The organism is Streptomyces rimosus subsp. rimosus (assembly GCF_000720725.1).
GTDB classification, from domain to species: Bacteria; Actinomycetota; Actinomycetes; order Streptomycetales; family Streptomycetaceae; genus Streptomyces; species Streptomyces rimosus_A.
Genome location: NZ_JOCQ01000001.1, coordinates 1 through 54,717, shown reverse-complemented (window position 1 = coordinate 54,717; position 54,717 = coordinate 1). Strand labels below are relative to the sequence as shown.

The 54,717-nt window shown below is 72.0% G+C and carries 55 protein-coding genes (1 of these 55 only partly in view); 24 read left to right on the top strand and 31 right to left on the bottom strand.

Features of this window, described 5'->3' with window-relative positions; all coding sequences use genetic code 11:
• The 3 genes in view from IH45_RS0100270 to IH45_RS0100260 are tightly spaced (at most 32 nt apart) and all read right to left on the bottom strand, a layout consistent with a single transcriptional unit that may run on beyond the window.
• On the bottom strand, positions 1 to 278 hold the beginning of the coding sequence (locus IH45_RS0100270; RefSeq protein ID WP_030659546.1) for a Coenzyme F420 hydrogenase/dehydrogenase, beta subunit C-terminal domain. 955 nt of this gene lie to the left of the window's left edge; 278 of the gene's 1,233 nt are visible here — the first part of the coding sequence; the start codon lies at positions 276 to 278; its stop codon lies off the left edge, out of view.
• Positions 275 to 1,552 carry an aspartate aminotransferase family protein gene (locus tag IH45_RS0100265; RefSeq protein WP_234440374.1) on the bottom strand — a complete coding sequence of 426 codons (1,278 nt, stop codon included), beginning with the start codon at positions 1,550 to 1,552 and terminating at the stop codon, positions 275 to 277. The genes IH45_RS0100270 and IH45_RS0100265 overlap by 4 nt, the downstream gene beginning before the upstream one ends.
• A 32-nt stretch (positions 1,553 to 1,584) precedes the next feature.
• A complete protein-coding gene (locus IH45_RS0100260; RefSeq protein WP_030659543.1) occupies positions 1,585 to 3,054 on the bottom strand; it encodes a 3-phosphoshikimate 1-carboxyvinyltransferase in 1,470 nt (489 codons plus the stop codon).
• Positions 3,055 to 3,426: 372 nt separating this feature from the next.
• Between IH45_RS0100260 and IH45_RS0100255 the strand changes: the two genes are divergently transcribed.
• Complete coding sequence (locus IH45_RS0100255; protein WP_030659541.1) at positions 3,427 to 4,521, top strand: PD40 domain-containing protein; 1,095 nt, start codon at positions 3,427 to 3,429, stop codon at positions 4,519 to 4,521.
• A gap of 20 nt (positions 4,522 to 4,541) precedes the next feature.
• Here IH45_RS0100255 and IH45_RS0100250 read toward each other — a convergent pair whose 3' ends face one another.
• The gene (locus tag IH45_RS0100250; RefSeq protein ID WP_032916568.1) at positions 4,542 to 6,656 is read right to left on the bottom strand and encodes a beta-galactosidase trimerization domain-containing protein; all 2,115 of its coding nucleotides are present in this window, start codon (positions 6,654 to 6,656) and stop codon (positions 4,542 to 4,544) included.
• A 313-nt stretch (positions 6,657 to 6,969) separates the two neighbouring features.
• Here IH45_RS0100250 and IH45_RS0100245 point away from each other — a divergent pair, with 313 nt between their 5' ends.
• Positions 6,970 to 8,223, top strand: a complete 1,254-nt coding sequence (locus IH45_RS0100245) for a lactonase family protein (protein WP_394298647.1) — start codon at positions 6,970 to 6,972, stop codon at positions 8,221 to 8,223.
• Positions 8,224 to 8,232: 9 nt separating this feature from the next.
• On the opposite strand, the gene IH45_RS0100240 is transcribed toward IH45_RS0100245, so the two are convergent.
• The 8 genes from IH45_RS0100240 to fdh form a co-directional block, all read right to left on the bottom strand.
• Positions 8,233 to 9,963, bottom strand: coding sequence for a SulP family inorganic anion transporter (locus tag IH45_RS0100240; RefSeq protein ID WP_030659533.1), 1,731 nt, complete (start codon positions 9,961 to 9,963; stop codon positions 8,233 to 8,235).
• Entirely contained in the window at positions 9,960 to 11,300 is a 1,341-nt protein-coding gene (locus tag IH45_RS0100235) for a diacylglycerol/lipid kinase family protein (protein ID WP_030659531.1), read from the bottom strand. Before IH45_RS0100235 ends, IH45_RS0100240 begins: the two co-directional genes overlap by 4 nt.
• A gap of 160 nt (positions 11,301 to 11,460) precedes the next feature.
• Entirely contained in the window at positions 11,461 to 12,792 is a 1,332-nt protein-coding gene (locus IH45_RS0100230) for an FAD-dependent oxidoreductase (RefSeq protein ID WP_234440373.1), read from the bottom strand.
• Positions 12,793 to 12,847: 55 nt separating this feature from the next.
• Positions 12,848 to 13,357 (bottom strand): MarR family winged helix-turn-helix transcriptional regulator, encoded by a 510-nt coding sequence (locus IH45_RS0100225; protein WP_032916567.1) that lies wholly within the window; start codon positions 13,355 to 13,357, stop codon positions 12,848 to 12,850.
• Positions 13,358 to 13,500: 143 nt separating this feature from the next.
• Positions 13,501 to 13,887, bottom strand: coding sequence for a hypothetical protein (locus IH45_RS0100220; protein ID WP_030659525.1), 387 nt, complete (start codon positions 13,885 to 13,887; stop codon positions 13,501 to 13,503).
• The gene (nrfD, locus tag IH45_RS0100215; protein ID WP_199810595.1) at positions 13,884 to 14,963 is read right to left on the bottom strand and encodes an NrfD/PsrC family molybdoenzyme membrane anchor subunit; all 1,080 of its coding nucleotides are present in this window, start codon (positions 14,961 to 14,963) and stop codon (positions 13,884 to 13,886) included. Before nrfD ends, IH45_RS0100220 begins: the two co-directional genes overlap by 4 nt.
• The gene (locus tag IH45_RS0100210; RefSeq protein ID WP_032916566.1) at positions 14,960 to 15,910 is read right to left on the bottom strand and encodes a 4Fe-4S dicluster domain-containing protein; all 951 of its coding nucleotides are present in this window, start codon (positions 15,908 to 15,910) and stop codon (positions 14,960 to 14,962) included. Before IH45_RS0100210 ends, nrfD begins: the two co-directional genes overlap by 4 nt.
• Positions 15,907 to 19,155 carry a formate dehydrogenase gene (gene fdh / locus IH45_RS0100205; RefSeq protein ID WP_030659518.1) on the bottom strand — a complete coding sequence of 1,083 codons (3,249 nt, stop codon included), beginning with the start codon at positions 19,153 to 19,155 and terminating at the stop codon, positions 15,907 to 15,909. Before fdh ends, IH45_RS0100210 begins: the two co-directional genes overlap by 4 nt.
• 304 nt (positions 19,156 to 19,459) lie before the next feature.
• Between fdh and IH45_RS0100200 the strand changes: the two genes are divergently transcribed.
• Together IH45_RS0100200 and IH45_RS0100195 are read left to right on the top strand one after the other, a co-directional pair.
• Positions 19,460 to 20,938 carry an aminotransferase class I/II-fold pyridoxal phosphate-dependent enzyme gene (locus IH45_RS0100200; RefSeq protein WP_030659516.1) on the top strand — a complete coding sequence of 493 codons (1,479 nt, stop codon included), beginning with the start codon at positions 19,460 to 19,462 and terminating at the stop codon, positions 20,936 to 20,938.
• A 1-nt stretch (position 20,939) separates the two neighbouring features.
• Positions 20,940 to 21,485 (top strand): cysteine hydrolase family protein, encoded by a 546-nt coding sequence (locus tag IH45_RS0100195; RefSeq protein WP_030659513.1) that lies wholly within the window; start codon positions 20,940 to 20,942, stop codon positions 21,483 to 21,485.
• 33 nt (positions 21,486 to 21,518) lie between these two features.
• On the opposite strand, the gene IH45_RS0100190 is transcribed toward IH45_RS0100195, so the two are convergent.
• Positions 21,519 to 21,926 carry a RidA family protein gene (locus tag IH45_RS0100190; protein WP_030659510.1) on the bottom strand — a complete coding sequence of 136 codons (408 nt, stop codon included), beginning with the start codon at positions 21,924 to 21,926 and terminating at the stop codon, positions 21,519 to 21,521.
• Positions 21,927 to 22,242: 316 nt separating this feature from the next.
• On the opposite strand from IH45_RS0100190, the gene IH45_RS0100185 reads away from it, so the two are divergent.
• Genes IH45_RS0100185 through IH45_RS0100170 form a run of 4 tightly spaced genes read left to right on the top strand, consistent with a single transcriptional unit; the run spans position 22,243 to position 25,290 of the window.
• Entirely contained in the window at positions 22,243 to 22,428 is a 186-nt protein-coding gene (locus tag IH45_RS0100185; RefSeq protein ID WP_030659508.1) for a hypothetical protein, read from the top strand.
• A complete protein-coding gene (locus IH45_RS0100180) occupies positions 22,425 to 23,252 on the top strand; it encodes a hypothetical protein (RefSeq protein WP_030659505.1) in 828 nt (275 codons plus the stop codon). The genes IH45_RS0100185 and IH45_RS0100180 overlap by 4 nt, the downstream gene beginning before the upstream one ends.
• The gene (locus tag IH45_RS0100175) at positions 23,249 to 24,184 is read left to right on the top strand and encodes a DUF6895 family protein (protein ID WP_030659502.1); all 936 of its coding nucleotides are present in this window, start codon (positions 23,249 to 23,251) and stop codon (positions 24,182 to 24,184) included. Before IH45_RS0100180 ends, IH45_RS0100175 begins: the two co-directional genes overlap by 4 nt.
• Positions 24,181 to 25,290, top strand: coding sequence for a serine hydrolase domain-containing protein (locus tag IH45_RS0100170; protein WP_030659501.1), 1,110 nt, complete (start codon positions 24,181 to 24,183; stop codon positions 25,288 to 25,290). The genes IH45_RS0100175 and IH45_RS0100170 overlap by 4 nt, the downstream gene beginning before the upstream one ends.
• A gap of 109 nt (positions 25,291 to 25,399) precedes the next feature.
• Here IH45_RS0100170 and IH45_RS0100165 read toward each other — a convergent pair whose 3' ends face one another.
• Positions 25,400 to 26,020, bottom strand: a complete 621-nt coding sequence (locus IH45_RS0100165; protein WP_030659499.1) for a YigZ family protein — start codon at positions 26,018 to 26,020, stop codon at positions 25,400 to 25,402.
• Between the two features lie 316 nt (positions 26,021 to 26,336).
• On the opposite strand from IH45_RS0100165, the gene IH45_RS0100160 reads away from it, so the two are divergent.
• Positions 26,337 to 26,744, top strand: a complete 408-nt coding sequence (locus tag IH45_RS0100160) for a CoA-binding protein (protein WP_030659497.1) — start codon at positions 26,337 to 26,339, stop codon at positions 26,742 to 26,744.
• 67 nt (positions 26,745 to 26,811) lie between these two features.
• On the opposite strand, the gene IH45_RS0100155 is transcribed toward IH45_RS0100160, so the two are convergent.
• Entirely contained in the window at positions 26,812 to 27,168 is a 357-nt protein-coding gene (locus IH45_RS0100155; RefSeq protein ID WP_158812826.1) for an STAS domain-containing protein, read from the bottom strand.
• A 527-nt stretch (positions 27,169 to 27,695) separates the two neighbouring features.
• Between IH45_RS0100155 and IH45_RS0100150 the strand changes: the two genes are divergently transcribed.
• Positions 27,696 to 28,016, top strand: a complete 321-nt coding sequence (locus tag IH45_RS0100150) for a hypothetical protein (protein WP_030659492.1) — start codon at positions 27,696 to 27,698, stop codon at positions 28,014 to 28,016.
• A gap of 590 nt (positions 28,017 to 28,606) precedes the next feature.
• Here the strand turns inward: IH45_RS0100150 and IH45_RS0100145 are convergent.
• The 4 genes from IH45_RS0100145 to IH45_RS0100130 form a co-directional block, all read right to left on the bottom strand.
• A complete protein-coding gene (locus tag IH45_RS0100145; RefSeq protein ID WP_030659489.1) occupies positions 28,607 to 29,659 on the bottom strand; it encodes a helix-turn-helix domain-containing protein in 1,053 nt (350 codons plus the stop codon).
• 321 nt (positions 29,660 to 29,980) lie between these two features.
• On the bottom strand, positions 29,981 to 30,547 hold the full coding sequence (locus tag IH45_RS0100140; RefSeq protein ID WP_030659487.1) for a YbaK/EbsC family protein: 567 nt from the start codon (positions 30,545 to 30,547) through the stop codon (positions 29,981 to 29,983).
• 44 nt (positions 30,548 to 30,591) lie between these two features.
• A complete protein-coding gene (locus IH45_RS0100135; RefSeq protein WP_030659485.1) occupies positions 30,592 to 31,164 on the bottom strand; it encodes a helix-turn-helix domain-containing protein in 573 nt (190 codons plus the stop codon).
• A 161-nt stretch (positions 31,165 to 31,325) separates the two neighbouring features.
• Positions 31,326 to 31,982, bottom strand: a complete 657-nt coding sequence (locus IH45_RS0100130; protein ID WP_234440372.1) for a TetR/AcrR family transcriptional regulator — start codon at positions 31,980 to 31,982, stop codon at positions 31,326 to 31,328.
• A gap of 242 nt (positions 31,983 to 32,224) precedes the next feature.
• Between IH45_RS0100130 and IH45_RS0100125 the strand changes: the two genes are divergently transcribed.
• The gene (locus IH45_RS0100125; RefSeq protein ID WP_030659480.1) at positions 32,225 to 33,442 is read left to right on the top strand and encodes a cytochrome P450; all 1,218 of its coding nucleotides are present in this window, start codon (positions 32,225 to 32,227) and stop codon (positions 33,440 to 33,442) included.
• Between the two features lie 5 nt (positions 33,443 to 33,447).
• Here the strand turns inward: IH45_RS0100125 and IH45_RS0100120 are convergent, their stop codons facing one another.
• Positions 33,448 to 34,440 (bottom strand): DUF3048 domain-containing protein, encoded by a 993-nt coding sequence (locus IH45_RS0100120; RefSeq protein ID WP_394298646.1) that lies wholly within the window; start codon positions 34,438 to 34,440, stop codon positions 33,448 to 33,450.
• A 155-nt stretch (positions 34,441 to 34,595) separates the two neighbouring features.
• On the opposite strand from IH45_RS0100120, the gene IH45_RS0100115 reads away from it, so the two are divergent.
• Together IH45_RS0100115 and IH45_RS0100110 are read left to right on the top strand one after the other, a co-directional pair.
• A complete protein-coding gene (locus IH45_RS0100115) occupies positions 34,596 to 35,342 on the top strand; it encodes a Mut7-C RNAse domain-containing protein (RefSeq protein WP_030659476.1) in 747 nt (248 codons plus the stop codon).
• Positions 35,343 to 35,583: 241 nt separating this feature from the next.
• Positions 35,584 to 36,024 (top strand): hypothetical protein, encoded by a 441-nt coding sequence (locus IH45_RS0100110; protein ID WP_030659473.1) that lies wholly within the window; start codon positions 35,584 to 35,586, stop codon positions 36,022 to 36,024.
• Between the two features lie 135 nt (positions 36,025 to 36,159).
• On the opposite strand, the gene IH45_RS0100105 is transcribed toward IH45_RS0100110, so the two are convergent.
• Positions 36,160 to 36,948, bottom strand: a complete 789-nt coding sequence (locus tag IH45_RS0100105) for an acyltransferase (protein WP_050514396.1) — start codon at positions 36,946 to 36,948, stop codon at positions 36,160 to 36,162.
• A 727-nt stretch (positions 36,949 to 37,675) separates the two neighbouring features.
• Here IH45_RS0100105 and IH45_RS0100095 point away from each other — a divergent pair.
• From IH45_RS0100095 to IH45_RS0100085, 5 genes are all read left to right on the top strand, one after another.
• Positions 37,676 to 38,497, top strand: coding sequence for a helix-turn-helix domain-containing protein (locus IH45_RS0100095; protein WP_030659462.1), 822 nt, complete (start codon positions 37,676 to 37,678; stop codon positions 38,495 to 38,497).
• Positions 38,494 to 38,709, top strand: coding sequence for a DUF397 domain-containing protein (locus IH45_RS1000000146045; protein WP_078897069.1), 216 nt, complete (start codon positions 38,494 to 38,496; stop codon positions 38,707 to 38,709). The genes IH45_RS0100095 and IH45_RS1000000146045 overlap by 4 nt, the downstream gene beginning before the upstream one ends.
• 200 nt (positions 38,710 to 38,909) lie before the next feature.
• Entirely contained in the window at positions 38,910 to 39,116 is a 207-nt protein-coding gene (locus IH45_RS1000000146040; RefSeq protein WP_078897067.1) for a DUF397 domain-containing protein, read from the top strand.
• Between the two features lie 117 nt (positions 39,117 to 39,233).
• Positions 39,234 to 39,725 (top strand): DUF6328 family protein, encoded by a 492-nt coding sequence (locus IH45_RS0100090; RefSeq protein ID WP_030659460.1) that lies wholly within the window; start codon positions 39,234 to 39,236, stop codon positions 39,723 to 39,725.
• Between the two features lie 145 nt (positions 39,726 to 39,870).
• Complete coding sequence (locus tag IH45_RS0100085; protein WP_030659458.1) at positions 39,871 to 40,476, top strand: flavodoxin family protein; 606 nt, start codon at positions 39,871 to 39,873, stop codon at positions 40,474 to 40,476.
• A 9-nt stretch (positions 40,477 to 40,485) separates the two neighbouring features.
• On the opposite strand, the gene IH45_RS0100080 is transcribed toward IH45_RS0100085, so the two are convergent.
• The 3 genes from IH45_RS0100080 to IH45_RS0100070 all read right to left on the bottom strand — a co-directional run bounded on the left by IH45_RS0100080 (position 40,486) and on the right by IH45_RS0100070 (position 42,656).
• On the bottom strand, positions 40,486 to 41,583 hold the full coding sequence (locus IH45_RS0100080; RefSeq protein WP_050514395.1) for an SDR family oxidoreductase: 1,098 nt from the start codon (positions 41,581 to 41,583) through the stop codon (positions 40,486 to 40,488).
• Positions 41,580 to 41,699 (bottom strand): LPFR motif small protein, encoded by a 120-nt coding sequence (locus IH45_RS1000000150560; RefSeq protein WP_003985963.1) that lies wholly within the window; start codon positions 41,697 to 41,699, stop codon positions 41,580 to 41,582. Before IH45_RS1000000150560 ends, IH45_RS0100080 begins: the two co-directional genes overlap by 4 nt.
• A 72-nt stretch (positions 41,700 to 41,771) precedes the next feature.
• Positions 41,772 to 42,656 carry an SDR family oxidoreductase gene (locus tag IH45_RS0100070; protein WP_030659452.1) on the bottom strand — a complete coding sequence of 295 codons (885 nt, stop codon included), beginning with the start codon at positions 42,654 to 42,656 and terminating at the stop codon, positions 41,772 to 41,774.
• A gap of 190 nt (positions 42,657 to 42,846) precedes the next feature.
• Between IH45_RS0100070 and ku the strand changes: the two genes are divergently transcribed.
• Complete coding sequence (gene ku / locus IH45_RS0100065) at positions 42,847 to 43,854, top strand: non-homologous end joining protein Ku (protein ID WP_030659450.1); 1,008 nt, start codon at positions 42,847 to 42,849, stop codon at positions 43,852 to 43,854.
• A gap of 55 nt (positions 43,855 to 43,909) precedes the next feature.
• Here the strand turns inward: ku and IH45_RS0100060 are convergent, their stop codons facing one another.
• The 3 genes from IH45_RS0100060 to IH45_RS0100050 all read right to left on the bottom strand — a co-directional run bounded on the left by IH45_RS0100060 (position 43,910) and on the right by IH45_RS0100050 (position 45,779).
• Positions 43,910 to 44,377 carry a DUF5709 domain-containing protein gene (locus IH45_RS0100060; RefSeq protein ID WP_030659449.1) on the bottom strand — a complete coding sequence of 156 codons (468 nt, stop codon included), beginning with the start codon at positions 44,375 to 44,377 and terminating at the stop codon, positions 43,910 to 43,912.
• Between the two features lie 60 nt (positions 44,378 to 44,437).
• A complete protein-coding gene (locus IH45_RS0100055; protein ID WP_030659445.1) occupies positions 44,438 to 44,833 on the bottom strand; it encodes a DUF2795 domain-containing protein in 396 nt (131 codons plus the stop codon).
• 205 nt (positions 44,834 to 45,038) lie between these two features.
• A complete protein-coding gene (locus tag IH45_RS0100050) occupies positions 45,039 to 45,779 on the bottom strand; it encodes a GAF and ANTAR domain-containing protein (RefSeq protein WP_030659444.1) in 741 nt (246 codons plus the stop codon).
• A gap of 287 nt (positions 45,780 to 46,066) precedes the next feature.
• On the opposite strand from IH45_RS0100050, the gene IH45_RS0100045 reads away from it, so the two are divergent.
• Both IH45_RS0100045 and IH45_RS0100040 read left to right on the top strand, forming a co-directional pair.
• Complete coding sequence (locus IH45_RS0100045) at positions 46,067 to 47,110, top strand: Ppx/GppA family phosphatase (RefSeq protein WP_030659441.1); 1,044 nt, start codon at positions 46,067 to 46,069, stop codon at positions 47,108 to 47,110.
• A gap of 160 nt (positions 47,111 to 47,270) precedes the next feature.
• Positions 47,271 to 47,603, top strand: coding sequence for an STAS domain-containing protein (locus IH45_RS0100040; RefSeq protein ID WP_030659439.1), 333 nt, complete (start codon positions 47,271 to 47,273; stop codon positions 47,601 to 47,603).
• A 202-nt stretch (positions 47,604 to 47,805) separates the two neighbouring features.
• Here the strand turns inward: IH45_RS0100040 and IH45_RS0100035 are convergent, their stop codons facing one another.
• The 3 genes from IH45_RS0100035 to IH45_RS0100025 all read right to left on the bottom strand — a co-directional run bounded on the left by IH45_RS0100035 (position 47,806) and on the right by IH45_RS0100025 (position 50,073).
• Positions 47,806 to 48,105, bottom strand: coding sequence for a hypothetical protein (locus IH45_RS0100035; protein WP_030659437.1), 300 nt, complete (start codon positions 48,103 to 48,105; stop codon positions 47,806 to 47,808).
• Positions 48,106 to 48,405: 300 nt separating this feature from the next.
• Positions 48,406 to 49,368 (bottom strand): non-homologous end-joining DNA ligase, encoded by a 963-nt coding sequence (gene ligD / locus IH45_RS0100030; RefSeq protein WP_030659434.1) that lies wholly within the window; start codon positions 49,366 to 49,368, stop codon positions 48,406 to 48,408.
• Positions 49,369 to 49,539: 171 nt separating this feature from the next.
• Positions 49,540 to 50,073, bottom strand: coding sequence for a gamma carbonic anhydrase family protein (locus IH45_RS0100025; protein WP_030659433.1), 534 nt, complete (start codon positions 50,071 to 50,073; stop codon positions 49,540 to 49,542).
• 408 nt (positions 50,074 to 50,481) lie between these two features.
• Here IH45_RS0100025 and IH45_RS0100020 point away from each other — a divergent pair, with 408 nt between their 5' ends.
• Entirely contained in the window at positions 50,482 to 52,179 is a 1,698-nt protein-coding gene (locus IH45_RS0100020) for a hypothetical protein (RefSeq protein ID WP_030659430.1), read from the top strand.
• 129 nt (positions 52,180 to 52,308) lie between these two features.
• Positions 52,309 to 52,812, top strand: coding sequence for a hypothetical protein (locus IH45_RS0100015; protein ID WP_234440371.1), 504 nt, complete (start codon positions 52,309 to 52,311; stop codon positions 52,810 to 52,812).
• Between the two features lie 123 nt (positions 52,813 to 52,935).
• Here IH45_RS0100015 and IH45_RS0100010 read toward each other — a convergent pair whose 3' ends face one another.
• Positions 52,936 to 53,961, bottom strand: a complete 1,026-nt coding sequence (locus IH45_RS0100010; protein ID WP_030659425.1) for an alpha/beta hydrolase — start codon at positions 53,959 to 53,961, stop codon at positions 52,936 to 52,938.
• Between the two features lie 329 nt (positions 53,962 to 54,290).
• Between IH45_RS0100010 and IH45_RS0100005 the strand changes: the two genes are divergently transcribed.
• A partial coding sequence (locus tag IH45_RS0100005) for an ATP-binding protein (RefSeq protein ID WP_030659424.1) occupies positions 54,291 to 54,717 on the top strand: 427 nt, incomplete at its 3' end.

Sequence of the window (54,717 nt, the reverse complement as noted above, 5' to 3'; positions counted from 1 at the left end):
ACGACCTCCCCGAAGACACCGACCCAGCGTTCGTCGGGGGTGCGGGTGCGGCCGAACAGGCGCTCCTCGGCGGCCGGGGTGCCGGGGTCGGCTCCCGGGCAGACGTCCAGGCAGTCGGTGCACTCCCCGCAGTCGGCGGCGGTCCAGGAGGCCACGGTGAGCACCGGGTCCAGTTCGTCGAAGCCGATCACCCCGGCCGGGCAGGCCAGCTCGCAGGCGCCGCACACGGTGCACAGCTGCGGGGCCAGCACGTCCTCTTCGAGCTGCTGGAAGGTCATATGAGGCCGCCGTTCCGGGCGGCCTCGGCCACCGCCGTCCCCAGCGCGCCGATCAGGAACCGGTAGCCGTCGTCGTCCAGCAGCGCCGGCGGCACGATCTTGACACTGGCGCCCTCCGGCCCGCCGCCGAACAGCAGCAGCCGGCCGCGCAGGGCGCCGCCCGTGACGGCCCGCGCCAGTTCCGGGTCCGGCCGCCCGTCCCGTACGCAGTCGAAGGCGGCCAGCGCGCCGGTCGTGCGGACCGCCCGCATCCAGGAATACCGGGCGGCCAGCGCGTCCAGGTCGGCGCGCAAACGTTTCCCCAGCTGCCGTGCCCGGCCTGGCAGGTCCTCCCGTACGACGACGTCCAGGACCGCTTCGGCGGCGGCGCAGGAGACCGGGTTGCCGGAGAAGGTGGAGGTCTGCACGCCCGGCGGCAGCGCGTCGACCACCGCGCGCTCCCCCACCACCGCGCCGACCGGGAAGCCGTTGCCCAGCGTCTTGCCGAGCAGTGTCAGGTCCGGCTTCCGGGTCATCAGCTCGGCGGTGAACAGGCGCCCGGCGCGGCCCAGTCCGGTGTAGATCTCGTCCAGGATCAGCAGCGCGCCCCGGGAGTGCGCCTGCCGGGCGATCTCGTCCAGCAGTTCCGGCGCCACGTCCAGGACGCCCTCGGTCACCTGGACCGGCTCCAGGAGCACGGCCGCGGTGCCGCCGCGCCGGTCGGCGGCGTCCAGCGCCGCGGACAGCCCGTCCGCGAACAGGGCCGCGTCGTCCGGCCCCGGCTCGCGCGGATCGGGTAACTCCGCGATGACGACCGGCGCGCGGCCGTCGTCGTCCCCGAACCCGCTGTAGGTCTTGAACTCCGCCCGCCAGGTGAGCCCCAGCGCTCCGGCCGTCTTGCCGTGGAAGCCGTAGCGGAAGCCGACCACGGCCCGGTGGCCGGTGGCCGCGCGGGCGATCTTCAGCGCGGATTCCACCGCCTCCGCGCCGGTCGTGGTGGGCAGCACCGCGGGCTCCGTGTACGGGGACAGCGCGCCGATCCGCCCGATCATCCGCCTGCGGACGTCCGAGCCCAGCTTGCAGCCGGTGTGCGCCAGGCGCCCGGCCTGGGCCGTCACGGCGGCGATCACGTCCGGGTGCTGGTGGCCCAGGGTCGCGGCGCCGCTGCCCGCGGTCCCGTCGAACCAGGCCGTGCCGTCCTCGGCGTACAGCCAGGGGCCGCTGCCGCCGGTGAAGGCCGGCCCCAGGGTGCTGCCCGTGGACCGCGCTTCGGTACTCGCCTCACTCGCCGTCACAGGGGCTGTCACAGGGGGTGTCACAGGGGGCATCACAGGGGGTCCTTTGCGATCCGGGCGCCGACGGCCCGCTGCACATCGGCGAAGTCGGGAAATGACGTGCGGTGGCAGGCGCCGCCGCGCACCGTGGTGCGCCCCGGCAGACACCCCGCGAGCGTCGCGGCGGCCATGGCGATCCGGTGGTCCTCGAAGCCCGGCACCACGCCGGCCCGCAGCGGCGCCCCGCCGCGCACCGTCAGCCCGTCCTCCGCCACCTCGACGCGGGCGCCGAAAGCACCGGCCATCCGCGCCGTCGTCGCCAGCCGGTCCGTCTCCTTGAACCGCAGTTCCTGCGCGCACCCGATCCACGAGGTCCCCGGCAGCCGGGCCGCGACCACGGCCAGCAGCGGCACTTCGTCGATCAGCGCGTGCAGCAGCCACGGCTCGTCCACCCGGACGGGCCCGGCCTCCTCCAGCCCCCCTCGGGCCACCACGGTCCCCACCGGCTCCCCGCCCCGGGACCGTCCCCCCTCAGCTCCTCCGTCTCCGTATGCGGCCTCGTACTCGTACGCGATATCGGCCCCGGCCCGCCGCAGCACCTCGAAGAACCCGGTCCGGGTCGGGTTCAGGCACACGCCCGGCACCCGCAGCGTGCCGCCGTCGCCCCACAGCAGGTGCGCCGCCACGGGATATGCCGCCAGCGACGGATCGGCCGGTACGTCGATGACCTCCGGCACCTCGAAAGCCCCGCCGCCCCAGGCGAGTTCACCCTCCCCTTCATCCAGCACACCGCCGAACGAGGCGAGCATCCGCTCGGTGTGGTCCCGCGAGCGCACCGGGTGCCGTACGGTCGCGGGCAGCCCCGCGGCGGCCACGGCCAGCAGGACACCGGACCGCGCCTGCGCGCTCCCCACGCGCAGCCGCACGGTTCTGCCGGGGAGGTTCACCGGTCCCTTCACCCATACGGGCAGGCAGCCGTCGTCCCCGAGATACGCGATGTCGGCGCCCAGTTCGGCCAGCGGATCGACCAGCCAGTCCATCGGCCGGTGCCGCAGCACCTCGTCGCCGTCCACCACCGCCGCGGTGCCGCTCCCGGCGAGCACCCCGATCAGCAGCCGGGCCGCGGCGCTCGACCCGCCGGTCTCCAGATACGGCACGCCCTCGGGCCAGCCGGTCACGCCCGGGTGGGCCCGCGCCTGCTGCGGCACCGGTGACGCGCCGCGCCGCACGGTCAGCGTGCCGCCGTCCACGTCGACCGCCACGCCCAGCGCCCGCATCGCCGGAAGCAGGGCCCGTACGGCACCGCCGAGGTTGGCGTTGCGCACCGTCAGCACCTCGGGCGCGCCGGGAAGCAGCGCCGCCAGCAGCGCCCGGTGGCTGACCGACTTGTCCCCCGGCACCCCGACGCTCAGCGCACCGGCTCCGACGGCCTGCTCGGCCCGCCCGCCGTCCACCACCAGATCCGGTGAGTCGGTGTCCGGCCGGTCGAATTCCTTCCGGGGCCCTCTGCGGGCGTCAAGCACACCTTGCTCCTGTTCCTGGACCCGGGCGCCGGATCAACGGGCTTCCCTGAGGCTCATTTCCCACCGCCGGACGACATCACCGCCCCGGCGGGGAAACGTACGCGTACAGCCACGTGGTGGCTTTCGGTTTCCCTATTCGGTGGCCCGACTCAACCACCGGCCCGGATCAACTGTCAATGAAAAACAGACCACTTCCTCAAGTCCTGCCTGCCTCTATGGCCCCTGAAATTGACCATCTTTCCCAGATGCACGCAGCGGCAATCCCCAAAGCCTTGAAAAGATGCAAAAGCAACGCCATGCACGCTCCTTCGGCCGCCATTTTGTCGCAAACTCCAGTGGAATCACTGGAGTTCGCCCGCCTACCGTGGACGCATGCGCAGGCGAGGGTGGGTCGCGGGCTGGCTGGGCGCCGGAGCCCTGATTCTTACGGCGTGCGGGGGCGGCGGGGGCGGGCCGTCGCGCCATCCGTCGGAGACGGCGCGGCCGTCGCCGGGGTCGGCGGGCTCTCCCTCCGCGAAGCCCGCGGTGACGCGCGGGGACGGGGCCGAGCTGGTCCACCGGGAGTCCGGAAAGGGCAGCGCGCAGAATCCGGCGTTCGCGCCCGACGGTAAGTCCCTGCTGTTCACGGTCTTCCACGGCGGTTACAACGAGGGGGCCGCCGCGCTGCGCGTACTGCCCTTGGGAAACCGGGGCGCCCCGGACTCCCGCAAGGCCGCCCGCGACTTGCTGGACGAGCACGACCGGGCGGCGGTGAACCTCCCCGGTTCCAGCTGGCGGCCCTCGGCGGGAGTGACGTTCGCCTCCGACCGGGCGGGCAAGGACGAGATCTGGGTGCTCAAGCCCGGCGGGCGGCCGGAGCGGGTGACCGATCATCCCGGGAATTCGGGATATCTGGAGCCGAGTTTCTCGCCGGACGGAAAGTGGATCGTCTTCCAGGAGAGCGTGCAGCGGGAGGACCCGGACGAGCGGGCGGCGCTCGCCGACCGGTCGGCACTGGGCTCCCTGTGGAAGGTCAGACGCGACGGTACGGAGCAGACGCGACTGGTGAACGGTCCCGCGAGCCGTACGGACAACCGCGAGCCCAACTGGTCGCCGCGCGGCGACCGGCTCGTCTTCCAGCGGCGGGAACTGGGCAGCGACGCGTGGGCGTTGTACGTGATGAACGCCGACGGGAGCGGCGTGCGCCGGCTGACCACCGTGCAGGGGGAGCACACGGACGCGAGCTGGTCGCCGGACGGCCGGTCGGTGGTCTTCTCGTCCACCACGGGCGGGCTCGGCCTGCCGAAGATCTTCGTCATGCCGGTGGCGGGCGGCGGCGCGCCGGTGCAGGTGACGCGCGAGCCCGGTACGTACGACGGGGCGCCGAGCTGGTCGCCCGACGGCCGCTGGATCGCCTTCGAGTCGCACCCGGGAAGCAGGGACCGGCCGACGTCCTTGTGGCGGGTCCCCGCTCCCGGGAAGCGGTGACAACTTCCGCTATTGCGTGCTCAGTTGATGGTGACGTTGAGCAGGGAGTACTGCGCGACCGTCAGCTCCACGCTCGCCTTGTCGCCGTCCGCCTTCCAGGCCACCGGCTTCGGCCCGGGGCCGCCGGAGCCGTCCGGTGAGCTGACCGTGGCCGCCCGCACCTGCCGGCCGGCGGGCACGGTGAGGGTGACGGTGCAGGTGGTGGGCTTGGTCGTGAAGGCAGCGGGGGTCTCGCCGAAGGCGGTGAAGTTGACCAGCTGCACGATGGTGGCGTCGCCGAGGTGGCTCAGCTCCAGGTGGACGCGGGGGTCGCCGGTGAGCGTGACGGCGGGCGGGGCGGCCGTACGGGCCGGTTCGAGGAGCCGGTCGGCGGTGGGCTGGTCGGTGCGGGTGAGGTATTTCAGGCCGAGCAGGTCCTTGATGAACCAGCAGGTGCCCTGGCCGAAGGTGTTCCGCTTGGTGGCGGGCACCGCGTCCGCCTTGCGGAAGCCGAGGACATCGGCGAGGGCGTATTCGCCGCGGGTGCCGCCGTGCTCGTCGAGGCCGGTGGGCGCGGGCCCGGTGAGGACGACGGTGCCGCCGCCCGCCACGTACGCGCGCAGCACGTCCGCCTCCGCGTCGGAGACGGCCTGGAGGTTGGGCAGGTACAGCACGCGGTACCCGGCCAGGTCGTCGGCGCCGACGCCGGGGCTGGGCACGGTGTTGAACGGAATGTGCGCGAGCACCAGGGATTTGACCGTGCCGCGGAACTCGCCCAGCCACTGCTGCTTGGTGCAGCTCTCCTCCGGCGTGTCGAAGCTCCACCAGTCCTTGACCCCGGCGGGCGGCTTGGTGTTGACGTACATGCCGCTGCCTTCGACGGGGCTGACGAAGTCACGCGACGAGGACGAGTGGTAGACGCCGACCCTGGCGCCGGAGGCGGCGGCGAACAGCTCCTCCTGGTGGGCCGCGACGAAGCCGTACATCCGGGTCCGCATCGCGGTGTCCGTGCTGTCGGTCTTGAACGGGCTCTTGACCTCGTACGGGTTGCAGCCCGCCGCCAGCGTCTCGGCCATCACCAGCGACGCGTCGTCGGCCTTCCAGCCGTAGGAGAAGGCCCAGGCGGGCTTGGTGCCGCTGGCCGCGCGGGCGTACTTGTACATCGAGATCAGACAGGTCCAGTCGGAGACCGTGGCGTGGCGCATCCCGTCGTAGTTGCCGAGGATGTCCACCTCCCACACGTGGCTGACGCCCTCCGCCCGGCGCAGGTACGCGCCGTCGAGGCCCACGGTGGTGGCGTACTTGTAGTCCATGGTCACGGTCTCGACGAAGGTGACCAGGTCGGGGTTGACCGAGCGGCCGGCGGCGGCGATGTCGAGCTGGAATTGGTTGAGGTTGTGGTGGCGCCACTCGACGTAGCGGCGGAAGCCCGGGTTGGTCCAGTCGACCTTCTTGGGCAGCGCCAGGCCGGTGTCGGCCCGGAAGGCGTCCGCCGCCCAGGTGGAGGCGTCGCACCAGCTCAGCGCGCCGTCGAAGTAGATCGGCACGTCCGGCCAGATGGCGTCCACACCGGTGCCCGCCAGGGCCTTGATCCGGGTGAGGTAGTGGTCGCGCCAGGGCGAGTTGGGGCTGACCCAGCAGCTCTCGTCGCCCGGGTCGACCCAGACGACCAGGCTGCCGTAGAAGACGTTGGGTTTGCCGTCGAGGCCGCGCTGCACCCAGTTCTTGCCGTCGCTGTTCTTGTAGAACGACTTGCCCTTCTCCCCGCCGACGCTGATGACCTCCAGCGACGGGTAGTAGACGATCACCCGTATCCCGGCGGCGTGCGCCAGGTCGGAGAACCGCTTCATCTGGGCCATGTGCGTGCTGAACTCTTTGTCCGGCAGCCAGTTGGACAGGATCGTGTCGACCTCGATGACGCTCACGTTCTGCGCCTTGAGCTTGTCGATCACCGGCTTCATGTCGCGGGGTTCGGCGTCGTCGTCGAACGTCCCGTCCGCGATCCGGGCGAACCTGGCCCAGTCGGGGAAGGCGGCGGGGGCCGCGGGCCCCGACGGTCCGGCTGCCGCTGCGGTGCCTGCCGGAACGGCCGGGGCGGCTGCCCATGCCGCGCCCGGCGGGCGTCCCCACAGCCCCGGCAGCAGGCTGGTGGCCACGGCCAGTCCGCCCGCCCCCAGTCCGCTCCGTAACAGAGATCTGCGGCTCAGTCTGCGTCCCTCGTTCACCCGTCTCACATCCTCATGTCGAGTACCGGCTCCGGTGTGCCGCCCCGGAACGTTCCCGATTCAACTCCCGTGCCGCGCGGTCATGCCCCGGACAAACCCAGAACGGCCAGAAGTCGCCGTATGTCCGGATCACACAAGGGGCGCGGCACACCGATGACAGCAATGGTCTGGACCTGGAACCGGACGATCGCCATGCTGTTGACGAGCACACGCCAACCCCTCCGGTGTGGAAAGGTGCCCGCCCATGCCCGCACAGCCACCCCGCCCCTCGGAACACCCTCCGGCACACCCCCTGGCACACCCTTCGGAACACCCCGAGCACACCGCCCCCGCCCCCGGCCTCGCCCGCCGCTCGCTCGTCGGGGCGCTGGGCGCCGGCGCACTCGGCGCCGCGCTCGGTGTCCACGCGTCCGCCGCATGGGCCCTGCCGTCGCCCTCCCGCCCCGAGTGCGCCGCCGGTCAGCGGCCGGTGTTCCTGGGTACGTACGGCAACGGCATCATCTCCTGCACGTACGACACCGCGACCGGCGCGCTGACCCGGCAGAGCAGCTTCCCCGGCGTGACCGACCCGTCCTTCCTCGCGGTCTCCCCCAACGGCAAGGTGCTCTACTCACTGGACAACGGTGGCCGCCAGGGCGCCGTGCGGGCCTTCACCATCGGCGCCGGCGGCGCGCTGACCGCGCTGGGCCCGGCGCGCTCCACGGGCGGCGCCAACGTCACCCACCTGTCGGTGCACCCCACCGGCCGCTACCTGCTCAGCGCGAACTACGGCGCCGGCAGCGTCGCGGCGCACACGGTCAACGGCGACGGCAGCGTGGGCGCCCGCACCGCGCTGGTCCAGCACACCGGCTCCGGACCCGACCCCGGGCGCCAGGAGGGCCCGCACGCGCACCAGATCATCACCGACCCCAAGGGCACCCACGTCTTCGCCGTGGACCTGGGCACCGACAAGGTGTACACCTACCGGCTCGACCCCGCGAGCGGCGCGCTGCGGCCGCTGTCCGAGGCCCGCTCGGTCCCGGGCGCGGGCCCCCGGCACATGGTCTTCCACCCCACGGCCCCGTACGCCTACGTGGCCAACGAGCTGAACAGCACGGTCACCGTCTACGCGTACGACGCGGCGACCGGCGTGCTGACCCGCGGTGAGAGTCTGCCCACCGTCCCCGGCGGCGCGGGTTCGGCCGTCCGCAACTACCCGGCCGAGGTGGTGATCTCGGCCGACGGCCGGTTCCTCTACCTGTCCAACCGCGGTCACGAGAGCGTCGCCCGGTTCTCCGTCACCGGCGGCGGTGCCGGACTGCGCCTGCTGGACACCGTGCCCAGCGGCGGTTCCTGGCCCCGGCACATCGGCCTCGCCCCGTCGGGAACGCTGCTCTTCGCGGCCAACCAGTACGGCAGGACCGTCGCCGCCTTCACCGTGAACCGGGACTCCGGCGCCCTCACCCCCTCCGGGCCGCCGTTCGCCACCTCGTCGCTGGGCTGCGTCCTGCCCGTCTGACGCCGCTCCTCACGCCCCGCCGCCTTCCACCCGCTCCCCGCCGGTCCACCGGGCCCCGGTACGCGCCCGGAAGGCGGCGACGGCGGCCTCCACCGTGGGGAAGAAGTGGTCCGGGTCGATGGTGCGGGTGAGCTCATAGCGTTCGATCTTGCGGCGGACGGGGTCCTTGAGTTCGGCGAAGACCAGGTGGACGCCCTGCGCGTTCAGGGTTCTGTCGAGTTCTTCCAGGACGTCGGCGGCGGTGGTGTCCACATCGGTCACCGGCTCGGCCGCGACCACGATCCAGTGGGGCGGCGGATCGGCGCGGGCGAGCCTGCGTACCGCGTCCCGGAAGGTCTTGGCGTTGGCGAAGAACAGGGGCGCGTCGAAGCGGTAGAGGACCAGTCCGGGCAGGTGGTCGGCGTCCGGATAGGAGTGGATGTCGTGGTAGCCCTCCAGCCCGTCCACCCGGCCGAGCACGGTTTCGTACGGCCACCACGCGCGCCGGAACACGTTGAGGATGGACAGCCCGACGGCGATCGCGATGCCCGGCAGCACGCCGAGCAGCGCCACGCCGAGGAAGGCGGCGACCGACAGCAGGCACTCCGCCTTGCGCTGGTGCCACAGCCGTGCCGCCCCGGGCAGGTCGGTCAGGGACAGCGACGCGGTGATGACGACGGCGGCCAGCGCGGGCTGCGGGAGGTCGCGGAAGAGGCCCGGAAGCAGCACGATCATGAGGGTGATCAGGGCCGCTCCGACCAGCCCGGTGAGCTGGGTGCGGGCTCCGGCGCGCTCCGCCACGGCCGTACGCGACCCGCTCGTACTGACCGGGAAGCCCTGGAAGAGACCGGCGGCCAGGTTCGCCGCGCCGATCCCGGCCATCTCCTGGTTGCCCCGGACCTCCTGGCCGGTACGGGCCGCGAAGGCCGAGGAGGTGGAGATCGTGTCGGCCAGCGACACCAGGGCGATCCCCAGGGCACCGGCGAACAGCAGCCCCAGGTCGTCCAGGCGGACCTGGGGAAGGGTGAACGGCGGGAAGCCCTTCGGGAGTACGCCGACCGTGTCGACGCCGTGCCGGTCCAGATCGAAGAGGGCCGTCGCGCCGATCGCCAGCACCACCATGACGAGGATCGCCGGCACCTTCGGCAGCACCCGCTGCAGCACCAGGACCAGCGCGACCCCGGCGCAGCCGACCGCGGCCGCCGCCGGGACCGCCTCGCCGTCCGCCAGGCCCCGGACGAAACCGGCGGCCTCGTCGATCAGGCCGTCCCCGTCGACGCCGAACCCCAGCAGCTTCGGCAACTGCCCGATCATGATGGTCAGCGCCAGCCCGTTCATGTAGCCGATCATGGTCGGCTTGGAGATCAGGTCGGCGACGAAGCCGAGCTTCGCCACGGACGCCAGGACCATGACGGCGCCGACCATGAGGGCGAGCATCGAGGCGAGCGCGACCGCGCGTCCGGGGTCGCCGTCGGCCGCGACGAGCGGCAGCACGGTCGCGGCGATCATGGGGCCGAGCGAGGAGTCCGGGCCCAGCACCAGGATGCGCGACGGCCCGCACACCGCATAGCCGACCAGGCACAGGACGGACGTGTACAGGCCGGTGATGGGCGGCAGTCCGGCCAGGTCCGCGTACGCCATGCCCTGCGGCACCAGCAGGGTCGTCAGGACGACTCCGGCGACCAGGTCCTTGACGAGCCAGGCGCGCCGGTAGGACGACAGCGCGCGGAAACCGGGCACGGCCTGCCGTACGTCGGTCATCGGCGGGCGGCCCTTCCGGCGGAGGCCCGGTCCGGCACCAGGGCCAGCCGGAAGATCCGCTTCCAGGCCACGTGCGGGCGCGGGCCGGGCACCCCGGGGCGCTCCCGGGGCACGAGCACGCGCAGAGCCGACGGCCGCACTTCGCAGTGGACGGGTGCGGGGAGCGTCAGCGCCTCACCGTCGACGCCGACCGGTATCCGGTCCCGGTCCGCTTCCACGGTCACGGTCCGGCCCGTCGCCCGGGTGAGTCCGGCGGAGCGGTGCCCCCGGAGCAGCCCGGCGGCCTGCGTGGCGCTCGACACCCGTACGCCGATCATGCCGAGCACCCCGCCGTTCAGGTACGGGCGCCGTCCCAGGCCGGTGACGTCCCCCATGCCGTACGGGTTGTTGCTGACCAGCACGGCCTGCGGCCCGGAGACGACCACGTCGCCCGTGCGGGCCGTCAGATGGGCGCCGCGGTGCCCCACGAGGTAGTCCGGGAGCACGTCCGCGACGGTACGGGTCTTCCCGCCGCGGTAGGACGGGCTCTGCACCACTTCGGCGTACGCCCCGAACGACACGTTGTTCACGAAGGGGCGGCCGCCCGCCCGGCCGAGGTCGACGCGCAGTTCGGTGCCGTCCCGCAGCGCGTCGAGGGCCTTGGCGGGATCGTCGCGGTCCAGTCCCAGGTCGAGGGCGAAGTGGTTGCGGGTGCCCGCCGGGATGACCAGCAGCGGCAGGCCGTGCTCGGCGGCGACATCGGCGACGATCGCCTGCGTACCGTCGCCGCCCGCCACGCCGAGGGCGTCGGCGCCCTTGGCGACGGCCGCCTGCGCCAGCCCGGCCACATCGACGGTGCCCGGCCCTTCCAGCAGGGCCACGTCCGCCCCCAGGGCCTCCGCTCTCTCCCGCAGCCCGAACCGCGCCACCTTGCCGCCGCCGGAACGGGGATTCATGATCATGAAGGGCTGCCGGGGCGGCGCCGCCGGGGTCTCGGGCATCGTCGCCGGCCGGTCGACCCGTACGAGGGCGGACCGGCCGGCCGCGACGGCGGACAGCCACAGCGCGGCGGACAGCGCGACGACCCAGGCCACATGGCGGTTCATATACGCGATCAGCACCAGGACCGGCGCCGCGACGGCCAGCGCGACGGCGAGGGCCCGCCGGGTGCCGCGGTGTGTGAGCGCCCACCACAGGGCGGCCGCCGTCACCACCACGCCGCCGGCCCCCACGGCGAGCAGGGCGATAGCGCGCAGGCCCGCGAAGAGGAGCAGCACCACCACGGCCGCCGCTGCCGCGAGCAGCGCGGCGCGGGCCAGCCAGCGTTCGCCCGCCTCCGGACGGGTGCCGGGGCGCACGGGGTCACCCGTTCCGTACCGCGAGGGGCGGTACCGCGCGAAGTCCGTGCCGAGCAGTCAGAGTTGTCATGACGGCCTCCAGCCTGCCACCGCCAGCTTGGCACGCCGCCCGCGGTGCCGCACCCGTCCGGAGCCCGGCAAATCGGGGGATCTCGGTGCGCTACATGTCGCGGTCCTGGCCCCGGTACGCCTGCATCGAAGCGGCCATCTTCCGCTTGACCGGCGGCAGATGATTGACCAGGCGCATGCCGGTGCGCATCGCCGCGAGGACGGCACGGCCCACGACGGGCTTGTGGACCGGCGCGTTGCCGTCCATCTGCTCCAGGGATCTGCGCACCGCGTCGAAGCCGTAGTCGATCATCTGTGTCTCGTAGTCACGGACCGCGGGGACCAGGGACATCCGGCCGTCGCGGACGGCGGTGAGGTTGCGGCACAGCAGGAGGGCGTCGCGCAGCGCGGTGTTGGCGCCGACGCCGCGCCCGGGGGTCATGGTGTGGATGGCGTCGCCGATGAGGGTGATGTTGCTGGAGGGCCACTGCTCGACCGGTACGGAGGTGCGTATCCGGATCGGGAAGCAGGTCGAGGGGTCCACCAGGTCGACGAGTGCGCGCAGCCGCGGGTCCCAGGTGCCGGTCAGCTCCCGGCACAGCTCGCGCAGTCCCGCCCCGTCCCGCCGGAGGAGGTCGGCGGGCAGGTTCCGCGTGGCGCCGCTGATGCCGAGCATGATGTAGTCGCGGGTGTTGTCGAACTGCAGGCCCGGCCAGTTCTCGATGAGGTCGGCGTCGGTGGCGCCGATGCCGCTCCTGGGCGCGCCGTTCTCGTCCCAGGGGAACCGCATGACGTGCAGGATCAGGGAGTAACCGCCGGGCGCGAAGAAGAGGTTGACGCCGTCGACGGTCTTCTCGGTCAGCAGGGCGCGGGTGTGGTCCGTCAGGGGCACCTTGCCGCCGATGGCGGTGATCCCGGCGTCCTTGAGCTGCGCGTGCGGCAGGTACTGGCGGCGGACGCGCGAGTTCGAGCCGTCCGCGCCGACCAGCACGTCGCCGGTGGCGGACGTGCCGTCCTCGAAGTGCGCGGTGACCGTGCCGTCGGGGTTCTGTCCGTAGTGGGTGAAGACCTTGCCGAACCGCACCAGGTCTTCCAGTCCGGTGAGCAGCACCTGACGCAGCGTCACCCGCGAGACCGACCGTTCCGCGCCCGCCCCGTCGCCGCTCGCCCGCGCGAAGCCGCTCAGCGAGAGCACTTCCTTGTACTTCTCGGTGTACATGGTGAAGTGGTCGGGGGTGCGGGCGCAGGTGGCCACGAAGGTGTCGAACAGCTCGGGCGGCAGCAGCCTGGACAGGGCGCGGCTGCCGTCGTGGTCGATGCCGACGCGGTAGCCCTGGAGTCCACCGCCGCGGGTGCGGTCGCGTTCGAAGACCGTGCAGCTGATGCCGGCCCGCCGCAGGCCGTGCGCCAGCGCGAGGCCGCCGGTACCGGCGCCAATGATCATTACGTGCATGGGACTGCCTTCTCTTCGCTCATGGGCGGGGCCGGGCACCGGCTTCTCACGTGGACACCGGACCGGGCCTGCCGCGGCCACACTTCGGGGCGGCCACGGCGCGCAGCCGCTCGGTGTGCCGCTCCTGCAGCTCGCGGTTGAAGTCGAGGAAGTCGGCGACCAGGGCCAGCTGTTCGTCGTCGTACCGGGCGTAGACCTGCGCGGCGGAGTCCTCGACGAAGGGCGTCATCAGCGCGCGGGCGCGCTCCTGGAACTCGGGGGTGACCTGCACCAGCGTGCTGCGCCGGTCGGTGGGGTGCGGGGTGCGCGCGAGGTGGCCGCGCTTCTCCAGCCGGTCGATCATCGCGGTCACGCTGCCCGTGCTCAGCCCGAGCCGCCCGCCCAGCTCGCCGGGGGTGGCTCGCTCGGCGCTCAGCAGCAGCTCCAGGCACCGCAGGTCGGTCTCGTTGACCCCCAGCAGGCGTGCGACCTCACGGTCGAAGTCGTCGACGGCCCCCTGGTACGCCTGCACGGCCCTGCCCAGGGCCGCCCTGATCGACTCGGTTTCCTTCGGCACGCTACGCCCACCCTCTCACTCATTTCCCTTGGTTTCCAAGATACACGAGAAGCGAGAGACTGAGTCGACGGCCGGAACGCACCGGTGCCGCGGACCCTGCAATGGCGGGTCCGCGGCACCGGTGGGCGTACGGCAGAGGCTGGTCAGTCCTGGTCCGGCTGCTCCAGGACGAGCTGGAGTTCGACCTCCTGGTCGCCCGACACCGTTCCTTCCATACGGACGGCGAACGCGCGCGTCAGCACGTCCCGGAGCCGGTCCACGGCCAGCGGGCTGCCCTGGAGGTTCACGGTGACGGGGGCGGACGGCTGGGTGCCCTTGCGGACGTCGCCCTGCACTTCCGAGGTCTCGAAGTTCTCCGTCCAGACCATCGGGTGGCCGGGCTGCTTGGGCTCGTCGTGCGGGGTGTCGCCGTCCGCGCGGTCGGAGGCGAAGCAGCTGCGCAGCGTGCCGAGCACGGCCTCCGCGTCGGCCGGCGACTGCGCGCTGAGCACGACCTGCGCGGGTTCGTCGTTGTGGGGTGTGCGGGTCATGTGGGCTGTGTCCTCTCCGCGCTGGGCGCTGGGGTGGTGCGGCGGGCTTCCTTGGCCGCCCGTTGGGGTACGACGGTGTATTTCGGGTCCTCGGCGGAGGCGATGCCGGCCGCGAAGATCCCGAAGCGGGTGCACACGGAACCGGCGAGCAGGGCGAGGCCGCTCGCCGCTGCCAGGGGGCGTGCACGGCCGCCGGACAGCGCGCCGCCCGCGGCGCCGAGCGCCGTGAGGGCGCGCGCCGTACGCAGCAGCTTCCCGGCCCGGCCGGTGCGATAGGTCTCCGCGACCATGCCGAGCCGCTCCTCGGCGGCCTTGTGCACGGCGCTGTCGGCCACCGCGGCCAGGACCGCGGCGCAGCGGGCGGGCGCGGTCTCCCGTACGGGCCCGACGACGAGCGCCATCCCGGCGGCCGCGGCCGTCGCCGACGCCGCGAACAGGTACGGCAGTTCGCGGTGGGCACCGTGCCAGGCGGGTACGGCGGTATCCGCCGCGAGGACCGCGGTGTACGTGGCGACGGCCGGGCCGAGGAGCGCCGCGGCGCCGGTCGCCGCCGCGCCCGCCCGGGGCAGCCGCCCGGTGACCGCGGAGGCGGCCGCGGCGCCCGCGGCGGGCCCGTAGGCGGCCAGCAGCCAGGAGCCGACGCTCATCGGCGAGGTCGGCTTGACCACCCGCAGCATGTTCGCGAAGCGGTCCGGTCTGCCGAGGTCGTTGACGAGGGCGGCGGTGGACAGCGAGACCGCGGCGAGGGAGGAGATCTTCATCGCGGTCGCGGTGGTGGTGCGGCCCGTCGCGTGGGCGCCGGCGGCCAGCACCGATCCGGCACCGGCCAGACCGCCGAGGAAGAAGTACCCGGCGATGTCCCGGGCGCGCCAGGCGGGCGCCTTGATGACCGGCCTGCCGTAGTACGACGTGAAGTCGGCCGGGGGTGCCATGAGCTGTTCACCGCGACCGCGCCTGCCGCCCTTGCGGCGCCTTCCCCCGTCGGCGCCCGGCCCGCCGCGCAGCATCCCCGGCGCGGCGTCCCGGCCGGGGCGCTCGCCCTCCGGGCCCTCGCGGGTGACATCGGAGCCGGTCATCGCCATCCCTTCCGTCCGGTGGTCCCGGCCAGGTGTTTCAGTGCGGGCACGGCGAACGACAGTGCCGCCCCGCCGATCAGCGAGAGCGCCGCGGTGCCCGCGTGCTTCCACATCGCGGGCAGGTCGCGGGTGGTCACCACGGGGTCCGGCGGCAGCCCGTAGACCTCGGGCTCGTCCAGGAGCAGGAAGAACGCGCCGTCGCCGCCGACGCCGTCGGTGGGCTCGTGCCCGTACAGCCGCGCGTCGGTGACTCCGGCCGCGTGCAGCTGGTCGACGCGCAGCGCGGCCCGTTCGCGGAGTTCGTCCAGCGGCCCGTACTGGATGGACTCGGTCGGGCACGCCTTGGCGCAGGCGGGCTCCTGCCCGGCGCCGAGCCGGTCGTAGCACATCGTGCACTTGAAGGCGCGGCCGTCGGACGGGCGCTGCTCGATGACGCCGTACGGGCAGGCGGGGACGCAGTAGCCGCAGCCGTTGCAGATGTCCTCCTGGACCACGACGGTGCCGAACTCGGTGCGGAAGAGCGATCCGGTGGGGCAGACGTCCAGGCAGGCGGCGTGGGTGCAGTGCTTGCACACGTCGGAGGCCATCAGCCAGCGCAGATCGCCGCCGGAGCCGTCCGTTCCGCCCGCTCCACCCGGTCCTTGGCTTCCCTGCCCGTCTGTCAGCGGCAGTTCCGTACGCCCCTCGGGAGCCGGCGGGGACTGTTCGATGAAGGCCACGTGCCGCCAGGTCGAGGCCCCGAGGCCCTGGGTGTTGTCGTAGCTCATCCCGGTCAGGGACAGCCCGTCCTCGGGAATGGCGTTCCACTCCTTGCAGGCGACCTCGCACGCCTTGCAGCCGATGCACACCGAGGTGTCGGTGAAGAAGCCCGCGCGGGGCGGCGCGTCGGGGTGGCCCGCGTCCCCGGCGGGGTCCGGTTCGACGCCGCTGAGCAGGTGGTCGGTCATGTGCGGGCCTCCGTCCCGGTGGTCTCGTCGATGCCGGCGCGCTCGCGGTAGGCCGCGACCAGCCTGGGCAGGTCGGGGCCGCGCGGCCGGCGGCCGGGCCGGATGTCGGCGGTCAGCGCCTTGTCCTCCTGGATGTGGGCGTTGGGGTCGAGCGCGATGGCGACCAGTTCGTTGGCGGCGTCGCCGGTCACCACGCCGTTGGGTCCCCAGTGGAACGGCAGGCCGATCTGGTGGACCGTACGGCCCTGTACGGTCAGCGACTTGATCCGCTCGGTCACCATGACGCGGGCCTCGACGGCGTTGCGCGCGGTGACGATGGTGGCCCAGCCCAGGTGCTCCAGGCCGCGTTCGGCGGCGAGCTGCGGGGAGACCTCGCAGAAGAACTCCGGCTGGAGTTCGGCCAGGTAGGGCGACCAGCGGCTCATGCCGCCCGCGGTGAAGTGCTCGGTGAGGCGGTGGGTGGTGACGATGTACGGGTAGACGCCGGCGCCCGGTTCGTCGCCGCTCGGGTGGTAGCGGTTGCCCTCGCGGGGGTGGACGCGGCGGACCGGCGAGCGCGGCGTGGACGGGTAGAGCGCGTTCCCGAACGGGGAGTCCTGCGGCTCGTAGTGCGTGGGCAGCGGCCCGTCCACCAGCCCCGCGGGCGCGTACAGCCAGCCCTTGCCGTCCGCCTGCATGATGAACGGGTCGTCGCCGCGCAGCGCGTCGGGGCCGCTCGCGCCCTCCGGCGGCACGAAGTCGGGCGCGCGGTCGGGCACGAAGTCCGGGATGTCGTGGCCGGTCCACCGGCCCTCGGCCGGGTCCCACCACACGTACGCCTTGCGTTCGCTCCACGGCGTGCCGTCCGGGGCGGCCGACGCGCGGTTGTAGAGGATGCGGCGGTTGGCGGGCCAGGCCCAGGCCCACTCGGCGGCCACCCAGTCCTGTTCGGTGTGCGGCTTCTTGCGGGCCGCCTGGTTGACGCCGTCGGCGTAGACGCCGCAGTAGATCCAGCAGCCGCACCGCGTCGAGCCGTCGTCCTTCAGCTCGGTGTACGCGGTCAGCGGCGCGCCGTCCGGACCGCGCCCGTTGATCTCGGCGAGCACCGCGTCGGCGACCGGCTCCTCAAGCGGCCCCTCGACCGGATAGTCCCAGGTCAGGTCCTGTACGGGCCGGTCCATGGGGTCGGTGGAGGCGGCCAGCTTCGCCTTGATGCGGCGGCCGAGGTGGTACATGAACCACAGGTCGCTGCGGGCGTCGCCCTCCGGCTCGACCGCCGCGTGGTGCCACTGCACCCAGCGGTTGGTGTTGGTGAAGGACCCGGATTTCTCGGTGTGCGCGGCGGCGGGGAAGAAGAACACCTCGGTACCGATGTCCTCGGTCCGCAGCTCGCCGGTCTCGATCTCCGGCCCGTCCTGCCACCAGGTCGCCGACTCGATGAGCGAGAAGTCCCGGACGACCAGCCACTCCAGGTTGGCCATGCCCAGGCGCTGGAGGCGGGTGTTGGCGGAGCCGACGGCGGGGTTCTCCCCCATCAGGAAGTAGCCCTTGCAGGTGCCGTCGAGTTGCGCCATGACGGTCTCGTACGTGGAATGCGCGCCGGTCAGCCGCGGCAGGTGACCGAAGCAGTAGTCGTTGCCGGCGGTCGCCGCGTCGCCGTAGTACGACTTGAGCAGGCTGACGAAGTAGGCGCGCATGTCGCCCCAGAAACCCTTCTCCGTGCGGCTCGCCTGCACGAACGTGTCCAGGTCCTCGTGGGCGTGCGCGTGCGGCATCGGCAGGTAGCCGGGCAGCAGGTTGAAGAGGGTGGGGATGTCGCTGGAGCCCTGGATGGAGGCGTGGCCGCGCAGGGCCTGGATGCCGCCGCCGGGGCGGCCGATGTTGCCGAGAAGCAGTTGCAGGACGCTCGCGGCGCGGATGTACTGCGCGCCGACCGAGTGCTGGGTCCAGCCCACCGCGTAGCAGAAGGCGCTGGTGCGGTCCCGGCCCGAGTTGGCGGTCAGGTCCTCGCACACCCGCAGGAACGTCTCCCGCGGCACACCGCAGATCCGCTCGACCATCTCGGGGGTGTAGCGGGCGTAGTGGCGCTTGAGGACCTGGTAGACGCAGCGCGGGTGCTGCAGCGTCTCGTCGCGGGGCGCCTGGGAGCCGGTGGGGGCGCCGCCGGAGCCGTGCGTCTCGGACCCGCCGGCCTCCTTGACGCGGGCCTCGTACTGCTCGTCCACCTCTCCGGACGGCGCCTGGACGTCCACGCCCTCGTACTGCCAGCTCATCGGGTCGTAGTGGTGCTCGGCCTCCTCCAGGCCGGAGAAGACGCCGTCCAGGTCCTCGGTGTCCTGGAAGTCCTCGCCGACGAGGGTGGCGGCGTTGGTGTAGTGCAGGACGTACTCGCGGAAGTCCTTCTCCTCGCTCAGGACGTAATGGATGATCCCGCCGAGAAAAGCGATGTCGCTGCCCGCCCGGATCGGGACGTGCAGGTCGGCCAGGGCGCTCGTACGGGTGTAGCGCGGATCGACGTGGATGACGCGGGCGCCGCGGGCCTTCGCCTCCATGACCCACTGGAAGCCGACGGGGTGCGCCTCGGCGAAGTTCGAGCCCTGGATGACGATGCAGTCCGCGTGCTGGAGGTCCTGCATGAAGGTGGTCGCGCCGCCGCGCCCGAAGGACGTGCCGAGGCCGGCGACCGTGGAGCTGTGGCAGACCCGGGCCTGGTTCTCCACCTGGACCACGCCGAGGCCGGTCAGCAGCTTCTTGATGAGGTAGTTCTCCTCGTTGTCGAGGGTGGCGCCGCCGAGGCTCGCGATGCCCAGGGTGCGGGCCGTGCGGAGCCCTTCGGCGGACTCCCACTCCCAGGTACGGCGACGCGTCTCGATGACCCGGTCGGCGACCATGTCCATGGCCGTCTCCAGGTCCAGCGGCTCCCAGTCCGTGCCGTGCGGGCGCCGGTAGAGCACCTGGTGGCGGCGCGAGGAGCCGGTGGTGAGCTGGAGGGTCGCCGAACCCTTGGGGCAGAGCCGGCCGCGGCTGACGGGCGAGTCGGGGTCGCCCTCGATCTGGACGACCTTCTCGTCCTTGACGTACACCTGCTGGCCGCAGCCGACCGCGCAGTACGGGCAGACCGAGCGCACGGTCCGGTCGGCGGTGTCGGTGCGCGGGCGCAGCCGCTCGGTGTACGGCGACATCGCGGCGCGGCCCCGGCCCAGCGGGTCGCCCCCGGTCAGCTGCCGGTACACGGGCCAGTCGCGAACCCGTTTGCGCACGCCCATCGCTTCTCCTCCAGCGCGTCTGCGGTCCGCCATGGCGGTGGCCCCGGCGGCGGGTGCCTCCTGAAAAGGCTCGCCCGCCGAAGCTCCGGCTGCGAGCGGGGGCGGCAGGCGGCGCACCGGCGCGGCGGGACGGTGCCGCCGGTGCCGACCGGCGGCGCGAGGGCGGGTTCCCCGCGCCGGGCTGGGAAAACCCGCCCGGACGGGAAAGATCCACCGGCGCCGGGCGCGGTGCGGGCGGGGTACGGCGCGGCGGAATCGAACGGTGCGGTGATTGACCCGTCCGGGCCCGGGGAACCCCTGCCGCATGGCTGTCGATCACACGCAGGCCCCGGTTCTGGAGGCGCTGGCCCGCTACCGTCACGCGGGCGAGGTCTCCTTCACACCGCCGGGCCACAAGCAGGCCCGCGGCGCCGACCCGATGGTGCGCGAGGTGCTCGGCGACGCGGTGTTCCACGGCGATCTGCTGGCCTCCGGAGGGCTGGACGACCGGCTGGGCCGGGCCGAGGTGCTGGAGCGGGCCGAGGCGCTGATGGCGGACGCGGTGCACGCCACCCACACCTTCTTCTCCACCTGCGGCAGCTCCCTGTCGGTCAAGGCGGCGATGCTGTCGGTGGCGGGTCCGCACGAGAAGCTGCTGGTCGGCCGGGACGCGCACAAGTCCGTGGTGTCGGGCCTGATCCTGTCCGGCATGGAGCCGGTCTGGGTGGACCCGCAGTGGGACGCGGAGCGCCGGATCGCCCACCCGCCGTCGGCCGAGGCGTTCGAGCGGGCCTTCGAGGAGCACCCGGACGCGCGCGGCGCACTGGTCACCAGCCCCACTCCGTACGGTGCCTGCGCGGACCTGCGCGCCCTGGCGGAGGTGTGCCACCGGCGCGGGCGCCCGCTGATCGTGGACGAGGCGTGGGGCGCGCACCTGCCCTTCCACCCGGACCTGCCGTCCTGGGCGATGGACGCGGGCGCCGATGTCTGTGTGACCAGCATTCACAAGATGGGCAGCGGGCTGGAGCAGGGCTCGGTGTTCCACCTGCGGGGCGACCTGATCCGGCCGACGGTCCTGAAGTCCCGGGCGGACCTGTTCGGCACGACCAGCCCTTCGGTGCTGCTGTACGCCGGACTCGACGGCTGGCGGCGGCAGATGGCCCTGCGGGGCCGTGACCTGATGGGCCGGGCCCTGGACCTGGCGGACCGGGTACGCGCCGACATCGAGGCCATCGACGGACTGCACGTCAACGACCGGAACGACTTCTGCGGCCCCGGCCTGGCCCACGACTTCGACCCGCTGCCCGTGGTCATCGACGTCAGCGGCCTGGGCACGAGCGGCTACCGGGCCGCCGACTGGCTGCGCGAGCACCGCGCCGTGGACGCCCACCTCGCCGACCACCGCCGGATCAGTGCCCAGCTCACCCATGCGGACGACCCGTCGACCACCGCGGTGCTGCTCGACGCCCTGCGCGACCTGTCGCGGCACGCGGCGGAGCTGCGCCCGGCGCCCGAGGTGGCGGTGCCGACGCCGGGCGAGCTGCGGCTGGAGCAGGTGTGCCTGCCGCGCGACGCGTACTTCGGCCGGACCGAGGACGTACCGGCGAGCGCGGCGGCCGGCCGGGTCGTGGCGGAGATGCTGACGCCCTATCCCCCGGGCATCCCGGCGGCCCTGCCCGGCGAGCGGCTCGACGGGCCCGTGGTGCGCTACCTGACGAGCGGGGTGGAGGCCGGGATGAACGTGCCCGACGCGGCCGATCCCGAGCTGAAGACCGTCCGGGTGCTCATCGAGGGGAACGGCTGACATGCGTACGGCGCTCATCGTGATCGACATGATCAACACGTACGAGCACGAGGACGCCGAACGGCTGCTGCCGTCGGTCCGCGAGGCGCTGCCCGGCATGCTGCGCGCCCTGGAGCGCGCCCGCGCGGACGGCTCGGACGTCGAGGTCATCTACGTCAACGACAACTTCGGCCGGTGGCGCTCGCACCACGACGAGATCCTGCGGATGGCACTGGACGGCCCGTACGCCGACGTGGTGGAGCCGATCCGCCCCGACGACTCCTCGCTGTTCGTGGTCAAGGCCCGCCATTCGATCTTCTACGAGACACCGCTGGAGTACCTGCTCGGCCAGCACGGCATCCGGCGGACAGTGCTGTGCGGCCAGGTCACCGAGCAGTGCGTGCTGTACTCGGCCCTGGACGCGCACATCCGCCACCTGGACGTGACCGTCCCGCGCGACGCGGTGGCCCACATCCACCCCGACCTCGCCGACGCGGCGCTGCGCATGATGGAGCGGAACATGGGGGCGCATGTGACGGAGTCGGGGGCGGACGACCTCTTCGGCTGACGGAGCGTCAGCACCCCGGCATCGACGGAGGGTTCAGTCGATGACCGCGGTCGCCTCGACCTCCACCAGGTGCTCGGGTATGTGCAGCGCCGCGACCCCCAGCAGCGTGGACGGCGGCACCGGCGTGCTCCCCAGCTTCGCGGACGCCCGGGCGACGCCCTCCATGAACAGGGGCAGCTTGTCCGGGGTCCAGTCCACGACGTAAACGGACATCTTCACCACATCGCCGAAAGAGGCACCGGCCTCGGCCAGGGCCGTACCGACGTTGAGGTAGCACTGCTCGACCTGGGCGGCGAGATCGCCCTCGCCGACCGTGACCCCGTCGGCGTCCCAGGCGACCTGCCCGGCAGTGAAGACGAGCTTCGATCCGGACGCGATCGACACCTGCCGGTAGGCGGGGATTTCCGGCAACCCCTCGGGGTTCACGAGCGTGACGGCCATGCGGTCTCCGTAAGTCGTCGGGCGGCCCGGCAGCGCCGGAGCGAAGTGAGCCCGGTTTCCTGTGGTTACCGGGGAACCGTAGGAGAGTGGCCACTGACATGGAAGAACGCACTTTTTGGTGACTGGGGAACCTGTTGGTGACCGGGCAGTTCACCGGGGCACCCGCGGAGGCGGACCCGTCGCGCACCGGCCCGCCCCCCTTGCCACCAAATGGTCGATATGTCGATTCGGGCGTAGTTTGGGAGGTGGTATCGGGGCACCACCGGACCTTGGTGGTGACATCTCTTCGAGGGAGCGAATGATGCTTGCCCAAACCATGCGGACCACCGGCCTCGCACTCGACGAGGGAACCCTCGGGTGGGTGGCGACCCAGCCGGAAGCGCCGCTGAGCGACGCACCGGTCCCCGCACCGGAAGCGGGAGTCGGCGGCTCGGGCGCACTCGTGCTGGGGCTGGGGCTCGCCCTTTCCCCCAAGGAGCCGAAGGAAACGAAGCGCCGGTGATTTCCGAGCGCGCACGAACCGCCCACAGCGAATCGGCCGACCAGTTGGCCCGTCGCGCCCTCGATGCCCTTCAGGGCACCGGGGGCGCCGCCGTGGCCGCCGCACACGTGGAATCCGCGTCGTCGGGGTCCGACGGCGACCCGGCCGTCGCGCTCGGAGCGGTCCGCATACTGGGCGCGGACGTTCTCGCCCCGTACATCCTGACCGGCCAGAGCCCGCCCGCCGGCGAGACGGAGACCCTCGGACTGGCCCTCGGCGCCCTGCCGCCCACCGATCCGCCGCCCGCCGCTCCGCCCGACGGCCCCGAGCAGGCATGGACCATGGCCTGGATCGACTGGGGCCTGTCCACCGCGCTGTCCCGCCTCGACCCCGCCCGCTCCCCGGCGCCGGCGGCGCCCCTCCCCCAGGCCCCTCCGCGGTGCGACGACTCCGCACCCCGCCATCTGCCGCCGACCCCCGCCCCGGAGGGCGGCGACCGTGCACACGGTTCCGACGGCACCGCACGGGAAGGCTGGGTGCCTTGGTCCGTACGGATGGGACAACTGGCCTCGCTGGCCCTGCCGGGGCTGGACGGCCCCGTACACGACGCCGCCCGGTCCGGCGTCCTCGGGCTGGCCCGCGGTGCCACCCGAGCCACGCTGCGACGCGACTTCCCGACCGCCGCGCGCATCACCCGCTGGCTGGCCTGGCTGGACGCCGACGGGCAGCGACTGCCGCTGGATCCCATGCTCCTGACCGAGCACACCGGGCTCCTCGGCGGCGGCGACCGCACCGCGCTGGACACCGCCGTCGCCCGCCGGCTGCTCGGCGTGGAGGCCGTATGAGCCCCGCCCCGGCGCGTACCGCGCACGACATCGGCTCCCGCGCCCTGACCTGGCTGCACGCCAACCGCGAGCACGGCGCGCTCTCCGACGTGCCGCGTGCCGACCTCGCGGACGAAGCCGAGGCGTACAAGGCCGTCGGGGAAACGGCCCTCGCCGCCTCGCTGGTCCTGCGCAGCGGGGTCGCCGGAACGGCCGAACTCGGCCTCGCCCGCGAGCTGCTGGAATTCTGCTGGGGCCAACTGGACGACGGCTCCCTGCTGTACGAACGGATGCTGCGGCACCCGCTCGCGACCGACCCCATGGAGACGTACGCGCACTTCTTCCGAGGCGGCTATCGCCACCCGAAAGTGGAGCGGTTGATCGCCCACACCGTCGCGCTGCGTTCGACGCACGTCGTGGAACACATTCCGAACCGGCGGCTCGCGGTCGCCAACGCCGCGCGCGTCGTCGGTCTCGACCACGGGCCCGGCGCCTCCGACTGGGCCGGGCTGACCCGCGCCACCTGGCTCGGCGCCACGCCCGAGCCCTGGCACATCGACTGGCTGACCGGCTATTCCGTCACCCACACCGCCTTCCACCTCACCGACTGGGGCCGGCTGCCCGACGGCCTGCCGACCGACCTGGCGCACTACCTCACCCGGTGGCTGCCGGTGTGGACCGACATCTGGGCGGAGGCCGGGCAGTGGGACCTGATGGCCGAGCTGATGATCGTCGGAACCTGCCTGCCCGAGCCCTGGACCGAGGACGACGACTGGCAGCGGCTGGCGGCCGTCCAGCACGCGGACGGCATGGTGCCCCGCGACGACCAGCCCGTGGACGGTGACGCGGCGCAGCGCTTCGACGCGCACCAGCACCCCACCATCGTGGCGTTGATCGCCGGAACCCTGGCCCTCGTACGCGCCCTGGACACCCCGAAGCAGCCCGGCTCATGACCGGGGCACCGGTCGTCGCGACGGCCCCGTTCGCCTGGGGACCGCCCCCGGCACGGGACCTGCCCGAGGCGCTGCTGTCCGCGGCCCCGGGCGCGAGCGCCGTCGCCGTCGGCCTCTACCGGCGCGGGCAGCGGTCGTTCGCCGTACGGGGCTGCACCGCGTTCGAGGGCGGGGTGCCGGTCGAGCCGTCCACCCGCTTCGAAATCGGCTCGCTCACCAAGACGTTCACCGCGCTGCTCTTCGCCGAGCTGGCGGCCCGCGGCGACGTGGGACACCACGACCCCGCCGCCCGCCACCTGCCGCCGGGCACCCGCGTCCCCGTACACGGTCAGGAAATCACCCTCACCCACCTGGCCACCCACACCTCCGGCCTGCCCCGGCTGCCCCCGGGCCTGCTGCGCTCCGCCGTCGGCCGGCTCACGACCAACCCGTACGCCGGCTTCGGCCGCGCCGACGTGCTGCGCGCCCTGGCCCGTACCCGACTGCGGTCCCAGCCGGGCGACCGGGTGCACTACTCGAACTTCGGCGCCGGCCTCCTGGGGCACGCCCTGTGCGGCGCGGACGGCGGCGTCCCGTACGAGAACCTGCTCGCGGCCCGCATCCTGCGGCCCCTCGGCCTGCACGACACCAGCGCCACGCCGGACCCGCCAGCCGGGGCCACCCAGGTCACCGGCTACTGGCACCACCGCCCCCGGCCGCCGTTCGCCATCCCGGGCCTGCCCGGCGCGGGCGCCGTCCGCTCCAGCGCCCACGACCTGCTCACCTACACAGAGGCCCTGATCAGCCCGGGAACAGCGCCGGTCACCGGCGTACCGTCGGCCCCGCTGCGCACCGCTCTGGAAGACGTCGTACGCCCCCGGCTCGCCCTGCCGCGCAGTACGTCGCGGCTCGCCCTGATCTGGAACATCCGCCCCCGCCCCGACGGCTCCGGCCTCTACCACCACTCCGGCGGCACCCGCGGCTGCACGGCCTTCCTGGGCTTCAGCATCCGCCACGACACCGCACTGGTCGCCCTGGCCAACTGCGCGTCCGGCCCCGGCAACGCGCTGGTGCAGCGGGCGTACGACACCTTGTCGGGGTTGGTCCGGGAGCGGGCCGGAGGGTGAGGGGGCGGGGCCGACCAGGCCCGGCAGGAGGAACGACGCCTACCGGTTCATCCCTCCCTGCGTACGCGCCTCCCCGTACGCCTCTCCGCGTATGCGCTTGGCCGTATGCCTACCCGTACGCCTCCCCGCCCATCTCCAGCCCGGCCGTGCCCGCCGTCGTATCGGCCAGCCAGGCACGGAACGCCTCCAGGTCGGATTCCGGCAGCCCGACCTCGATCCGTACGTCGGCCCCGTACGTCACCTCGCGCACCGCTCGCCCCGTGGTCCGCAGATCGTTCTCCACCCGCCCCGCGCGCTGGTGGTCGACGGTGACGGTGACCAGCCGGAAGCGCTGCCGGGTCACCGTGCCCAGCGCGTCCAGCGCCTCGCCGACGACGCCCCCGTACGCGCGGATCAGGCCGCCGGCGCCCAGCTTGATGCCGCCGAAGTAGCGGGTGACGACCGCGACGACGTACCTGACCTCACGGCGGACCAGCATCTGCAGCATCGGCACCCCCGCGGTACCGCCCGGCTCACCGTCGTCGCTGGCCTTCTGCACCCCGCCGTCCGCCCCGAGAACGTACGCGAAGCAGTTGTGCCGCGCGGTGGGGTGCTCCTTGCGGACGCGCGCGATGAAGTCCTGGGCCTCGATCTCGGTCGCCACGGGGGCGAGCGAGCAGATGAAGCGGGACTTGTTGATCTCGATCTCGTGAACACCCTCGCGCGCGAGAGTCCGGTACTGGTCCTGCATCCGGCCACCCTATGCGGCGCGGGGAGGGGCCGGGGAACGGCATGGGCGCTCCGGGCACCGGGAGCTTGCGCCGCGACCAGGGCGGGCCCAGGGCACTGGTGGACTGCTTCCCGCTGCTTCCCGCTGCTTCCCGCTGCTTCCCGCTGCTGGGCAGCGTAACGGCTCCTCTTACGACACCCGAGCCGCCGCACGCCCAGCCAACAGCGGCCCACCCTCCACGGGAATCTTCCGCCCCTCGCACACGTTCTCGAATGCAAGCGGCCGCCCACACGCGACCGCATCCAACGGACTTCGGTCCCACCCACGGGAGGCAGCTGTGTACGGCGATCCGGCGACGATCCGCAGGATTCTCCAGGAGACCGGCGACACCTGGGCGATCGTGGGCCTGTCGGCCAACCGGAACCGCGCGGCATACGGCGTCGCCGACGTACTCCAGCGCTACGGCAAGCGCATCGTCCCGGTCCACCCCAAAGCCGAATCCGTCCACGGCGAACAGGGCTATCCGTCCCTGGCCGCCATCCCCTTCCCCGTCGACGTCGTGGATGTCTTCGTCAACAGCGGACTGGCGGGCGGTATAGCCGACGAGGCCTTGGCCATCGGCGCCAAAGCCATCTGGTTCCAGCTCGGAGTGATCGACGAAGCGGCCTACGACAGGGCACGGGCAGGCGGCGTCGACATGGTGATGGACCGCTGCCCGGCGATCGAGATACCCCGGCTGGGCTGAGCGGCACGGCCGCTGGATTCCGTCGGCCGGGAGTTCCCCGGTGCGGCTTCGGCGGCCGCTCACCCGTTCACCGGCGCAGCAGCTGCCAGAGCCGGTTTCGCGCGATGGCCTCGGCGACCGGCCAGCCGGTCGAGGACAGCGCGAGGTATCCGTCAGCGGCGAGTACGGCGTCTCTCAGGCCCAGGAGGGTGTAGAGGCTGCCGTTGTCGCACCAGGTGACGCCGGACAGATCGAGCCGCAGGCACCGGGAGCCGGCCTCGATCAGGAAGACGACGGTGTCGCAGAGGCTGTTGACCGTGTGCACGTCGAACTCGCCGGTGAGGAACAGGATCGTGCTGCCGTCAGGGGTGCGCGTCACGTCGATGACCAGGCGCGCGTCGGACGGTCCGGCCGGCTGAGGGCCCTGCGGCAGCTTCCGTCGCACGGGCATCACCTCTTTTCCCCGGGCGATGGCGAGTGACGTCGGCACGACGTGCCCGTGCGGACCGGGGCCGGGCGGAAGGTGCGGGGGGTGCCGGTGCGCTCGCATACGCCCCGTACAGCCGTACGGGGCTCGCGGCGGCGCGCGGGGCCTGGGGTGGGACGGCAGCGCATGGCATGTCTGTGTGAAAAAGATCCATCGGCGTCCTCCGAGCGCTGACCGGGCACAGCTCACCCGACGCCGACCAGACTTCCCGGCACACCGCACGCCTGACACGTGTTACTGGCAGGGTACGAGCCGAGGCGTTGCTTGGCCCGGACATCAGTCGCAGACAGTGCGCCTTTCGCACCGTCACCCCGCCAAAGGCACACGTTCTTCACCGATGCACGGGACACGTCCGTACGCCCTCGCACCCCGGAACCCCTGGGGCATCGGCGCCGGCTTCCACCGCCGGGGAAGGCACGGCGGTGTCGGTGGCCGTTCACCGAAGTGCTGGTCTAGGGAAAACAGGCGTGGGGCATACCCCCGGTATGACACTGCAGGACCACTACCCGCCTGCCGCCGAGCCCGGGGACGAGAACGAGCGGCCGCTCGACGAGGTCGCCGCCGAGCAAGCCGTGCTGATGACTCAAGCCGCCGTGCGGGCCCGAAGCTGCCTGGAGGTCGACGACCTCCGGGGCGCTTTCACGGCTGCCTGTGAAGTCCAGGCTGCGTGCAGCCTCGTATCCGAAGCTCTGGTGGTCATGCTGTCGCGTCAGCGGCTGATGGCCAGGGGCCTGCTGGAGGACCCGGCAGCGGAACGCAGGGACCATCGGGGCGGTGACGCGCCGAGTGGGACAGCGGTGACTTGAAGGTGTGAACGGTTCGGATGGCTTCGCAGGCCGCACCGGCCTGCCCGATCAGCCTGCCCAATCGGCCTGCCCAATCGGCCTTCCCGATCCGCCTTCCCGATCCGCCTCCCGATCCGTCTGCCCGATCGACTTGCCCGCCCGGTCCCGCGCGGGCAGGACCATGCGTGCAGGATGGCGGCAGACGGGTACCTGTGAAGGGCGGGGAGTGCCGACGCGGCGTCGTGGCCGGTCGGCGGACTCGCGTCCCGGGACGCGGCTCCTCTCCACGTCCCGGGCGGGTGCCACGCTGGTCGCGGCCGGGGTTGCGAGTGTGTCCCGCTGCGACGGGCGGGCACCGGCCGGATCCGTGTGTCCGCTGCTGGAAGCGCGGATCCGGCAACCTGCGCGAGCACTCCGGCCGCTCGGCCGGACGAACAGCCGGAACAAACCTGCCGGGCGCCCGGCAGGCCCTAACAGGGTAGGACCGCCAGGGAAGCCGCTCAACGCGCGTTTCGCACGGGCGGTTCCCACGGCTCCGGCGCACGGCCCTGCTGTAGGACTCCGTTGTACGACTCCGTTCGCCGCATTGTGGTCGTGGTGCGGCCCGCCCGCTAGGACGCGGGGTCGATCAGGAACTCCTGGGCGGTGCCGCCCGTACAGCGCTGGAGCATGACTTCGACACCCGCGGTCGTACGGGAATCCCTGACGCCCAGGCACTGCTGTCCGTCGGCGCGGAAGACGTACCGGCCGTGCTTCCCGCCCGTACCGGACGGTTTCGGCTCAACGCGGAAGGTGCTCGCCTCGCCGCAGGCGTTCCGTGGTTCCAGGAGCCCGTCCGCCTGGCCGCCGGCCAGAGCCTTCAGGCATCCCTTGCCGCGGTCGGGGTGCACCCAGGCGATGCGGTAGGTGTGCGTGCCGACCGGTTCCAGCTCGGTGCGCTGCGGTGCGACGTCCCCGCACGGCCGCTGTACGGCCACCAGGTCGCCGTAACGTTTGTCCTGGACCAGGCCTTCGGTGACGCAGAGAGCGGGAGCCGCGGCGGGACGGATCCGTATCCAGCCCGCGGGGGCCGCCTGCTGGACGCCGGCCCTCGCGCCGGTTGCGGTGTCGTTACTCCGCCCGGTCTGCCGCTGGGCCGGGGCCGGGGCTTCGGCGGTGGTTCCGTGCTTCCCGGGCGTGCCGGCGGCGGAACCCGTCGGTGAGTCCCCGGAGGTCAGCGCCCAGGCCGTGGCCCCCACCCCGACGAGGACGGCCGCCGCCGCGAGGAACAGGGGGGCGCGGCGGGGTGCACGGCGTGAGAGGCGGCGGTGCCATGGGGTTTCCGTCGCCGTTGCCGGTTCGGTCGTCGTCACGTATTCGGCCGGCGGGTCCATCGGCCTGCGGGTCCCTGCCGCCACGTTCTCGCGGGCCTCCAGCCAGGCCGTCAGCCGCTCCCCCTCCCCGCAGGCGCGTACGAAGACGGCCAGGACCTCCGGGCGCGGCAGCCGCCTGCCACCCAAGATGTCCGCGAGGGTGCTGCGCGCCAGCACCTCGCCCTGCTCGGCGGCGCGTTGTTCGAGCTGCCGGTAGGTGAGGCCGCGGCGCTCCTTGAGGTCCCGCAGCATGGCGAGGAATTCCGTTACGTCACGGGCCGCGGCCGGATCCGTGCTCCCCCTGATGTCCATGGCGCGAATGATCGGGCACCCGGCCCGGTGCGGCTATACGAGAACTCGCCAACTGCGCACGGTTCCGGACAGTGACCGGACAGCGGCCGGACAACAGCCGGACAGCGGCGGACAGCACCGGACAGCGACCGGACACACTGAGGACAGGACTGAGGACAGGACTGAAGACAGAGCTGAAGACAGGGTGTTCATCAGGCCGGACACTCTCCCGGCAGCCCCGGGCACGACGCGGTCGAGCCGCCGTTCAGCGTGCATCCCCCGGCGACTTTTGGACACAGCCCGGGCCCGACCCCGACACGGCGTGGCCCGGCCCGGCCCCAGCTACTCCCCCGCCCCGGCCCCCAGCCCTTCGATAACCGTCGCCCCCGGCAGCTCCCCCAGCGCCTTGCCCGGAACGATGAGCTTGCCGCGCCGGCTGCCGCTGCCGATCAACGCGTACGGGGTGTCCACCACGGCGGCGTCCACGAACAGGGGCCAGTCGGCGGGCAGGCCGATCGGGGTGATGCCGCCGTACTCCATGCCGGTCTCGCCGACGGCGGTGTCCATGGGCGCGAACGACGCCTTGCGGGCGCCGAGTTGGCGGCGTACCGCCCCGTTCACATCGACCCGGGTGTGCGAGAGGACCACACAGGCGGCGAGGGTGACGGCGCCGCCCCGCTTGCCCGCCACCACCACGCAGTTCGCCGACTGCTCCAGCAGCCACGCGCCGTGCTGCTCCACGAGGACGGCGGTGTCCGCGATCGCCGGATCGGTGTCCACGTGGTGGAACTGCTCGACCGGTACGGTTCCCCGCCAGCCGCGGATCGCGGCGGCGACGGGCTCGGGCAGCAGGTCCAGGCAGTCGAGGGCGGGGCGGACCACGTCGAAGGCATCCATGGGCACGGGCATGCCGCTCAAGCTAACAGCCCTGCCGGGCCGTACGCCGGGGCGTCTCAGCCGGTGAGCGGGATGAGGACCGCCATCGTCATCAGCAGTGGCCGGTCGCCGTCGTTGCGGTAGCCGTGCGCCACCTTGGCCTCGAACGTCGCCGCGCCCCCCGTGGGCACCAGGTGCTCCGCACCGTCCACCACGAGCGTCAGCTCGCCCTCCGTGACATGGAGGAGTTCGACCGAGCCGGGCGGGTGCGGGTCGGACGTGCTCTGCTCGCCGGGCATCAGCCGCCACTGCCACAACTCGAAGGGGCCCGGAGCCTCCCCGCCCACCAGGAGAGAGGTGTAGCTGCCCGCTTCGGTGGACCACATCCGTACCGCTTCCCCCGGCGCCACGATCCGAACGTCCGGGCCCTGCTCGTAGTCGAGCAGGGTGGTGATGCTGACACCCAGCGCGTCGGCGATCTTGACGGTGGTGCCCACGCTCGGGTTGGTCCGGGCCTGCTCAATCTGGATGATCATGCCGCGGCTGACCCCGGCGCGGGTGGCCAGCGTGTCGAGCGTGTAGCCGCGCTCGGCCCGCCAACGCTTGAGGTTGCGGGCCAGCGACTGGGTGAGCTGGTCGAGGTCGGTCACGGTCCGGTCCGTCCAAGGTCGGGGCGCGGGGCTGCGGGGGCGCGGGGCTACGGGGTGGTGGTGTGGGTGTGGTGTGGGGTGCACTTCGGCGTGCAGCACACTGTACTGCGGTCGGCCGCCGCTCCGGCTCCGTGGAATTATGGACGCAACGAGCGGCGCCCTCAGCGATGCTGCTCGATGAGCATCCGCGCCATCCGCTGCGCCCTGCGGGCGGCCTCCGTGTCGCCCTCGGCCGCCGAGACGATCGACCCCTTCATCAGGATGTGCCACGACCGCGCGAAAGCGTCGGTGTCCCGGAGCCCGGCCTCCTCCGCCAGCGACCGGACGAAGGCGCGGATGTTCTCCAGGTGGGCGATGCTCGCCTGCCCCAGCGGGTGGTCCCGGCCCATTTCCAGCAGGACGTTGATGAAGGTGCACGCGTCGAAGTCGGGCCGGCGGAACCACTCGTCGAACACGTCGAAGACGGCGAGCAGCTGTTCCTCCGGGGTCGTGCCCCGCTGCCGCGCTCCGGCCGCCACGTAACCCAGCGTCCAGCGCTGCTCGCGGCACCGCAGAAACTCCAGCACCAGCTCGTCCTTGGAGGGAAAGTTGCGGTAGAGGGTGGCCTTGGCCACCTGGGAGCGGGCGATGACCTCGTCGACGCCGACCGCGCGGACCCCGCGCCGGGAGAACAGCTCGTACGCCGTCTCCAGGATGCGTTCGCGTGCCGTGGCGGACGGACGGGCGGCCGGCGCCGTGGCTCTCGCGCCGGTCGCGTCCCCTGAAGCCATCGGGTCCCCCTGCTGAACGTGGTGGTGATCGTGGACATGCTCATCCACCCTGACACGGTACGGGCACGGCCTGCGGGACAGAACTGCCGGGCCCGGACTTCAACACCTCATTGACGGATCGCTACGACGATATTTACGACGATATTGACGAATCGCTTCGGCGGTCGGCGCCAACCCTTCGCTCCGGCGGTCAATGCCAACGGGCCGCATCGGCGGTCGATGCCAACCCTTCGCTCCGGCAGTCCGCGCCGGGCTGGTCACGCCCGGGTGGCGGCGGCTACCGTCCGCGCATGGAAGGAGTCCAGGCAGTCTTCGATCCCTGGTCGCCGGATTTCGTCGCCGACCCGTACCCCGCCTACGCCGAGCTGCGCGCCCGCGGCCGGGTGCACTATTTCGCACCCTCCGACCAGTGGCTCGTCCCGCACCACGCGGACGTCGCGGCGCTGCTCCGCGACCGCCGTCTGGGCCGTACGTACCGGCACCGCTACTCGCACGAGGAGTTCGGCCGCACCGCCCCGCCGCCGGAGCACGAGCCGTTCCACGTGCTCAACGACAACGGCATGCTCGACCTGGAGGCGCCCGCCCACACCCGCATCCGCCGCCTGGTCTCGAAGGCGTTCACCGCCCGTACGGTCGAGCGGCTGCGGCCGTACGTCGAAGCCCTGGCGGACCGGCTGGCCGCGGACCTGGTCGCGGACGGCGGCGGGGACCTCGTGGCGCGGGTGGCGGAGCCGCTGCCGGTGGCGGTGATCGCCGAGATGCTCGGTATCCCGGAGGGCGACCGGCAGTTGCTGCGCCCGTGGTCGGCCGCGATCTGCGGGATGTACGAACTGAATCCGCCGGAGGAGACGGCCCGGCGGGCGGTGGCCGCCTCGCTGGAGTTCTCCGGCTATCTGCGGGAGTTGATCGCCGCTCGGCGCAGCGCGCCCGGGGAGGACCTGATCTCCGGGCTGATCTCCGCGTACGACGAAGGCGAGTCGCTGAGCGAACAGGAGATGATCTCCACCTGTGTGCTGCTGCTGAACGCGGGGCACGAGGCCACCGTCAACGCGACGGCCAACGGCTGGTACGCGCTCTTCCGCCACCCGGCGCAGCTGGCGGCCCTGCGCGGGGACCCGGCCGCGCTGCTGCCCACCGCCGTGGAGGAGCTGCTGCGCCACGACACCCCGCTCCAGCTCTTCGAACGCTGGGTGCTGGACGACATCGAGATCGGCGGTACGGTCGTGCCGCGCGGCAGCGAGGTGGCACTGCTCTTCGGCTCGGCCAACCACGACCCGGCGGCCTTCGACCACCCCGAACGGCTCGACCTCGCCCGTAAGGACAACCCACACATCTCCTTCAGCGCGGGCATCCACTACTGCATCGGCGCTCCCCTGGCCCGTATCGAACTGGCCGCCTCACTGGCGGCGTTGCTCCGCCGGGCCCCGGGTCTGCGCCTGGCCGCCACGCCGGAACGCAAGCCGAACTTCGTGATCCGCGGACTGCGCGAGCTGCTGGTCGCGGTGTGAGGGCGCTACCCGGCCCCGCCGGCCACCGCGTCCTGCGGTACGTACACCACCCACACCTGTCCGGACGCGAACGCGAGCGGGGCGCCCGAAGCGGTGCTGAAGTCCGTGCCCCCGTCGGCGGACGGCCGCGACCAGCGGGCCTCGTACGCCTTGCCGTCGCGCAGTACGCGGGCGGGCCCCGCTCCGGTGGTCTCGGTGTACGGGGAGTATGCGCCCCAGCGGTCGTGGTAGCGCGAGGCGTGGATGCGTACGCCCTGGACGACGACCGTGGGCACCGCGAGGCGCTGTCCGCCGGTGGCGTGGACCGGGGTGCCGTCCATGGACACCAGCCAGCCGTGCCGCTCCGCCGACCAGTCGAAGGTGAAGCGGGCCGACGGATAGCGGGCCGTGTACGAGGCGGTGGCGCGGCCGCCCGACGGCGCGGCGCCGAAGCGGAAGCCGATGTCGCGGGCGGTGCTCGCGTTGGGCGCCGCCTTCAGGGCACGTGCGGGACTGAGGTAGAGATTGTGCGGCGCCGCGCGGTCCTTGCTGCGGGAGTAGGCGTCGCCTGCCTTGCCAGGCGGCAGTGGATACAACGGGGCGGCTTCGACGACCGGGTCCAGCTTGCTCTGCGTACCGGAGTAGGCGAACGCGGGGCGGCCGAACTGGCGCAGCAGTTCCAGGTCGGATTCGCGGGCGCTGCGCACCGGGCCGACGGACTCCGGCAGCCGGGAGGAGTAGACGGCCAGCAGGCGGGAGAGCCCCGATTCGACCCGCTCCACGTAGACGAGGTCCGCACGGTCGAGGCCGGTCTGCGGGCGCGCGGCGCGTACGTTGTCGATCTTCACGGCGAGGACCGGGGCGGGCCGTGCCGCCTTCCCGGTGAACGGTGAGCGTCCGCCGGTCCCGCCCTGCTGACAGCCGCTTACCGCGCCGGCCAGCAGGGCGCAAAGCAGCGCCGCCGCCGTCGCAGTCCCCGTACGCCTCGTCCACCGCACCGTGGTCCTCCCGTCCGGCACTGCCCCATCCGACCCCGTCCGCCCCGTCCGACGAGGACACCACAGGAACGGCCGTGTGGCGAGAGGGCGCCGGGCCGCTCGGGGCGGGCGAAGCGGGCGGCCGCGGTCCCGGGGTTCGCGTGGGCTCCCCTGCGGCGCGATGGCATGCTGGCGGCGTGAACCGACCCGAGATCCACCTCACCGTCGCCCCTGAGCTGCGACTCTTCGTCCCCTCCGAGCGGCGCGAAGGCCGCACCGCGCTGCGTACCGACGGGTCGTCCACCCTCGGACACGTCGTGGAATCGCTCGGCGTCCCGCTGACCGAGGTGGGCCGCCTGCTCGTGGACGGGCGGGAGACGGCGGTGTCGCACGTGCCGCGGGACGGCGAGTCCGTGGATGTGTGCGCGGTGCGACGGCCGCAGCGGGTGCCGGGCGCTCCGCTGCGGTTCCTGCTCGACGTGCACCTGGGCACGCTCGCGCGGCGGCTGCGGCTGCTGGGCGTCGACGCGGCGTACGAGAGCACGGACATCGGAGATCCGGCGCTGGCCGCGCGGTCGGCGGCCGAACGGCGGGTGCTGCTGTCGCGGGACCGCGGCCTGCTGCGGCGGCGCGAGAACTGGGCGGGCGCATTCGTCTACAGCGACCGTCCCGACGAACAACTGCGCGACGTGCTGGGCCGGTTCGCACCAGAGCTCGCGCCGTGGACGCGGTGCACGGCGTGCAACGGGCTGCTCAAGGAGGCCGAGAAGGGCACCGTCGAGGAGCGGCTGGAGGGCGGTACGCGGCGTACGTACGACGTGTTCGCCCAGTGCACCGCCTGCGAGCGGGTGTACTGGCACGGCGCGCACCACGCACGGCTGGAGGCCATCGTGGACGCCGCGGTCCGCGAGTTCGGCGGGGCGGCCACGCCCGGACGCGGATAGCGGATAGCGGATAGCGGATAGCGGATAGCGGATTGGAGCGGCGAGAAAGCCGGCCGTCCACCCCACGAAAAGCCGGGCGTCGATGTTCTCGTGGTCACCGAAGTTCCGGCTCCACACGCCCACGAATTCGCCGTCGAATTCTTGACCTGGTGTTTTCTTCTGCGCTGCACTCATACCGGAAGCGGTCCAGGAAAAGGAAATCCGGGGACCGCGAACGGACAGCTCCTGAAGGAGGAGAACCATGCATCGCATACTCCGGTCCGCAGGTGTCACCGCCACGCTTGCGCTGGCCATGGCCGGCACGAGTGCGGCCGCCGCGTCGACCGCGTCGGCGACGGACGGCAAGAAGGGCAGCGTCAGGGTCTGCAACAAGGGGGCGTACCTCGCCGACTTCGTGGTCACCGGCGCGCCCATCGGAGAGGAGAAGTTCGTCGGATCCTTCCCCGTCGGCCAGTGCAAGACGGTCGACAAGCTTCCGGAAAGCACCCTGGGATATGTGACCGTGGAACCGGTGATGTACGCCCTGAAGTACACGACCGGCTTCTGGCAGTCCGCAAATGACGGAGGCTACGGCCACAACTGGGTCACCATCAGCCGCGAGCAGGCCGATCCGGCTGAGAACTCGTGTTACGAAGTGCACGGGAGCAACATCAAGGCATGGACCACGAAGGTGGCCTGCTGATTCCGCCCGGTACCCAATACGCCCTGTCGCGCTCGCCTCGACACGGGGAGCGCGGCAGGGCAGGCCGCACCGGAGCCCCGGGCGGCTCCACCCCTTACGGCCCCTTACTGCCCCTTACGGCTCCCTACTTGCCCCTTACGGCGCGTCCGCGGGCCTCGGTACCGGCGCTCCCTGCGCCCCGTCGCCCGTCTCCGCCTCCAGCGCCGCCAGCGCCACGAGCTGCCGGGACGTGACGCCCTCGGGTATCGGCACCGGCGCGGGGGTGCGCAGCGGCGGCTGCCAGCCGGCCTCCGGGTCCCAGGAGCGGACGACCTTGGCGGGCGCCCCGGCCACCACCGAGTGGTCGGGGACCTCGCCCCGTACGACCGCGCCGGCCGCGACCACCACGTTGCGGCCCAGCCGGGCTCCCGGGAGTATCACCGCTCCGGTGCCGATCCAGCTGCCCGGGCCGATCTCGACCGGCTCGCTGCGCGGCCACTGCTTGCCGACCGGAAGTTCGGGGTCGTCGTAGCTGTGGTTGGTGGTCGTGACGTACACGCCGGGGCCGAAGAAGCAGTCGTCGCCGATGGTCAGCCGGACGTCGGCGATCACATGGCTGCCGCGGCCCAGGACGACGCCGTTGCCGAGGGTGAGAATCGGGTCGGGGCCGAGGTCGAGGTCGGGCATCATGCCGGCGGTCAGCGTCACGTCCTGGGCGATGATGCAGTACGCGCCGATCTCGATCCACGGGTCGCCGAAGACGGTGCCCTGCGGGTAGGCCAGCCGGGCGCCGGCCCCCAGCCGGCGGAAGCGGTACGGGCCCGGGCGCTCGGCGGTGACGGCGCCCGCCTCCCGCACCCAGCGCGCTCCGCGGTGCACCGCGCGGGACACGGCCCGGCGGCGCCAGGCCACCACGGACGAGAACACGTTCTTCTTTTTCGGCACCCGGACAGTTTCTCATCCCGTTTGGGCCCCCTGACCAGCAGGGCGCATCCATGAGAACGCCCCCAGCGTGACCTACGGCGGAGGAGTGGCCAGCGATCACCCTTAGTAGTCGCCCCCTCGAAGGCACCAAAAAGCCCCCGCATTCCCGAACGGAATCCGGGGGCTCTCAATGCACTAGCCGCCCTTCTGCCGGTGCCCTCGCGGATGCCGGCCAATGACATTCGCGGCCAGCGCCGCTACTGCGATGAATCCCTTGTCCAAGGCTTCTTTACGCTCCTCGGCCTTGTCCTCACAGGTGGCGCAACCGACGGCAGGTGTCGGGTCCAAATCCCCGCATGGCTCTGTGAGATGCACGGGCGGGCTCTGCCTGGACAATGGGATCACTCCACCACCTGGCTCTCGCCGACCGAGACACCCTCAGCCGGGGTGGCCAGCCGCAGGTCCAAAGCCTTCGCCTGCCACGCGATACCGCTTGCCCCCATGATCACAACCCGGTTCGGACCCTCCCCGTCACGGAGCACCTTGCCAACTCGACTATTTGCGCGATCGAACACCCACACGCCGGCTCGATACGTCATCGGACACCTTCTTTGTTGCGCTGCTCTTCCTTGCCCTCCCACTTTTCGGGTACAGGCAGCACCTTGGCCAGGCGGGGCGTGTTGACAAGTAATCCTGTCAACGCCCCGTCGTTGACACTGTGTTGTGTCAACGCGAGAGGAGCTGACCCATGTCGGCAGCGGAAAATCTGGACCCGTACTCGTCCGTACTCGGTTTCTTCGCCACGGATTTGAGGCGGCGCCGGGAACGTGCCCACGTCTCACAACGCCGACTGGCCCAAGAGGCGGGCATGTCTGCCTCGTACCTGAACAAAATCGAGTCGGCGCAGCGGCTCCCCACCGAACGGCTGGCCAAGGTGAGCGATGCGATCTTCCGAACCGAAGATCACTATGAGCGTCTCTGGCCGCTGGTCATCAAGTACGCGTATCCGCCGTGGTTCAGGCCATTCGTAGAGCTGGAGGAACAGGCGACACGCATCCGATCATTCCAGGTGCAGGTAGTACCTGGGCTGCTGCAGACAGAGGCGTACGCACGGTCGGTTCTCTCTACCAGCCGAGCAGACGCAGAGGTGGTTGAAGAGCACGTCGCCGCTCGGCTCGCGCGGCAACGCATCCTCCAACGTGCCGAGGCCCCGCGCCTCTGGGTGGTACTGGATGAGAACGTGCTGAGGCGGCGTCAGGGCAGCCGCGCCGTCATGCGGGAACAGCTTGACCAACTCGCGGCAGCAGCGGAGAACCCCCGCATCGTGATCCAGGTCATCCCTTACGACGAGGGTGGGCACGCTGGCATGGCCGGGCCGTTCGCGATGCTGCATCTGGACACCGGGCCAGACGTGGTAATGGCCGACGGGTTCCGGCAAGGCCAAATCCTGGGTGGCGCAGAGGACCTGGCGGAGGCCGATCACACTTATGATCTCCTCTTGGCTGTCGCCGCAACGCCCGACAGGTCGCTTGACATGATCGCCGCAGCATCAAAGGATCTCAGCCAATGACCCACAGTGCAGCAGCTGGTTCACCTTCCAACGAATGGAGGAAGTCGAGCTACTCCGCCAATAACGCCGGTGACTGCGTGGAAATATCTCTCGCAGCCAAGCTCTCCGGGGACGTGCCGGTGCGGGACTCCAAAAACCCCGCGTCAGTTACCAGGTTCTCCTGTATGGCGTGGGGTGAGTTCATCCAAGCCGTCAAGGCAGGACACTTCTAACAGCAAGCGAGACAGCGGGCGGGGCAGCCGTGTCTGTCCCGCCCGCTCATACGGCGGTGCGGCTTCCGGCAAAGTCAGTTGCTGGGTGACGCAGAGGACCTGGCCGAAGCCGACCGCACCTATGATCTCCTGTTGGCCAGCAGCGCCTCTCCGGACGCGTCGCTCAGCATGATCGCCGCAGCCTCGAAGGAACTGTCGACATGATCAGCAAAGCAGCAGCTGCCCCATCTCCTGAGTGGAGGAAATCGAGCTACAGCAGCAACAACGGTGGGAACTGCGTAGAGGTGGCCAATCCCCTTTCCGGGGACGTCCCGATACGGGACAGCAAAAAGCCGGGTTCCGTCACCGCTGTCTCCCGTGTGGCTTGGGATGAGTTCATCGAAGCCGTCAAGGCAGGACACTTCTAACAGCAAGCGAGCGGAGGGCGGGGCAGCTGTGTCTGCCCCGCCCTCTCGTGCGTCGGCCCCACGGGAACCGCCCGGCGCCGACGGGACAGCGCCCGGCCGCCCGCCTATCGTTGGTTCATGGCACCTGCGGAGCAGCATTCCGAAGGCCGCCACGAGTCGGCCGAGGAACGGGCCGACCGGCGGTGGAACGAACTGCTGCAAGAGGTGCGGGTGGCCCAGACCGGCGTGCAGATCCTCTTCGGCTTCCTGCTCACCGTCGTCTTCACGCCCCGCTTCGCCGCCCTCGGGCCGCCCGATCGGGCCATCTACGTGGTGACGCTGTGCCTGGGCGCGGCGGCCACCGGCGCGCTCATCGGCCCCGTCGCCTTCCACCGGTTCGTCACCGGGCGGCACATCAAGCCGGAGACCGTCGTGTGGGCCTCCCGGCTGACCATCGTCGGACTGGTGCTCCTGCTGGCCACCGTCATCTCGGCGTTCCTGCTGATCCTGCGTGTCGCGCTGCACGACAGCGCCGTCCCGTGGATCGTCTCGGGCCTGGTGGCGTGGTTCCTGCTGTGCTGGTTCGCGCTGCCCGCCTGGGCCCGGCACCGGTACGCGCACAAGAAGTGAGCCCTGCCGCGCGGCGGCGCCCCTCCTGCATCCCTCCTGCATCCGTTCGCCCCGCGTCGAACGGCGGGGCGCGGGAACCCGGGGTACGGTCCCCACCGGGGGCACCACGGCGTGCACGCGCCCTGCCGACCTCTGAGGAGTTGCCATGATCCGGGCTCTGGCCCTCGTCTGCACCCTGAACCCCTCCCCCACCCGCTCCAGCAGCCAGCTGCTGGCCGACCAGGTGCTGGCCGAACTCGGCGACCTGGGGGTGAGCTGCGAATCCGTACGCGTCGCCGACCACGACGTGCGTCCCGGTGTCGCCGTGGACATGGGCAACGGGGACGCCTGGCCGGGGCTGCGCGACAAGCTCATGGCGGCCGACATCGTGCTGCTGGCCACCCCGATCTGGCTCGGCCACCCCTCCAGCCTGTGCCAGCGCGTCATGGAGCGGATGAACGCCGACATCGCCGAGACCGACGACCAGGGGCGGCAGCTGACGTACGGGAAGGTCGGCGCGGTGGCCGTCGTCGGCAACGAGGACGGCGCCCACAAGGTGAGCGCCGACCTCTTCCAGGGCCTCAACGACCTGGGCTTCTCGCTGGCGCCCAACGCCGTCACATATTGGGTGGGCGAGTCGCAGCACACCACGGACTTCCAGGACCTGGACGAGCGTCCGAAGGCGGTGGCGGACTCGACGCGCACGGTGGCCGTGAACGCGGTGCACCTGGCGCGGCTGCTGCGCCAGTACGGCTACCCGCCGTCGCCCTGACCCGGCCGGTCAGCGGCGCCGACCGTTGCGTACGGCCTTCAGTACGGGATTCCGTACGGGATTCCGTACGGGCTTCAGTACGGGATTCCGTACAGCCTTCAATACGGTGCCGACCGCCGCTCCGGCCGCCGCCGAGGCAGCCGCGACGAGGACGGGGTGGCGTGCGAGGGCGGCCTGGGGCGCGTGCGGGCGGGAGCTGTCGTCGAAGATGCCGTGCGCGCCGTGGTCCTGGCCGTCCGGGCCGTCCGCGGGCTCCCACAGGTTCACCGGCCGGGTGGTACCCGGACGCCCGTCCATCTGCTGCGCGTCGTATCCCGTACGGGCGAGATAGCGGTCCAGGAGGGCGGGCGCGATCCGGTTGCCGAGGATGGTCGCCACGGTGGAAAGGCCGACGTAGTACTGCTTGCGCCGCGGGTGGGCCGCCGCGTGCACCACGGCCCGCGCGGCCACCTCCGGCTGGTAGACCGGGGCCACCGGCCGCGGGTGTTTCGGCAGGCGCGAGAGCACCCAGTCGAACTGCGGGGTGTTCACGGCCGGCATCTGGACGACGGTGACCGCCACCCGGCTCCCCCGGTGCAGCAGTTCGGTGCGCAGGCTGGACGTGAAGCCGTTGATGGCGTGCTTGGCGCCGCAGTACACCGACTGCAGCGGTACGGAGCGGAAGCCGAGTGCGGAGCCGACCTGCACGATCGCGCCCGCGTCCCGCGGCAGCATGCGCCGCAGCGCGGCCCGGGTGCCGTTGACGAACCCGAAGTACGTGACCTCGGTGGCGCGCCGGTACTCCTCCGGCGTCACCTCCGTGAACGGCGCGAACACCGTGCTGAACGCGCAGTTGACCCACACGTCGATCGGCCCGAAGGCGTCCTCCGCCGCCTGGGCCGCCGCCTCGACCTGGTCCGGTTCGGCCACGTCGGTGGGCACCACCAGGGCCCGGCCGCCCCGCTCCTCGACCTCGGCGGCGGCCGCCTCCAGTCCCGTACGGCCGCGGGCGAGCAGCACGACGTTGGCGCCGCGGGAGCCGAAGAGCCGGGCCGTCGCCCGGCCGATCCCGGCGCTGGCGCCCGTGACGACGACGGTTTGCGCCCCGGCCCGGTCCCGGCGGCTCACCGGGCACCGCGCGAAGCGCCGCCGAAGAGGCGGGCGAGAGCGCGGAAGGGGAGGGTGACGACGGTCGCGATCGCGTTCCCGATGGCGCGGAGCACATCGGCGATGGCGCTGAGCATGGGGACCTCCTTGGGCTCGGGGTACGGCTGTGGTGATGCTCCGGTGATGGTGCTCCGGTGCCGGCGTTTCGGCTACGGCAGCGGTGTGCCGCCGGTCGCGTTGACGATTTCCGCGGTGATGTAACTGGCCTGCTGGGAGGCGAGGAAGACGTAGGCGGGGGCCATTTCCACGGGCTGGGCGGCCCGCTGGAGCGGGCTCTGCTTGCCGAATCCGGTGGTGTCCGGCAGCGTCGAGGGGATCAGCGGTGTCCAGACCGGTCCGGGGGCCACCCCGTTGACGCGGATGCCGCGCTCGGCGAGCTGGCCGGCCAGCGCGTGGGTGAAGGTGACGATGGCGCCCTTGGTGGTCGCGTAGTCGAGCAGCTGCGGACTCGGCTGGTACGCCTGGACGGACGTCGTGTTGATGATGCTGCCGCCTTCGGGAATGTGCGGCAGCGACATCTTGGAGAGCCAGAACATGCCGTAGAGATTCGTCCGCATCACCCGGTCGAACTGTTCCGTCGAAATACCCTCGATACCGTCCGGCTGCGCCATCTGATAGGCCGCGTTGTTGACCAGGACGTCGATACGGCCGAATTCCCGCACCACCCGGTCCACCAGGGCGCGGCACTGCTCCTCCGCGCGGACGTCGCACGACACCGCGAGGGCCCGCTGCCCCGCGTCCTCGACCAGCCGGACGGTTTCCTTCGCGTCCTCCTCCTCTTCCTCCAGGTAGGTGAAGGCCACGTCCGCCCCTTCCCGGGCGAAGGCGAGCGCGACGGCCCGGCCGATACCGGAGTCCCCGCCGGTGATCAGCGTCCGGCGGTCGCGCAGCCGGCCGGTGCCCTCGTACGAGGTCTCCCCGTGGTCGGGCCGGGGCGTCATGGCGTCCGTCGCGCCGGGATGCGGCTGGTCCTGCTGGGGGAATTCCGGCTTCGGGTGCTCGTCCACGGGATTGCGCTGATCATTTCCGGTCATCGTTGATACCTCCACACACTGATGTGCTGACGCGGTACCCGTCCTGCCCCGGCGAACACGTGACGCTTTTCGCTTTCCGTACCGCGTGCGTACGGCTTCCCTACCGCGTGCCGCCGTTTGTGTCCCGGGCGCCGCCGGGATGCGGACGGCCGGTATCCGGCGTGCGATGGTCCCGGAGGTGGTGCAGACCATGGCACGAGCCATTTGGAGCGGGTCCCTGTCCTTCGGGCTGGTCAATCTGCCGGTACGGATGTACGCGGCGACGGAGAGCCACACCGTGCATTTCCACCAGATCCAGCGCGGGACGTCCGACCGGATCCGCAACAAGCGGGTGAACGAGCGCACCGGGAAAGAGGTGCCCGCCGAGGAGATCGTCAAAGGGGTCGACGCGGGTGACAGCTATGTCCTGGTCGAGCCCGAGGAACTGGACGACATCGCGCCGGGCCGGTCCAGGGCGCTGGAGATCGGCGGTTTCGTGGACCTGGACGCGATCGAGCCGGTCTATTTCGCCACCACGTACTACCTCGGCCCGCGGGGCAAGGATTACGCCAAGGTGTACGCCCTGCTGCACAAGGCTCTCCAGGAGACCGACAAAGCCGGTATCGCCACCTTCGTCATGCGCAATCGCGCCTATCTGGTCGCGGTGAAGGCGGAGGCGGACATCCTGGCCCTGCACACCCTGCACTGGGCGGACGAGATCCGCGATCCGCACGATGAGATCGGCGACCTGCCGGGCCGTACGAAGATCCCGGACCGGGAGCTGAAGACGGCGGTACAGCTCATCGAGGCGCTGGGCACCGCATGGCGCCCGGAGGACTACCACGACACGTATCAGGAGCAGGTGCGCCGGCTCATCGAGGCCAAACGCAAGGGCGAGACGGTGGAGAAGGCCCAGGAGCCGCCGGAGTCGACCAATGTCGTGGATCTGATGAGCGCTTTGCAGGCCAGCGTCGATTCGGCCCGGGGCGGGAAGAAAGGCAAGAAATCGGGGCCGACACAGCGGCGTCGCGGAAAAGGCCACTCTGCCGGCACGGCCCGCAAGGCTTCGCGCACCGAGGACCTCACGGAACTGAACAAGGCCGAGCTGTACGAACGCGCCACCGAGGCCGGCCTTCCCGGCCGGTCCTCGATGACGCGTGACGAACTCCTCGACGCCCTGTCCGGCAGCGGCGGCCGGAGCCACGCGAAGGCTTCCTGACCGGCCCGTCCGCCGGGGCGGCGGGACGGCATCCGCCAGCAGGCCGCCGCCCGGCTCAGCGCGAGAGGTCGGGGTCGTCGACGATGTGGACGGCGGCCTCCTCCGCCGACGCGGCGCCGCCGTCGATGCCGACGTCGCGGCCCACCTCGTCGTCGCGCAGCCGCAGCGCGTCGCCCTCGTCGGTGCCGGTCATCCGTCCGGCGCGCTCGTCACCCACCTGGCGGTCCACGGGTTCGCCCTCGGCGTCCGGCTGGTCGCCGATGCCGTCGTCGTCCGGCGGCTCGACGTCCGGCTGCTCCTTGGCGAGCCGTTCGTCGAGGCTCTCGCCCGTCCGCTGTTCGTTCGCGGTGGTGCCCGACTGGTTCACGGCCAGCGGCTTTTCGGGCGGCGAATAGCCCTGGTCCAGCATCTCGTCGTAGTCCGGTTCGTCGAGAGCGTCTTCCATATCGAGTTCGTCGGACGTTCCCTGCTTGTCGGACGCGGTCGGCTGGTAGACCTCGTCGCCCATCGATTCATCGGACATGGCAGCTCCCTTTCCAGCGCGCGGACGGTCGGTCGGGGTGTTCTCGGTACGGGCGTGCGTTTACCTGCCGAGCCCCAGCGATTCCACGATGCGCTGTGCGTTCTCGTACCGCTCGTCGCCCGGAAGGCGTTCGGCCAGTTCGACCAGCCGGTCCGGGGCGTGGTTCTGCCGGAGCGTGCCGATGATGGTGTCGCGGTCGGCCGGATACACACTGCGGCCCAGGTGCTGGGCGAGTTCCGTACGGATCGCGACGGCCTCGGGCGTCAGTCCGTCCGGAGTGCTGCCGGGCGCGGGACCGCCGGCGGTCCGGTCCACGGCGGGCTGGTCCTCGCCCGCGGGTTCCATTTCGTGTTCCTCTTCCGCGCGCAGCGCGCGGTCGGCCTTCAATTCGCCCTGAAGCTGCTTCTTCATCATGTCGTCCCGGGCCGGGCCGGTCTTGTTCGTACCGTGATCCATTGCTGTTATGCCTCCAGGACTCACTGCTTCTACTCGTCCCCACCCCGCACGTCCGAGCCCTCCCGTGCCATGGATTACGGAGTGCCCGTTGCCCCTGTCACGAAACGGGCCCGAAGCCGAGAGCGAACGGAGCGCCCCGCCGGCCGGGTGACCGGCCCCTGCGGCGTACGCCGGTCAGCCGACCAGCCCCTTCGGCATACGCCGGTCAGCGGCGTCCGGAGCGCGCGAAGGGGCCGGAGTCGGCGGGGCCGGTGATGATCCGGCGGGCGACCTCGGTCAGCTTGGTCTGGTGCGCGCGGGCGTACCGGCGCATCAGCGAGAACGCCTCGTCCGGTGTGCGGCCCAGCCGCTCGGCGAGCGCGCCCTTGGCCTGTTCGATCAGGACGCGGCTGACCAGGGCGGTCTGGAGCTGCCCGGTCCGGTTCCGGAGGCCGTGCAGGTCCTGCCGGTACGCCAGTCCGATGCCGACGGCGTCGGCCAGCGCCTGCCCGAGCGCGACCTCCCTGCTGGTCAGCGCGCCGTGCTGGTGGAAGAGGTTGAGGGCGCCCAGGCGGCGGTCCCGGTAGCGCACGGGCAGGGCCGTGGTGGCGCTGTAGCCCTCGTGGAGGGCCTGGGCGGTGAAGTGCGGCCAGCGGGCGCGGGCGTCCGGGTGGCGCAGCGGGACGTCGGTCAGGGTCACCCCCGTACGGCAGGTGTCCCGGCAGGGGCCCTCGTCGAGTTCGAGCTGGACCCGCTCCAGACGGTCGTCCGCGCCGCCGCGGCTCGTCGCCGTCACGGGCGCTCCCCGCTCGTCGGCGAGCAGCACACAGCCCGCCTGTACCCCGGGCAGCCGCAGGCAGTACGCGGCCAGCCGTTCCACCGGGCCGGCCGCGTTCCGTCCACCGCCCGGGTCGGCGAGTTCGAGCAGGGCGGCGATCAGGAGTTCTTCCCTGTCGGCCGGTGACATGGCGGGCTCCCCCCTCGGCGGCCCGTACCGGCCGCCGATACTGGACCGGTATGAACCACCCCCGGGTATCCCGGAACCGCCCTGTCAAGCACCCGGCAGGGGTACGGGCGCGCACTGGGGCGCGCACCGGCCGAATCGCGCCGGGCGGCACGACACCCCGCCGGCCCGGTCCGGTCCCTCCCCGTGCGGGAACGCCCGATACGCGGAACGCCCGCGTCCACCGGCAGCCGCCGGATCTGGCTGGGACGCGAGCACTGAATCGCGCCAGAAGGGGTATCCGCACAAACATGCGCCTAGCCGTCCTGGACGCCGGATCGAATTCCGTACACCTGCTGATCAGCGAAGTGGCCGGCGGCGTGCCGCTGCCGACGCACTCCCTGAAGGACCGGGTCCATCTGGCCGAGCACGTCACCAGGGACGGCACGGTGCCCCCGGAAGGCGCGCGGCGGCTGGCCGCCGCGGTGGCGCGGGCCCGTGAGCAGGCGGAGCGCCGGCAGTGCGACCGGCTGTTCGCGTATGCCACGGCCGTGGTCCGGGACGCCGCCAACCGGGACGAGGTGCTGGCGACGGTCCGCGCGGAGAGCGGGATGCGGCTGGCGGTGCTGCCCGGCGAGGTGGAGGCGGAGCTGACGTTCCTCGCGGCGCGGCGCTGGACGGGGCTGCAGGCCGGTCCGATGGCGCTGCTGGACATCGGCGGGGGCTCGCTGGAGGTCGCGTTCGGCCGCGGCGCCCGGCCCGATTTCGTCTGCTCCCTCCCGTTGGGTGCGGGGCGCCTGACGCGGGAGTTCCTGCCCGGCGCCGGCCGGCCGGACCGCGAGGCGCTGCGGGAGCTGCGCCGCCACGTGCGCGGCGCGCTCAAGGACGTGGCGGCGCGAGTGCGCTGGGAGGAGCCGCACACGTTCGTGGCCACTTCCCGTACGTTCCAGCAGCTGGCGCGACTCTGCGGGGCCGCGCCCGGCCGCGACGGCCCGTTCGTCGCGCGCCACCTGGCCCGCCGGGATCTGAAGCAGGCGGTCCGGCAGCTGGCGGCGCTGCCCGCGGACGAGCGGGCCGCGCTGCCGGGCATCTCCGCCGCCCGCAGCCGCCAGGCGCCGGCCGGGGCCGTCGTCGCCCACCAGGCGATGAAGGCGATGGGCGCCGACCGGGTGACCGTCTGCCCGTGGGCGCTGCGCGAAGGCGTACTGCTGCGCCATCTGGAACACGGCAGCCACGACTGGTGGCCGGGCGCCGTGCTCCGCCACGGCACCTCCGCGGCCCGCGCCAGACCCGGCGGCGGTGCGGCGCCCCTCCTGCCGCACCGCCCGCCACCCGACCGGGCACCGGCCGACTGACGCCGCTTCGCCCGTACGGCGACGCCACGGGCCACGGCGTACCGGCTTGCGGGCCGCACGCCGCGCACCGCCCGCACCATCCCGACCCGGGCCCGGACCCCGCCCTCCCGTCATCGTCATCAAGCCACACCGGGCGTCCGCGCCCCGTGCCGGAGTCACCATGAACCTGTCGACCTACCGCATCGCCGACCGCCTCGTGATAGAGGTCCCCGAGATCATCGACATCGCCAACAACCACCAGATGGCCGCCGGCCTCCAGGGCCTCCTGCACGCTCCGCCCGCCAACGGCGTTGTCATCGACCTGCGCGCGCCCATCATCACCGTGGCCGGGCTGCAGACCCTGCTGCGCTGCCAGCGGACCGCGCGGGAGCGCGGCGTGACGCTGAGCGTGGCCGCGGACCGGCCCATGGTCCGCAAGGCGTTCCGCCTGACCGGTGTACACCGCACCATCCCGCTGCACAGCTCGCTCGCGGACGCCCTCGCCGCGGCGTAACCGCGGCCGGGCGCGGCCGGGCGCGGCCGGACCGTCACACAAATGAGGTGTTTACCGACTGGTGTGGCGAGTTACCCGTCTCCCAGCCTTCCGCAAGCGGCCGCCGGAAGGCAGGCGCCGGACCGGTTGAGAACACAGCCGCCGGCGCCGCCTCTCCTCCCACTTGCGCCCTCAGGAGGACGCCTCTCCCCCTCTTGCGCCCTCAGGAGGACGGCCGGTGCCCGTGGCGCCGGGGAAGCCGCTGCGGCGCGCCCTCCTTGAAGACCAACGGATGCGCGGGCAGCCGGTGGGGAGGCGCGGAGTGCCGGTAGCGGTCGATGGAGGCGGCCCGCCCGTACGGGCGCGGCCTGCGGTACTGCCGGCCACGGGTGACCGCGGCCTGCGGCTCGGCCGAGGGCGGTCGCCGGGGACGGCGGGGGCGGAGGAGGGCTTCTTCGTACCGGCCCAGGGCAATCACGAGTCCGAGCATCGCCAAAGGCCAGAGGGCGGCGAGCAAGGGCATGGCCGCTCCCTTCCTTGCCGGTCGTACACGCTGGCTGGAGTTTCACGTAGCTTCACGGGTCACCCTGCGGCGAAACGGCAAACCACCGGGTGAGCGCGACCACTCCACCGGTCGTGCGCGCCGAAGATCTTCCGGGCCGCGGCCCCGGCCCTCAGCACTCGGAGAAGTGCCTGGCCGGCGCAACGCCCCCGCGTACAAGCCGGTCACCGTGACAACCGCAAAGCCCGCCCCGCGAGTTGCGGAGCACATACACATGTGCACACCGGCATCGGCCACCGTCCCGGAACCCGCCCGGCCCGCTCAGTCCAGTCGGGTGAGATCCGGCCGCAGCCGGTGCCAGGTCGGCTGCCGGAGGCGACCGGCGGAGGTCCAGCCGCTGAAGGTGACCTCGGCGACGAGCCGCGGCTCGGCCCAGTGGGCGCCCTGCACGTCGACCGGGTTGACGAAGGGCGGGGTGTCCCGCCGTACGACCGCCAAGTACGCGGCGAGTTCCCGGCGTTCGCGGCCGGAGAGCCCCGATCCGACCGATCCGACGTAGCGCAGCCCGTCCGGCTCGTCCAGGCCCGCCAGTACGGCTCCGGGCAGCCCGGACAGGCCTCCGCGGCCCTCCGTCCAGCCGCCGATGACCACGTCGAGGGTCACCAGGTGCTTCGTCTTGCGCCACTCGGCCGACCGGACACCGGGGGCGTAGCGCGACGTCAGCCGTTTGGCGACGACCCCCTCGAAGCCGGCGTCCAGGGTCGCCTCCCACGTCTCGCGCGCGTGGCCGGTCACATACGCCGGGACCGACCAGTGCGGCCCCTCGCCGAGCCCCAGCTCCGCCAGGAGGGCGCGGCGCTCCACGTACGGGAGTTCCAGGAGCGGCCGCCCGTCGAGGTACAGCACGTCGAACAGGACGAGATGGACCGGGTGGTCCATGGCCAGGCTGGTCGCGCGACGCCTGCTGGTGACACCCATCCGCCGTTGCAGCAGCCCGAAATCCGGCCGTCCCGCCGCGTCCAGGACCACCACCTCGCCGTCCAGAACCGCGGACCGGCCCCGCAGCCGTTCACCGAGCGGCGCCAGCTCGGGGTACGTCGCCGTCGCGTCGTTCCCGGCCCGGGTGACCAGCCGCAGCGCCCCGTCACCCGACGCCCGCCCGAGACACCGCGCCCCGTCCCACTTCGCCTCGAACGCCCACTGGTCCTCCTCCCCGGCCGCGGGCAGCGGGCCGGGGGTGGCGAGCATGGGGCTGAGCGTGGGCAGTGCGCCGGAGGGGGCCATGTCTTCGATGGTGGTGCCGATACGTACGGCACGCAGGGGGAACGGACACCGCCCACGCCACATGCCGTCCGGTCTTCGTTCGACCGCCAACGCCACACGCCATCCGGTTTTCGTCCGACCGCCCACGCCACACGCCGTCCGGTTCTCGTCCGTGCGAAGGCCGCCCCGGCGCTACCCCTCCTCGGCCGCCGCGCGGTGGCTCTTGGCCAGCTCGACGTACATCGTGGCGTTGAGCCGGATACCGTCCCGCTCCTCCTCCGTCAGCTCCCGCCTGACCTTGGCCGGCACCCCGGCAACCAGCGACCCCGGCGGCACCCGCATCCCCTGCGGCACCAGCGCCTGTGCCGCGACGAGCGATCCGGCACCGATATGCGCGCCGTTGAGAACCGTGGCACCCATCCCGATCAGTACGTCGTCCTCGACCGTGCACCCGTGCAGCACCGCGTTGTGCCCCACCGAAACCCGCTCCCCGACCGTCACGGGGAACCCGGGATCGACGTGCACCGTGCAGTTGTCCTGGATATTGCTGTCCGCCCCCAGCACGATCGGACCGCAGTCGGCACGCAGCACCGCGTGGTACCAGACGCTCGCGCCCGGGGCGAGGGTTACCTCGCCGACCACCACCGAGGTGGGCGCCGCAAAAGCCCCCGCATCGACATCCGGCTCCTTCCCGCCCACACCCGCAATCAACGCTCGCTGCTCCATGGCCGTACTCCTCATCGCCGGGTCGGTCGTCGCGCCTGGTGGCAGGCTAGGCGATGGGGCAGCGGGGGCTGGGGGCGGGCTGTTGGTGGGGGTGACCCCAGCCTGACCATGCCTCACCAACGCCCCGTCACCGGGGGCACGTTGGGCAGCACCGACGTACTACAGCCACCTGCAACCTCACCCGGGCACGACTGCAATCCGTCTCGATGACCACGATTCGGGGGGATCGTCGTTGAGCAGGACAGACGGCGGTCACATCATCGGCGAGTTGCTCGCGCAAGGCCCGCAGGGCAGGGGCCCGTCCAACACAGGACCGGGAATTCCCACGCTTCCGCGGGTGGGCGGCCGTTGTCACCGATGATGGGGCCCGCCCGGGAAAGCGGCTCAAGCAACGTTGGGGGTATCTACATGGCGGTGGAAGCCGACGCGCGGCAGGGAGAACATTTGGCGGGGCGGGTGTGGACGGTACGCCTGGCCCCCCACGGCCGCCCTGCCGCCGGCACGGTGAAGCTCTCCTGCTCTCGTCCGGCCTGCCCTGATCAGCACTTTCCCGGGGGCGCCGCTGCCGGCCGCAAGGCCGCGGTCGGCCACGTCAACGCGCACCTGGCCCACATCCGCGCAGGCGGCGGGCCGCGCGCCGAGGCGTGGTGCGCCTGCCGCGCCGCCGACTGCGCCTGGCACACCCCCGACCCCGACGCCGGGCACCGCGGCGGGTCGCGGCCGCCGGCAGAGGCTCCACGGTGCGGCGGCCCGGTGGTCCTGGCTGTGTACGCGGACCGGGCCGGACGGCTGTGGCGGATCGCCGAGACGTGTGCCCGCTGCGCGGCCGCCACCCCCGGCTGCCGCGTCCTGGACACCGCCCTGCCCCCGCCCTCCGCCCGCACCGCCCCGTCCGGAGTCGGCCGGACAGCGGCAGCGCCGACCGGGCCCCAGGGGTCCGCCCGCGGTGCGGCAGGGCAGGAGTCCGTCCACGATGTGGCAGGACAGGAGTCCGTCCGCGGTCCGGCAGGAGAGTGCATGGCCGCGGTCTTCTCCGACCACACCCCCGCCCCATCCACCTTCCTCTCCCCCTCTCCTTCCCCCTCCCCCGCGACCGATGCCCCGCCTTCCCCGGCCGCCGCCCCGGCGAAGGTCCCCCCGGCCCGCGCCGCCGCACCGCGAACGAAACGCTGGGGAAAGATCGCGCAGCGGCTCGTGCCGTACAACCTCGAACCCGAGGTCCTCCGGGTGGAACTCATCGAACTCGGAGACGCCTTCCGCGCCTACCAGCAGCGCCCCGAGCCCGACCTCACGCTCCTGGCCGAACTCCACGACCGCAAGGCCCGCGCTTTCAGCCTGTGGGCCGACATCAGCGGCGACCCCTCCCTGCACCACGAGGCGCAGCGCGCCGAGCAGGCCGCGCAGACCACCCGCGACATGCACGCGAACCGCGGCGGTCCGATGACGGAGCAGCTGCTGACCCGCACGCAGGCCGCCAGTGCCCGTACCGTGCTGGACTACGCCGCCGCTCACGCCCCGCACCCGCAGGCCGAAGTGCGCCTGGCGGTGCTCATGCTCGCCCTGCGGGCCGCGCGGGACGGCACCGGCAACGTGACCGGCCAGGATCTGACCGGCTGGCTCCACAACGACGCCGAACGGGTGCTTCAGCAACTGGTCGACGCCGACTGGCTGCGCCTGCCCGGCACCATCGCCGACGTCATGGCCTCCCGGCCCGAGGACGCCACCACCTTCACCGTCACGGCCCTGCTGTCCGAGCAGTCCCGTCCGTTCGCCTTCGGCAAGATCACCCGCTCCAGGATCTCCGGCTGGGCCCAGAAGGTGCTGGGTGACCGCAAGCTCCGCAAGAAGAAACTGGGCACCCCGACCCGGCTCCTGGCCCTGTACACCGCCGCCCACACCCGCCCCGACGGCCGCCTCGGACACGCGGAGGACGACGGGCTGGACCTCGACCGGACCGCCGCCTTCTGCACCCTGCACCCCGGCCAGGTCGCCGAGCACGCCGCACTGCTGATCACCGCCGACTGGCTCAGCGAGACCGACACCACCACGCACCGGCTGCGCGGCCGGCTCGCCGAACGCGTGCGGCCGCTGGGGGGACTGCTGTAAGCAGTCCGCCGTACCAATGGTTACCAATGGTCACGCAGTTCCGTGAACCACAGTGGCTGATGCACCAGGGGAGATGCACCGGTCGGCACCGGTCGGCCCTGTCCTCCGACCGTGAGGCATTCTGTTGCGATGAGTGATCCTCAACCAATACAACAAGAGTGGCTGAACAGCCTGGACGTGCCGAGCAGAGCCGTTGCGCAGTCGCTGGGTGCCCGGTTCGGCGCGCTCGGCGTAACCGATTCTGCCGACCTGATCAAGTCGGAGGTCCTGGAAGACCTCCCGCAGCTCGCGCGATATGTGCTGCTGCGGAGCCTGTGGCGGGATGCGATCGACGGTTGGTCCGCCCCGGGCTCGCTCGAACAACTACCTGCTGCCCAACGCCTTCTGGCCGCCGGGGCGGACAGGGAGGATCTTGGTCGCGTGGCCCGAGCCGTTGCCTATGAGGCGGTGTTCGTCACGCTCGACGCGCTGGACGCCGGCTGCGATATGGACACGCCGGGTGTGGATGTCGGCTGGGTCGTCATGGAGTCGGGCGAAGACGGCTCCCCGACCGGGCGAGCTCTGTCCGGCCTGCATGAAGACCTCCTGACGATGGACAGCAGTGGGCGCGATGGAGCTGACCTCTGGCAGTAGGGGCAGACCCCACGGCGATCCGCGCAAACTCCACCCACGTTGCGCGGACAGCGCCACTGACACCGAGGCCGGAGCCGGGCCGGGGCCGGTCCAGGGCCAGGTCCGGGGCCGGACCAGCCCCTCTCAGGACTTGGTGCGGGGCTGCGCCGGTACCGGGCCCAGCATCTGCTCGCTGATCCAGTGCAGCGACTCCGGCATGCGCTGGATGTAGGTGTGGCCGCTGTGCCGGCCGTCGGGGATCTCGAACAGCGTGTGGTGGATCGGGCCGCCGGTGTGTTCCTTGATGAACTTCTTCACGTACGGCACGGCCACCTCCTTCGAGCCCAGCTCGAAGGCGAGATAGACGTCGGGGCCGCCCTTGGTCTTCAGCTGCTCGGCCAGCCAGCGCGGGTCGTTGGCGCGCTTCTCCTTGGGGTGGCCGTTCCACATGGGGGAATCCGGCAGGGTGTCGGGGCCGTTCGCGATGACCGCCTTGAATTTCCTCGGGTTCTTCAGCACGGCCTTCAGGCCCGCGAAACCGCCCGAGGAGGAGCCCATGAACGCCCATCCGTCACGGTGGTCGTACGTACGGTAATTGGCGCGGGCGAAAGCCGGGACGTCCTCCGTCAGCCAGGTACCCATCTTCGGCTGGCCGGGGATGTCACTGCCGTCGTAGTACTTCTTCTTCGGGTTCAGGACCGGCATCACCAGGATGAACGGCAGCGTCTTGCCGGACTGCGACCATTCGGCGATCTTCTCCTCCAGCTTGAAGTCGCCGCCGATCCAGTAGTTGTTCGGGTAGCCGTACGAGCCGGGCAGCGCGATGAGAACCGGAAAAGCGCTCTTCGCGTACTGCGGCTGGTTGTACTGCGGCGGCACCCAGGACCATATGTCGCCGGTGAATCCGGATTTCTTCCCGTGCCAGCGGGTCTTGACTATCCTCGTGCCGTCGTCGCCGGTGGTGCGCTCGGTCACGAAGTTCGACCGCGGTCCGGTGGGCTGGACCACCTTGGCGGTGCCGCTGCTCGCCTCGCGCGCCTGCGGACGCAGCTGCGGCACATGAGAGGCGTCGACCTCGTCCCGGTCCTTGGTTCCGCAGCCGGCCGCGAGCCCCATCGCCAGCAGGCTCACCGCGGCGACGGCTGCGGTACTGGTACGCAGGCGCTTCATCGGGACGAACTCCTCGCAAACTCATGTCCGGGCGCGGACAGCGGGTGCTGCCCTCGGCCCCGTCAGGCGAAAGACACCAGAATAAGATCAGCCGGTCGGCCGGCCGACGCTCCCCCCGGGGCACCGTCCGGCCGCCCGTCATGTGGGACGGCGGCGCGTCCGCGCACCCCGTTGTGCGCTTCCAGGCATATGGATGTCGAACAGGCGGGTTCAGGTTCCCTCGATCGGTATGCCGGGATGCGGTTGATTCGCGCCTCGGGCTCCGGGCATCGTGTTTTTCCGACTGGCGACAGCGCGGCACGGTGCGGTGCCGCGGACGGGGATGATCGATGAGCGCAGGGGCCGAGGACCCGCCGCAGCCCGGAATCACGGGCCGCGCGGCGGAGCACAGCGCCCTGCGCGGGCTGCTCGCCCGGGCCCCGCTGGTGACCGTGACCGGCCCCGCGAAAGTGGGGAAGAGCACACTCGCCCGCGCCGTTCTGGAGGAGGCCGCGTGGCACGACGGCCGCCCCGGTGGCTTCGTCCGGGTCGACTGCCGGGAGAACGTGGCCGAGGACGGCGTCACCGCGGCCCTCAACCGGGCGGCGGGCCTGCCGTACGACACTCCACCGCAAACCCTCGCCGCCCACTGCGCCCGGCACGGCCTGACCGTACTGCTCGACGACTGCGATCCGGTGGCCGACGCGTGCGCGTGGTTGGTGCGGCAGCTGCTGCGGGCGGGGACGGTGGGTGTGGGGGTGGGACACGGGAGAAGTC

What these genes read in the sequence shown, in the direction of transcription:
- IH45_RS0100255 (WP_030659541.1), top strand. Translation starts at nt 3,427, where the DNA reads ATGCGCAGGCGAGGGTGGGTCGCGGGCTGGCTGGGCGCCGGAGCCCTG.
- IH45_RS0100245 (WP_394298647.1), top strand. Translation starts at nt 6,970, where the DNA reads ATGCCCGCACAGCCACCCCGCCCCTCGGAACACCCTCCGGCACACCCC.
- IH45_RS0100240 (WP_030659533.1), bottom strand. Translation starts at nt 9,963, where the DNA reads ATGACCGACGTACGGCAGGCCGTGCCCGGTTTCCGCGCGCTGTCGTCC.
- IH45_RS0100230 (WP_234440373.1), bottom strand. Translation starts at nt 12,792, where the DNA reads ATGATCATTGGCGCCGGTACCGGCGGCCTCGCGCTGGCGCACGGCCTG.
- IH45_RS0100220 (WP_030659525.1), bottom strand. Translation starts at nt 13,887, where the DNA reads ATGACCCGCACACCCCACAACGACGAACCCGCGCAGGTCGTGCTCAGC.
- nrfD (WP_199810595.1), bottom strand. Translation starts at nt 14,963, where the DNA reads ATGACCGGCTCCGATGTCACCCGCGAGGGCCCGGAGGGCGAGCGCCCC.
- IH45_RS0100210 (WP_032916566.1), bottom strand. Translation starts at nt 15,910, where the DNA reads ATGACCGACCACCTGCTCAGCGGCGTCGAACCGGACCCCGCCGGGGAC.
- fdh (WP_030659518.1), bottom strand. Translation starts at nt 19,155, where the DNA reads ATGGGCGTGCGCAAACGGGTTCGCGACTGGCCCGTGTACCGGCAGCTG.
- IH45_RS0100200 (WP_030659516.1), top strand. Translation starts at nt 19,460, where the DNA reads ATGGCTGTCGATCACACGCAGGCCCCGGTTCTGGAGGCGCTGGCCCGC.
- IH45_RS0100195 (WP_030659513.1), top strand. Translation starts at nt 20,940, where the DNA reads ATGCGTACGGCGCTCATCGTGATCGACATGATCAACACGTACGAGCAC.
- IH45_RS0100190 (WP_030659510.1), bottom strand. Translation starts at nt 21,926, where the DNA reads ATGGCCGTCACGCTCGTGAACCCCGAGGGGTTGCCGGAAATCCCCGCC.
- IH45_RS0100185 (WP_030659508.1), top strand. Translation starts at nt 22,243, where the DNA reads ATGCGGACCACCGGCCTCGCACTCGACGAGGGAACCCTCGGGTGGGTG.
- IH45_RS0100175 (WP_030659502.1), top strand. Translation starts at nt 23,249, where the DNA reads ATGAGCCCCGCCCCGGCGCGTACCGCGCACGACATCGGCTCCCGCGCC.
- IH45_RS0100170 (WP_030659501.1), top strand. Translation starts at nt 24,181, where the DNA reads ATGACCGGGGCACCGGTCGTCGCGACGGCCCCGTTCGCCTGGGGACCG.
- IH45_RS0100165 (WP_030659499.1), bottom strand. Translation starts at nt 26,020, where the DNA reads ATGCAGGACCAGTACCGGACTCTCGCGCGCGAGGGTGTTCACGAGATC.
- IH45_RS0100150 (WP_030659492.1), top strand. Translation starts at nt 27,696, where the DNA reads ATGACACTGCAGGACCACTACCCGCCTGCCGCCGAGCCCGGGGACGAG.
- IH45_RS0100145 (WP_030659489.1), bottom strand. Translation starts at nt 29,659, where the DNA reads ATGGACATCAGGGGGAGCACGGATCCGGCCGCGGCCCGTGACGTAACG.
- IH45_RS0100140 (WP_030659487.1), bottom strand. Translation starts at nt 30,547, where the DNA reads ATGCCCGTGCCCATGGATGCCTTCGACGTGGTCCGCCCCGCCCTCGAC.
- IH45_RS0100125 (WP_030659480.1), top strand. Translation starts at nt 32,225, where the DNA reads ATGGAAGGAGTCCAGGCAGTCTTCGATCCCTGGTCGCCGGATTTCGTC.
- IH45_RS0100110 (WP_030659473.1), top strand. Translation starts at nt 35,584, where the DNA reads ATGCATCGCATACTCCGGTCCGCAGGTGTCACCGCCACGCTTGCGCTG.
- IH45_RS0100095 (WP_030659462.1), top strand. Translation starts at nt 37,676, where the DNA reads ATGTCGGCAGCGGAAAATCTGGACCCGTACTCGTCCGTACTCGGTTTC.
- IH45_RS1000000146045 (WP_078897069.1), top strand. Translation starts at nt 38,494, where the DNA reads ATGACCCACAGTGCAGCAGCTGGTTCACCTTCCAACGAATGGAGGAAG.
- IH45_RS1000000146040 (WP_078897067.1), top strand. Translation starts at nt 38,910, where the DNA reads ATGATCAGCAAAGCAGCAGCTGCCCCATCTCCTGAGTGGAGGAAATCG.
- IH45_RS0100090 (WP_030659460.1), top strand. Translation starts at nt 39,234, where the DNA reads ATGGCACCTGCGGAGCAGCATTCCGAAGGCCGCCACGAGTCGGCCGAG.
- IH45_RS0100085 (WP_030659458.1), top strand. Translation starts at nt 39,871, where the DNA reads ATGATCCGGGCTCTGGCCCTCGTCTGCACCCTGAACCCCTCCCCCACC.
- IH45_RS1000000150560 (WP_003985963.1), bottom strand. Translation starts at nt 41,699, where the DNA reads ATGCTCAGCGCCATCGCCGATGTGCTCCGCGCCATCGGGAACGCGATC.
- IH45_RS0100070 (WP_030659452.1), bottom strand. Translation starts at nt 42,656, where the DNA reads ATGACCGGAAATGATCAGCGCAATCCCGTGGACGAGCACCCGAAGCCG.
- ku (WP_030659450.1), top strand. Translation starts at nt 42,847, where the DNA reads ATGGCACGAGCCATTTGGAGCGGGTCCCTGTCCTTCGGGCTGGTCAAT.
- IH45_RS0100060 (WP_030659449.1), bottom strand. Translation starts at nt 44,377, where the DNA reads ATGTCCGATGAATCGATGGGCGACGAGGTCTACCAGCCGACCGCGTCC.
- IH45_RS0100055 (WP_030659445.1), bottom strand. Translation starts at nt 44,833, where the DNA reads ATGGATCACGGTACGAACAAGACCGGCCCGGCCCGGGACGACATGATG.
- IH45_RS0100050 (WP_030659444.1), bottom strand. Translation starts at nt 45,779, where the DNA reads ATGTCACCGGCCGACAGGGAAGAACTCCTGATCGCCGCCCTGCTCGAA.
- IH45_RS0100045 (WP_030659441.1), top strand. Translation starts at nt 46,067, where the DNA reads ATGCGCCTAGCCGTCCTGGACGCCGGATCGAATTCCGTACACCTGCTG.
- IH45_RS0100040 (WP_030659439.1), top strand. Translation starts at nt 47,271, where the DNA reads ATGAACCTGTCGACCTACCGCATCGCCGACCGCCTCGTGATAGAGGTC.
- IH45_RS0100035 (WP_030659437.1), bottom strand. Translation starts at nt 48,105, where the DNA reads ATGCCCTTGCTCGCCGCCCTCTGGCCTTTGGCGATGCTCGGACTCGTG.
- ligD (WP_030659434.1), bottom strand. Translation starts at nt 49,368, where the DNA reads ATGGCCCCCTCCGGCGCACTGCCCACGCTCAGCCCCATGCTCGCCACC.
- IH45_RS0100025 (WP_030659433.1), bottom strand. Translation starts at nt 50,073, where the DNA reads ATGGAGCAGCGAGCGTTGATTGCGGGTGTGGGCGGGAAGGAGCCGGAT.
- IH45_RS0100020 (WP_030659430.1), top strand. Translation starts at nt 50,482, where the DNA reads ATGGCGGTGGAAGCCGACGCGCGGCAGGGAGAACATTTGGCGGGGCGG.
- IH45_RS0100015 (WP_234440371.1), top strand. Translation starts at nt 52,309, where the DNA reads ATGAGTGATCCTCAACCAATACAACAAGAGTGGCTGAACAGCCTGGAC.
- IH45_RS0100010 (WP_030659425.1), bottom strand. Translation starts at nt 53,961, where the DNA reads ATGAAGCGCCTGCGTACCAGTACCGCAGCCGTCGCCGCGGTGAGCCTG.